Source organism: Clostridium sp. CM041, from assembly GCF_055081035.1.
Window position 1 is genome coordinate 2768229 of record NZ_CM143648.1, and the last position, 57671, is coordinate 2825899.

Annotated in this window: 53 protein-coding genes and 2 pseudogenes (2 of these 55 cut by a window edge); 49 read left to right on the plus strand and 6 right to left on the minus strand. The window is 30.7% G+C overall.

The genetic code is table 11. The features are described 5' to 3' along the window. The 10 genes and pseudogenes from addA to ACWJJT_RS13145 form a co-directional block, all read left to right on the plus strand. A protein-coding gene (gene addA, locus ACWJJT_RS13100; protein WP_462955001.1) for a helicase-exonuclease AddAB subunit AddA crosses the window boundary here: on the plus strand, positions 1 to 2783 show its 3' portion. It extends 1132 nt beyond the left edge of the window; the window shows 2783 of its 3915 coding nt (coding positions 1133-3915); the start codon falls outside the window, past its left edge; its stop codon occupies positions 2781 to 2783. A gap of 41 nt (positions 2784 to 2824) precedes the next feature. Then, positions 2825 to 4084, plus strand: coding sequence for an exonuclease SbcCD subunit D (locus ACWJJT_RS13105; RefSeq protein ID WP_220319795.1), 1260 nt, complete (start codon positions 2825 to 2827; stop codon positions 4082 to 4084). Next, positions 4065 to 7682, plus strand: a complete 3618-nt coding sequence (locus ACWJJT_RS13110; RefSeq protein ID WP_462955002.1) for an SbcC/MukB-like Walker B domain-containing protein — start codon at positions 4065 to 4067, stop codon at positions 7680 to 7682. The genes ACWJJT_RS13105 and ACWJJT_RS13110 overlap by 20 nt, the downstream gene beginning before the upstream one ends. 376 nt (positions 7683 to 8058) lie before the next feature. Beyond that, a pseudogene (locus ACWJJT_RS13115) lies at positions 8059 to 8115 on the plus strand (hypothetical protein); the annotation flags it as partial. A 234-nt stretch (positions 8116 to 8349) separates the two neighbouring features. Next, the gene (locus ACWJJT_RS13120; RefSeq protein WP_462955003.1) at positions 8350 to 8604 is read left to right on the plus strand and encodes an SdpI family protein; all 255 of its coding nucleotides are present in this window, start codon (positions 8350 to 8352) and stop codon (positions 8602 to 8604) included. Positions 8605 to 9147: 543 nt separating this feature from the next. Next, complete coding sequence (locus tag ACWJJT_RS13125) at positions 9148 to 9765, plus strand: VanZ family protein (RefSeq protein WP_462955004.1); 618 nt, start codon at positions 9148 to 9150, stop codon at positions 9763 to 9765. A gap of 462 nt (positions 9766 to 10227) precedes the next feature. Beyond that, complete coding sequence (locus ACWJJT_RS13130) at positions 10228 to 10551, plus strand: hypothetical protein (RefSeq protein WP_216302426.1); 324 nt, start codon at positions 10228 to 10230, stop codon at positions 10549 to 10551. Between the two features lie 429 nt (positions 10552 to 10980). Next, positions 10981 to 12543: an IS21 family transposase gene (gene istA, locus ACWJJT_RS13135; RefSeq protein ID WP_258280587.1), complete on the plus strand. Its 1563-nt coding sequence runs from the start codon at positions 10981 to 10983 to the stop codon at positions 12541 to 12543. Next, entirely contained in the window at positions 12531 to 13274 is a 744-nt protein-coding gene (gene istB, locus ACWJJT_RS13140; protein ID WP_258280588.1) for an IS21-like element helper ATPase IstB, read from the plus strand. Before istA ends, istB begins: the two co-directional genes overlap by 13 nt. A gap of 407 nt (positions 13275 to 13681) precedes the next feature. Continuing rightward, entirely contained in the window at positions 13682 to 14713 is a 1032-nt protein-coding gene (locus ACWJJT_RS13145) for a helix-turn-helix domain-containing protein (protein ID WP_462955006.1), read from the plus strand. 59 nt (positions 14714 to 14772) lie between these two features. Here ACWJJT_RS13145 and ACWJJT_RS13150 read toward each other — a convergent pair whose 3' ends face one another. Continuing rightward, a complete protein-coding gene (locus ACWJJT_RS13150; protein ID WP_462955007.1) occupies positions 14773 to 14967 on the minus strand; it encodes a hypothetical protein in 195 nt (64 codons plus the stop codon). Positions 14968 to 14982: 15 nt separating this feature from the next. Continuing rightward, positions 14983 to 15192, minus strand: a complete 210-nt coding sequence (locus ACWJJT_RS13155) for a hypothetical protein (protein ID WP_462955009.1) — start codon at positions 15190 to 15192, stop codon at positions 14983 to 14985. Between the two features lie 251 nt (positions 15193 to 15443). On the opposite strand from ACWJJT_RS13155, the gene ACWJJT_RS13160 reads away from it, so the two are divergent. The 11 genes and pseudogenes from ACWJJT_RS13160 (at position 15444) to ACWJJT_RS13210 (ending at position 20077) form a co-directional block, all read left to right on the plus strand. Then, entirely contained in the window at positions 15444 to 15722 is a 279-nt protein-coding gene (locus ACWJJT_RS13160) for a hypothetical protein (protein ID WP_462953470.1), read from the plus strand. A gap of 1 nt (position 15723) precedes the next feature. Further along, positions 15724 to 15921, plus strand: coding sequence for a helix-turn-helix transcriptional regulator (locus tag ACWJJT_RS13165; protein WP_462953471.1), 198 nt, complete (start codon positions 15724 to 15726; stop codon positions 15919 to 15921). Between the two features lie 420 nt (positions 15922 to 16341). Next, positions 16342 to 17007: a response regulator transcription factor gene (locus tag ACWJJT_RS13170; protein WP_220286325.1), complete on the plus strand. Its 666-nt coding sequence runs from the start codon at positions 16342 to 16344 to the stop codon at positions 17005 to 17007. A 7-nt stretch (positions 17008 to 17014) separates the two neighbouring features. Further along, complete coding sequence (locus tag ACWJJT_RS13175; protein WP_462955010.1) at positions 17015 to 17422, plus strand: hypothetical protein; 408 nt, start codon at positions 17015 to 17017, stop codon at positions 17420 to 17422. A gap of 80 nt (positions 17423 to 17502) precedes the next feature. Continuing rightward, positions 17503 to 17682, plus strand: coding sequence for a hypothetical protein (locus ACWJJT_RS13180; RefSeq protein ID WP_462955011.1), 180 nt, complete (start codon positions 17503 to 17505; stop codon positions 17680 to 17682). A gap of 362 nt (positions 17683 to 18044) precedes the next feature. Beyond that, entirely contained in the window at positions 18045 to 18230 is a 186-nt protein-coding gene (locus ACWJJT_RS13185; RefSeq protein ID WP_216302444.1) for a cysteine-rich CWC family protein, read from the plus strand. A 108-nt stretch (positions 18231 to 18338) separates the two neighbouring features. Next, positions 18339 to 18512 carry a hypothetical protein gene (locus ACWJJT_RS13190; RefSeq protein ID WP_216302445.1) on the plus strand — a complete coding sequence of 58 codons (174 nt, stop codon included), beginning with the start codon at positions 18339 to 18341 and terminating at the stop codon, positions 18510 to 18512. 105 nt (positions 18513 to 18617) lie between these two features. Beyond that, a pseudogene (locus ACWJJT_RS13195) lies at positions 18618 to 18809 on the plus strand (AAA family ATPase); the annotation flags it as partial. A gap of 113 nt (positions 18810 to 18922) precedes the next feature. Further along, complete coding sequence (locus ACWJJT_RS13200) at positions 18923 to 19573, plus strand: TetR/AcrR family transcriptional regulator (protein ID WP_462955012.1); 651 nt, start codon at positions 18923 to 18925, stop codon at positions 19571 to 19573. Positions 19574 to 19591: 18 nt separating this feature from the next. Continuing rightward, positions 19592 to 19768, plus strand: a complete 177-nt coding sequence (locus ACWJJT_RS13205) for a hypothetical protein (protein WP_216302447.1) — start codon at positions 19592 to 19594, stop codon at positions 19766 to 19768. Between the two features lie 36 nt (positions 19769 to 19804). Then, positions 19805 to 20077, plus strand: coding sequence for a hypothetical protein (locus ACWJJT_RS13210; protein ID WP_462955013.1), 273 nt, complete (start codon positions 19805 to 19807; stop codon positions 20075 to 20077). Between the two features lie 116 nt (positions 20078 to 20193). Here the strand turns inward: ACWJJT_RS13210 and lepB are convergent, their stop codons facing one another. Both lepB and ACWJJT_RS13220 read right to left on the minus strand, forming a co-directional pair. Continuing rightward, positions 20194 to 20733: a signal peptidase I gene (gene lepB / locus ACWJJT_RS13215; RefSeq protein WP_216302449.1), complete on the minus strand. Its 540-nt coding sequence runs from the start codon at positions 20731 to 20733 to the stop codon at positions 20194 to 20196. A 94-nt stretch (positions 20734 to 20827) separates the two neighbouring features. Further along, positions 20828 to 23056, minus strand: a complete 2229-nt coding sequence (locus ACWJJT_RS13220) for a HelD family protein (protein WP_462955014.1) — start codon at positions 23054 to 23056, stop codon at positions 20828 to 20830. A 381-nt stretch (positions 23057 to 23437) separates the two neighbouring features. On the opposite strand from ACWJJT_RS13220, the gene ACWJJT_RS13225 reads away from it, so the two are divergent. Both ACWJJT_RS13225 and ACWJJT_RS13230 read left to right on the plus strand, forming a co-directional pair. Next, complete coding sequence (locus ACWJJT_RS13225; RefSeq protein WP_216302453.1) at positions 23438 to 23749, plus strand: PadR family transcriptional regulator; 312 nt, start codon at positions 23438 to 23440, stop codon at positions 23747 to 23749. A gap of 14 nt (positions 23750 to 23763) precedes the next feature. Beyond that, on the plus strand, positions 23764 to 24387 hold the full coding sequence (locus ACWJJT_RS13230; protein WP_462955015.1) for a DUF2812 domain-containing protein: 624 nt from the start codon (positions 23764 to 23766) through the stop codon (positions 24385 to 24387). A 315-nt stretch (positions 24388 to 24702) separates the two neighbouring features. On the opposite strand, the gene ACWJJT_RS13235 is transcribed toward ACWJJT_RS13230, so the two are convergent. Beyond that, on the minus strand, positions 24703 to 25512 hold the full coding sequence (locus ACWJJT_RS13235; protein WP_462955016.1) for an aminoglycoside phosphotransferase family protein: 810 nt from the start codon (positions 25510 to 25512) through the stop codon (positions 24703 to 24705). Positions 25513 to 25917: 405 nt separating this feature from the next. On the opposite strand from ACWJJT_RS13235, the gene ACWJJT_RS13240 reads away from it, so the two are divergent. Beyond that, positions 25918 to 26187 (plus strand): DUF1294 domain-containing protein, encoded by a 270-nt coding sequence (locus tag ACWJJT_RS13240; protein WP_462955017.1) that lies wholly within the window; start codon positions 25918 to 25920, stop codon positions 26185 to 26187. A gap of 409 nt (positions 26188 to 26596) precedes the next feature. Here the strand turns inward: ACWJJT_RS13240 and ACWJJT_RS13245 are convergent, their stop codons facing one another. Then, positions 26597 to 27427, minus strand: coding sequence for a nitrilase-related carbon-nitrogen hydrolase (locus ACWJJT_RS13245; RefSeq protein WP_462955018.1), 831 nt, complete (start codon positions 27425 to 27427; stop codon positions 26597 to 26599). Positions 27428 to 27573: 146 nt separating this feature from the next. Here ACWJJT_RS13245 and ACWJJT_RS13250 point away from each other — a divergent pair, with 146 nt between their 5' ends. The 25 genes from ACWJJT_RS13250 to ACWJJT_RS13370 form a co-directional block, all read left to right on the plus strand. Beyond that, positions 27574 to 28410 (plus strand): YihY/virulence factor BrkB family protein, encoded by an 837-nt coding sequence (locus ACWJJT_RS13250; protein WP_462955019.1) that lies wholly within the window; start codon positions 27574 to 27576, stop codon positions 28408 to 28410. 348 nt (positions 28411 to 28758) lie between these two features. Beyond that, complete coding sequence (locus tag ACWJJT_RS13255; protein ID WP_462955020.1) at positions 28759 to 30630, plus strand: polysaccharide biosynthesis protein; 1872 nt, start codon at positions 28759 to 28761, stop codon at positions 30628 to 30630. A 40-nt stretch (positions 30631 to 30670) separates the two neighbouring features. Continuing rightward, positions 30671 to 31255 (plus strand): sugar transferase, encoded by a 585-nt coding sequence (locus tag ACWJJT_RS13260; protein WP_462955021.1) that lies wholly within the window; start codon positions 30671 to 30673, stop codon positions 31253 to 31255. A 66-nt stretch (positions 31256 to 31321) separates the two neighbouring features. Then, positions 31322 to 32218, plus strand: a complete 897-nt coding sequence (locus tag ACWJJT_RS13265; RefSeq protein WP_462955022.1) for an NAD-dependent epimerase/dehydratase family protein — start codon at positions 31322 to 31324, stop codon at positions 32216 to 32218. A 41-nt stretch (positions 32219 to 32259) separates the two neighbouring features. Continuing rightward, positions 32260 to 33507 (plus strand): glycosyltransferase family 4 protein, encoded by a 1248-nt coding sequence (locus tag ACWJJT_RS13270; RefSeq protein WP_462955023.1) that lies wholly within the window; start codon positions 32260 to 32262, stop codon positions 33505 to 33507. Between the two features lie 131 nt (positions 33508 to 33638). Then, positions 33639 to 34655 carry a polysaccharide biosynthesis protein gene (locus tag ACWJJT_RS13275; protein ID WP_462955024.1) on the plus strand — a complete coding sequence of 339 codons (1017 nt, stop codon included), beginning with the start codon at positions 33639 to 33641 and terminating at the stop codon, positions 34653 to 34655. Positions 34656 to 34737: 82 nt separating this feature from the next. Beyond that, positions 34738 to 35847: a capsular polysaccharide biosynthesis protein CapF gene (locus ACWJJT_RS13280; protein WP_462955025.1), complete on the plus strand. Its 1110-nt coding sequence runs from the start codon at positions 34738 to 34740 to the stop codon at positions 35845 to 35847. 5 nt (positions 35848 to 35852) lie between these two features. Next, positions 35853 to 36977 carry a non-hydrolyzing UDP-N-acetylglucosamine 2-epimerase gene (gene wecB / locus ACWJJT_RS13285; RefSeq protein ID WP_462955026.1) on the plus strand — a complete coding sequence of 375 codons (1125 nt, stop codon included), beginning with the start codon at positions 35853 to 35855 and terminating at the stop codon, positions 36975 to 36977. Positions 36978 to 36979: 2 nt separating this feature from the next. Continuing rightward, positions 36980 to 38119 (plus strand): glycosyltransferase family 4 protein, encoded by a 1140-nt coding sequence (locus ACWJJT_RS13290; protein WP_462955027.1) that lies wholly within the window; start codon positions 36980 to 36982, stop codon positions 38117 to 38119. A gap of 16 nt (positions 38120 to 38135) precedes the next feature. Continuing rightward, positions 38136 to 39551: an O-antigen ligase family protein gene (locus ACWJJT_RS13295; protein ID WP_462955028.1), complete on the plus strand. Its 1416-nt coding sequence runs from the start codon at positions 38136 to 38138 to the stop codon at positions 39549 to 39551. Between the two features lie 75 nt (positions 39552 to 39626). After that, positions 39627 to 40706, plus strand: coding sequence for a CDP-glycerol glycerophosphotransferase family protein (locus tag ACWJJT_RS13300; protein ID WP_462955029.1), 1080 nt, complete (start codon positions 39627 to 39629; stop codon positions 40704 to 40706). Positions 40707 to 40719: 13 nt separating this feature from the next. Further along, positions 40720 to 41430: a 2-C-methyl-D-erythritol 4-phosphate cytidylyltransferase gene (ispD, locus tag ACWJJT_RS13305; RefSeq protein WP_216303897.1), complete on the plus strand. Its 711-nt coding sequence runs from the start codon at positions 40720 to 40722 to the stop codon at positions 41428 to 41430. Continuing rightward, a complete protein-coding gene (locus ACWJJT_RS13310; RefSeq protein ID WP_462955030.1) occupies positions 41430 to 42479 on the plus strand; it encodes an alcohol dehydrogenase catalytic domain-containing protein in 1050 nt (349 codons plus the stop codon). Before ispD ends, ACWJJT_RS13310 begins: the two co-directional genes overlap by 1 nt. Before the next feature lie 49 nt (positions 42480 to 42528). Continuing rightward, entirely contained in the window at positions 42529 to 43905 is a 1377-nt protein-coding gene (locus ACWJJT_RS13315; protein WP_462955031.1) for an oligosaccharide flippase family protein, read from the plus strand. Between the two features lie 112 nt (positions 43906 to 44017). After that, positions 44018 to 45109, plus strand: coding sequence for a glycosyltransferase (locus ACWJJT_RS13320; protein WP_462955032.1), 1092 nt, complete (start codon positions 44018 to 44020; stop codon positions 45107 to 45109). A gap of 1 nt (position 45110) precedes the next feature. Beyond that, positions 45111 to 47015 carry a hypothetical protein gene (locus tag ACWJJT_RS13325; protein ID WP_462955033.1) on the plus strand — a complete coding sequence of 635 codons (1905 nt, stop codon included), beginning with the start codon at positions 45111 to 45113 and terminating at the stop codon, positions 47013 to 47015. Between the two features lie 245 nt (positions 47016 to 47260). Then, positions 47261 to 47953, plus strand: a complete 693-nt coding sequence (locus ACWJJT_RS13330) for a YveK family protein (protein ID WP_462955034.1) — start codon at positions 47261 to 47263, stop codon at positions 47951 to 47953. A 99-nt stretch (positions 47954 to 48052) separates the two neighbouring features. Beyond that, the gene (locus ACWJJT_RS13335; RefSeq protein ID WP_220319822.1) at positions 48053 to 48706 is read left to right on the plus strand and encodes a CpsD/CapB family tyrosine-protein kinase; all 654 of its coding nucleotides are present in this window, start codon (positions 48053 to 48055) and stop codon (positions 48704 to 48706) included. A gap of 286 nt (positions 48707 to 48992) precedes the next feature. Further along, the gene (locus ACWJJT_RS13340) at positions 48993 to 50210 is read left to right on the plus strand and encodes a DegT/DnrJ/EryC1/StrS family aminotransferase (RefSeq protein ID WP_462955035.1); all 1218 of its coding nucleotides are present in this window, start codon (positions 48993 to 48995) and stop codon (positions 50208 to 50210) included. A 52-nt stretch (positions 50211 to 50262) separates the two neighbouring features. Next, positions 50263 to 51660, plus strand: coding sequence for a GNAT family N-acetyltransferase (locus ACWJJT_RS13345; protein ID WP_462955036.1), 1398 nt, complete (start codon positions 50263 to 50265; stop codon positions 51658 to 51660). A gap of 82 nt (positions 51661 to 51742) precedes the next feature. Beyond that, a complete protein-coding gene (locus ACWJJT_RS13350; protein WP_462955037.1) occupies positions 51743 to 52960 on the plus strand; it encodes a glycosyltransferase family 4 protein in 1218 nt (405 codons plus the stop codon). A gap of 81 nt (positions 52961 to 53041) precedes the next feature. After that, positions 53042 to 54127 carry a glycosyltransferase family protein gene (locus ACWJJT_RS13355; protein WP_462955038.1) on the plus strand — a complete coding sequence of 362 codons (1086 nt, stop codon included), beginning with the start codon at positions 53042 to 53044 and terminating at the stop codon, positions 54125 to 54127. A gap of 1 nt (position 54128) precedes the next feature. Continuing rightward, on the plus strand, positions 54129 to 55604 hold the full coding sequence (locus ACWJJT_RS13360; protein WP_462955039.1) for a hypothetical protein: 1476 nt from the start codon (positions 54129 to 54131) through the stop codon (positions 55602 to 55604). After that, a complete protein-coding gene (locus ACWJJT_RS13365; RefSeq protein WP_462955040.1) occupies positions 55601 to 56707 on the plus strand; it encodes a glycosyltransferase family protein in 1107 nt (368 codons plus the stop codon). Before ACWJJT_RS13360 ends, ACWJJT_RS13365 begins: the two co-directional genes overlap by 4 nt. A gap of 1 nt (position 56708) precedes the next feature. Then, a protein-coding gene (locus tag ACWJJT_RS13370; protein WP_462955041.1) for a lipopolysaccharide biosynthesis protein crosses the window boundary here: on the plus strand, positions 56709 to 57671 show its 5' portion. 318 nt of this gene lie beyond the right edge of the window; the window shows 963 of its 1281 coding nt (coding positions 1-963); its start codon is at positions 56709 to 56711; its stop codon lies off the right edge, out of view.

Below are 57671 nucleotides of genomic sequence, written 5' to 3' on the forward strand. Positions count from 1 at the left end.
CTCAGCTTGTTATAGATTTGCAGGAAAAATATAGAGAAAAGAAAAAGGAACGTTCAATTATAGATTTCAATGATTTTGAGCACTACTGCCTTGACATTTTGATGGAAAAAAATGAAGAGGGCGAAATAGTAATGGACGCTCAGGGAAAACCAGAACCTTCCGCAGTAGCGGTTGGGCTAAGAAATAAATACGAAGAAATTTTGATAGATGAATATCAAGATAGTAACATGGTGCAAGAAACTCTATTAAATATAATTTCAAGAGAAAAAATAGGTTTCCCAAATGTATTCATGGTAGGAGACGTAAAACAGAGTATATATAAATTTAGGCAGGCAAGGCCAGAGCTCTTCTTGGCAAAGTATAATAGTTATTCGAAAATTGACGGCGAAAAAACCAGAAAAATAACTCTATACAAAAATTTTAGAAGTCGTGGACCGGTTATAAATGCAGTAAATTATATCTTCAAACAAATAATGTGCAAAAACATTGGAGATCTTGACTATACAGATGAGGAAGCGTTGAATTTAGGAGCTCACTTTGATGAACTTGAAGGTCCTGGAGTAATAGGCGGAGCAGTGGAGCTACATCTTATTGAAAAGGAAGTTAAAGATGCAGGAGAAGAAAACGAGGGTGAAGAGGTCGAAGATGAGGGACGGTTAACAACTAATGGAACTGAAGGTGAGGGACATGGCAAAACAAATGAGGATGAAACCCCTACAAATATTGAATTAGAAGCTAGAATTGTTGCAAAAAGAATAAAAGAATTAATGCTACATAAAGATGAAAAAGCTTTTAAAATTTATGACAAAAAAATAAAAGGTTATAGATACGTTGAATATAAGGATATTGTAATATTACTTCGGGCCACCTCAAATTGGGCACCCTCATTTTTAGAACAATTGAAGCTAGAAGACATACCGGTGTATGCAGATACAGGCACAGGCTATTTTAGTACCATAGAAATTCAAATAATCATGAGTTTACTTCAAATTATAGATAACCCAAGACAGGATATTCCTATGCTAGCAGTTCTCCGTTCTCCAATAGGAGGGTTTACCTCAGAGGAACTGGTAGATATAAGAGTAGGTCAAAGGGAAGTAAGTTTTTATGAAGCAATGGTAAACTTAGAAGGCACTAAAAAATCAGAAAAACTCGGTAAATTCCTTGAAAAATTAAACCACTTTAGAGAAATTTGCACGTATATGCCCATTGATGAATTCATATGGCACTTATATACTAGCACTGGTTATTACGGTTATATAGGAGCCATGCCAGGAGGAACCCAAAGACAAGCGAATTTAAGAGTGCTTTTCCAAAGGGCAAGGCAATATGAAGAAACTAGTTACAAGGGACTGTTTAATTTTATAAATTTCATAAACAAGTTAAAAATAAGTAGTGGAGACATGGGCAGTGCTAAAACCTTAGGGGAAAATGAAAACGTAGTTAGGATAATGAGTATACATAAAAGTAAAGGGCTAGAATTTCCTGTAGTATTTCTAAGTGGCATGGGAAAAAACTTTAACTTAATGGATATAAATAAGAGTATATTATTTCATCATGAATTAGGCTATGGCCCAGATTTTGTTGATCCAATTAGAAGAATTTCTTATCCTACAGTTCTAAAACAAGCGCTTAAAAAGACAATAAAGATAGAAAGTCTTGCAGAGGAAATGAGGGTACTATATGTAGCTTTAACAAGAGCGAAGGAAAAGCTAATAATAACTGGGTCAATGAGAAATACAGAGAGAAATTTAACTAGAATGAGTTCTAGTTTAGAAGAGAATAGTGAAAAGCTAGGAGAATATGAAATTTTAAAAGGTAAAAGCTATTTAGATTGGATAGTGCCGGCGATAATAAGGCATGCAGACGGAAAACCATTGCGTGAACTAATAGAAATAGATGATAGTACAACGAATTTATTAAGTCATCCTGCAAGCTTTACGGTAAGGTTCTGGAATAGAGAAAACATAAAGAAAAACGTCAATTATGAAGAAGAAATTACTGTTAGCTCACAGGAAAAGCTAACAGCACTTCAGGAAGAACCTACAGATGAGAAGTTCATCTTTGAAATAGAAAAAAGGCTAGGATTTACTTATAAGTACGAAATGTCCACAAAAATGCCTACAGTACTTACAGTAACAGAGATTAAAAGAAAATTTAATGCAGAAATTACTGAAGGCGATTCAAACAATATGTACCAGCCAAAACTTATAAATAAGCCCAGATTCCTAGAAGAGGCGAAGGGATTAACCCCCGCGGAAAAAGGAACCGCTATGCATGCAGTGGTGCAAAGATTAGATTTAACTAAAGTGGCAACCACAAGTGAAATAGGATTACAAATTGAGACTTACGTTGAAAAATTGCTAATCTCAAAAGAAGAGGGCAAATCCGTCCGGGTCAATAAATTATTAAAGTTATTTAAAACGGATCTTGGACAAAGAATGATAAAAGCTTATAATCAAAAAGCTTTAAAAAGAGAAATACCGTTCCATATGGAAATTAAGTCAACAGATATAGATAAAAACCTCCCAATCGAAATATATGGAGAGGAAAAAATAATGCTTCAAGGAATAATAGACTGCTATTTTGAGGAAAATGGAGAGATAGTTTTAGTGGATTATAAAACAGACTCCTTAAAAAATGGAGATGTAAATCTCTTAATAGAGAAATATAAATCTCAGCTAGATTATTATGCAAAGGCAATTGAAGCAACACTTGGGAAAAAAGTTAAAGAAAGTTACCTATATTTATTCAGTAACGATGAAGCCGTAGAAGTTAAATAATCTTCTGCGAAACTGAAAAACCTAAAAAAGGGGAGATACAAATGAGGATACTTCATACCTCCGATTGGCATCTGGGGAAGACTTTAGAGCAATACAGTAGACTAGAGGAACAGGAAGAATTTCTAGAAGAATTTATAGAAATAGTTGAAAAAAACAATATAGATTTAGTACTTATAGCTGGAGATATCTATGACAATGGAAATCCACCAGCAAGAGCTGAAAAAATGTTTTATAGCACACTTAAGGATATAACAAGTAGCGGGAAAACTGCAGTGTTAGTTGTGGCAGGTAACCATGATAATCCAGAAAGATTAGTTGCGCCGAGCCCTCTTGCATACGGTCATGGGGTGGTACTTTTAGGGGAACCAAAGAGTATAGCAAGGCAAGGCGTATTTGGAGAATTTAACAATGACGGAAAGTGTGATTTTGAAATAATAGAAAGCGGCGAGGGGTACTTAGAGCTTAGTATAAGAGGGGAAAAAGCAGTTATTATAACACTACCTTATCCAAGTGAAAAAAGGTTAAATGAAGTACTTTCAATAGAGATTAATGATGAAGAGAGGCAAAAAAGCTATTCTGACAGAATAGGAGAACTGTTTGAAAATATATCTGATAAATATAGGGAAGATACTGTAAACCTAGCAGTGTCACACCTCTATGTTATGGGTGGAGAGGAAAGTGGGTCAGAGAGAAGTATACAACTAGGGGGAAGTCTTTCAGTTTCACCATCTAAATTCCCAAAGAAAGCTCAGTACTCAGCCTTGGGTCATCTTCATAGACCACAGAAAGTGCCAGGAACTAAGGGGATGATAAGATACTGCGGATCCCCAATTCAATATAGCAAAAGCGAAATAAACTATAGCAAGGGAGCGTACCTCGTAGATGTTAAAGCTGGGGGCGAAGCGGAAGTCTCACAAATAATGTTTAGAAACTACAAGCCTATAGAAGTATGGAAATGTAACAGCACCGAGGAAGCGATAGAAAAATGCAAAAATGAGGGCGAAAGAAACATTTGGGTATACCTTGAAATAAAGACAAAAGAAATAATAAGCACCGAAAACATAAAAGAAATGAAAAGACTTAGACCTGATATAGTTTCCATAGAGCCAATACTTGAGGGGATAGAACGTGAAGCAGATTTAGAGGAAAGCTTAAGGGAAAAATCCATGGAGGAAATGTTTAGAGAATATTTTACAAAGGCAAAAGGTGGGCTAGAGCCATCGGATGAAATTATGGAATTATTTTTAAACATAGCATTAGATGAAGAGGAGGAACCCAAAGATGAAACCAGTAAATCTTAAAATAAAGGGGCTAAATTCGTTTGTACAGCAACAAACTATTGAATTTTCAAAACTTACGGAAAAAGGACTTTTCGGTATCTTCGGTCCAACAGCTAGTGGTAAATCCACAATTTTAGATGGGATAACCATAGCTCTTTATGGAAAAGTATCCAGAGACACCAAAGAGTTTGTAAACACAGAAACAAATGTAGTAGAAATAAGCTTCGATTTTGAAATAGGACTAGGGGAAACCCGAAAACTATATAGAGCAGAAAGAAGCATAAAGAGATTAAAAACTGGAAACTTCAAAACTGCTTATGCAAGGCTTATAGAAATAAATAAGGAAAATGCTGATGAAAACAAGGTACTAGCAGAAGGACCAAAGGACATCGACACGAAAATCATAGAAATAATAGGACTGAAAGTTGAGGATTTTACAAGGTCAGTCGTGTTACCTCAAGGTAAATTCAATGAATTTTTAAAGCTTACAGGAAAAGAAAGAAGAAATATGCTAGAGCGAATATTTGCCTTAGAAAAATACGGTACCAAGCTTTATGAAAAAATAAGATCAGTTAGAAATGAAAACCTAAAGACTCAAACTATGATTCAGGGGGAAATGAAGGGATATGAAGATGTAGGTGAAGAAGGCCATAATGAAATAAAATCCGTACTAGATGGTTTAAAGCAGGAAGAAAAACAAATTAAGGCTGATAAAAAAACTGTGGATAAAGAGTACGAGGAATATAAAACTATCTGGGAGCTACAACAAGAAAAAAGCCAGTATGTAAAAAAAGAAGCTGACTTAAATAAACAAGTACCAGAAATAAAAAATAAAAAAGAAAAATTTACGAGGGGAAGTTCAGCATTAAATGTAAAACCCTATATTGACAATGTATATGAAACTAAAAAAAGATTAGCGATAAACAAGGATACACTTCAAAAACTAAGCAGTGCTTTTTTAGTTGTATGTCAAAAGCTGAATATTGCAAAAACTTCTTATGATAAAGCGTGGACTGATAAAAACAATAAACTTCCTATTTTAATTGAAAAGGAAGTAAGTCTTAAACAAGCTACGAATATTGAAGAGAAAATAAGCTATCTAGCGGGGGAAAAAGATATCCTTTTAAAACAGCATAAAGAGATTAGAAGCAATATAAGTGAGAAAAATCTAAAAAGTGCAATTATTGTTACCAATAAGTCGAAAATAGAAAATCAATTGGGCGTTACTGAAGAAAAACTAAGTGGAATAGAAATACCACCAGAATATAGAGAAAAATTGTATAATGCCTATAACAGTGAACTAGAAGTTTCGGCCGCAACGAAAAATGTACAAGAGCTTAAGAAAAAAGGGGAAGATTTAAAGAAGGGTGCACATACCACAAAGTTAATGCATAGAGAAGCTATTATACTTAAGGAAAGCAAACAAAATAAACTAGTTCTTTTAGAAGAAAAAAGTAAGAAAATAGCAAATAATTTCCCGGGAGATAATAATTTGTTGCTAGAAAAACAGGAGGCCTATAGTTCGCTACGGGATACCCTAGAGAAAGCTGTAGAAAACCATAAAATAAAGGGTGAACTACAAGGGAAATATAGAAATATTAACATTGAAACCGAAAAAGGTAGGTTAAATCTAAAAAATGCAGAAGAATCTATAGAAAGTGTGAAAGCTCAGCTTAAAATTATAGAAGGTGAGATAAAGGAAATAGAACAAGCTAACATGGCAGCAGTTTTAGCCTCTAGTTTAAAAGAGGGAGACGAACTTGGTAAGCCAAGACTATGTCCAGTGTGTGGGTCGGAGCATCATCCAAAAGTAGCAGAGCTAATAGTGAATACTGGTTTAGAAACTAAGAAGAGTTTAAAGCAAAGTGGAGAGTTAAACTTAGAAAATTTATCTAAAGATTATCAAAAAGAGCAAATAAAACTTGTGAGGTTAATAATCGATGAGGAGTATATAAATAGCCAATTAGAAATAGTTAATGTTAAGCTTCGCGACATAAACATTGAGGAGCTTCGCCGCGAGAAAGATGCAAGAGAATCCTCATTAATTCAATTTAAGGAAAACTTAGAAGTCTACAACAAGCAAAAAACTGAGATAGACTTAGAGCTAAATAAGCTACGTGATGAAAAAAGCAAAGTAGATATGGAAGAAGTAAAACTTGGAGAAGGTTTAAGAAAAGAAAACGAAGCGCTAATAGTAATAGATGAAGAGTTGTTTACTACAGAAGGCAGATTAAAGCTGCTGCGCGAAAAGCATGAGCTTTTAAAAGTAGATTTGCTTAATCAGGAGAGTTCATTTAAGCAAAATCAAAGTGGTAGTATAACATCAGTATCCATAAAGGAAAAAATTCAGCAACTTAAAGATATAGACAATGAGGTAATAAAACTAACTGCCATGGCAAGGAAGCTTCGAGTAGAGCTAGTAACATTAGAAAAGGAAGCATCTGACGTAGACAAGTGCTTAAGGGATCTTACCACTTCAAAAACGGAAATAGAAACCAGCGGTAAGGAAAAGAAGGCAGAAATAGACCGTTTGACTATCCAAATAGTTGAACTCTGTGGATTTACACAAGAGATGGATCGTACACCTAAAATTGAAATAGAAAAGGTGAAAAATGAAATAAAGGATATAACATCAATTGAGGCTAGTTTAAAAGATATTTTAGAAAAAGAAAATATAGAAAAGCAAAGATTAGACACTCAAAAAACCAGTGAAGAAAACAAAAGCGAAATGCTTTTAAAGATGCTAGAAGATGGAGAAAAAAAATTAGACATAGCTCTTAAAGAAAATTCCTTTGAAAATGCTGAAATAGCTTGTCTTTATTTAATTTCAAGAGGAGACTTGTTACTAATTGAAAAAGAAATAAAACAGTATGAAGAATCTAAACGTAGCATAATAGATAATTTACAAAGAGTAGAAAATTTACTTAATGGAAAAGAAATAGACGCTACACTCTTTGAAGAGGTAAAAGAAAAAAGAGAAGTACTTGGGAAGATTTTAGAAGAAAAAACCAAAGCAATAGGAGCTCAATATAGGGCCCTTGAGGAAATGGAAAGAAAGCTACTAGAAGTTAAAAACCTTATAATAAAGAGAAGCGCTATAGAACACAAGCTTAGTCTTTTAAGAGAAATTGATACGTTAATTCAAGGGAATAAATTTGTGGAATATGTAGCTATGAAGCAGCTAAAATACATATCTATGGAAGCCTCAAAACGATTAAAAGACATAACAAGAGGACGTTATGCATTGGAGCTTGATTCTGATGGAGCCTTTGTAATGAGAGATGATTTTAATGGAGGAACAAGACGTGAAACCAATACATTGTCCGGTGGAGAAACCTTCTTAACTTCACTATGTCTTGCGCTTGCGCTGTCTTCACAAATTCAGTTAAAAGGGAGTGCTCCACTAGAGTTCTTCTTCTTAGATGAAGGATTTGGTACACTAGACACGAATCTTCTAGAAGTAGTAATGAACTCACTTGAAAAACTTCATTCAAGTACATTATCTGTGGGAATAATAAGTCATGTGGAGGAGCTTCGCAGTAGAGTGCCTGTAAAACTAATAGTTACGCCGTCGGAGCAGGGACAGGGAGGAAGCAAGGTAAAACTAGAGTATACATAAGAGTATGAAGTTTCTCCTGTATGAATTGAAATAAGAATTCGCTAGCCTGACTTCCTGCCAGGCTCACGATAATTTTATATTGGCAAAAGAAGAATTTCTAAATGAAATTTCAATTGTCTTTTCGCCTCTTATTTCAAGTCATTACGGAGAAAGTTCATACTGTTAATGTGTAGTTATTCTACGTGACTTACAGGCGAACTCTAGACAAGAAGTTCTAAAAGAAATGAGAGAGAAGACTTAAAGCCTACCGGCTTAAAAAACTTTTGGATGAAGCGTATGGAATTTGAACTGAAGGGGGGAACAACAAGCTTTATTCATAATTATTCTGCCTATATTGATAGCATAGGATTTGTAATAAGAAAAACCAACACACTGGAATCATAAAGGGCAAATAGATGGTTATGGTAGCAAATTATTCGGAGCTTTCGGCCTTCCATTAATAAATTTAGGGATTTATTTATTAATTATTCTGCTTCCTTATATAGATCCTAAAAGAAAAAATTATGATGGGTTCCATTCAACTTATCAATATTTAAAGTACCTACTAGTTATATTTTTACTTGGCATAGAAGTGACTACACTTTTAATAGCTACAGGAGTTGTAATAAATCAGTCAGTTTTTATACCAATATTGGGTTCATTGCTATTTATTTCAATAGGAAATGTTATGGGAAGAATTAAATACAACTATTTTGTAGGAATAAAAAATCCTTGGACTTTAGCAAATGAAGAAGTGTGGAGAAAAACTCATAGGATGGCTGCACCAGTATGGGTTATAGGAGGTATCCTAAATATATTATTAGCTATTACAGGAATAAGTTTCAATGGAATAGCTTTCATAATTATTGTAGTAGCAATTATAGTTGTGCCAACTGTATATTCATATGTTGTTTTCCAAAAGATTGGTAATATAGATAAATAAGGATGCGACATGCAGGTTATACTAATTATTATAACTGTTATCGTAGATGAGCATATAGAAAATATTATAGGTGAAAAAAGTAAGTTTAAAGGTATAATTATAATAACAAATCTGATTAATATTTTTTTTAGATGGTCAATAGTATCATTGGTAATATTAAACTTGTTAATTGCATACTTACTAACTTTACTTGAAAATAAATTTATTAAGCCGATTATAACTATAAAATTAAATATAAATAATAAAACCGTGGTCATATTATCATCTCCCTACTCTAAATGAAAATTTTCCGAAATATTATATGTGAGAATTTATCTCATTATCAACTTCCTTAAGTGGTTTTACATATGCATGTATTAGTTAATACTTCAGCTCCTCAGGAGATGCTTTAACAGTATTTATTTAATTATACTATTTTTACTATAAAGTTGGTATAAAAAACAAAAGAAAAAATTAAATTTTGGTTCTTAGATAAGTGTTAGAATGAGTCCATAAGGGTATAAGTTTAGTATGTTTAAAAAGCAAATGAAAGGGTGAGTTTAAATGGGTATTATGTTAGAATTTAAAGCTTTATTAATAATTATGCTACCGATATGGGTACTGGTTAGAGTAGTTTCAATTCTCAAAAACTGCAGTAAGGGTCAATTTTCAATTAAAAGAGAGATTGTGTTAAACCTTTTCTTTCTTTATATTCTCTGTTTTATAGGAATAACTTTATTCCCTTTATTTATAAACTGGACTGGTCAAAAAGGTAATGTTTCAATAAATGTTGTACCAGTCTTTAATACGGTAAAGGATGTTTCTAGTATTAGGCAAAATCCCGAAATGCAAAGTTTTATGATTAAATTTTGGATTAAGAATATTTTGGGTAATACGTTGCTACTATTTCCGTTCGGTTTATTACTCCCAATACTATGGAGAAAGTTTGATAATATGAAAAATACAATTTTAATTTCATTTTTGTTTTCTTTAGGCATAGAAATTGTTCAACTTTTATCTTACTATGTAGGCAATTTCGGAAGGTCATTTGATATTGATGACATAATATTAAATACATTCGGTGCTTGGATAGGATATATTTTTTACAAGAAAATTGTACTCAAATTGATTAATAAACAGTTTCTAAATGGCATTCATAGGAATGTAGGTTATAGTAAATAAATGTTTTATGGCAGAATGTATAAGTATAATTTTTAGTAGCCTATACGTGTTTTCCTTAAATAATCCATTAATCGTATTTTTACAATATTTTAGCTATCATAAAATATTATATTTCATAATGATTAGGGAAAAGTTTATTGGCTTGTATTAAATGGACAAGCCAATTTTAGATGTATTATCATCATTATTGTCTAACATAGCCATTAAATAAAATTTAACTAAATTTAACTAAAATTTAACTGTTTTGCACTTCATGACAGCTTAGTTGGCACTACTCCTATAAGGAACAAGAAATAAAAGCTCCTGGACCACCAGGAGCTTAACTAATGCCTAAACATATAGTTAAGAAATATTTGGAATTCAAGCAGAGACATACAACTATATTAATATTTACCATATAATGCTAATATAAGAGAGTGTTATTTATACGTTAAACTAATGGTTAGGAGGGATTTTTACTATATGGATAAAAGTAAAATAGTAAAATATTTCTGGTTCTGTTTAGAACAGGTTTTTTATGGATATTTGATCTGGTTGCATATGTCATTTGTATTAATACTAGCTTCATCCTATGTAACAAAAAATTATCTTATGGGTATGGTGGTAATATTTTTTTTATACACCCCTTTCCATGTCTTTATTCACAAAAACCCTTATGGAGTTAAAAAAACTCACTTTAATAAAAATATAAACTTAATACAAGTTTTAATGCAAATGCTTATTTTTTCACTTCTAATGTTAAATTTTGGAGATGCTATTTCGTTCTTAAAAAACTGGTGCAAATAGAATTTGCACCAGTTTTTTGTAAACATATTATTTTGGTGAATTAAAAAGAGGAAAGCAGGAGTGAAAAATTATTGATTTATTAAGTATAAAAGATATTAGAAAGCTACCAAGTAGTAAATACTCGGTAGATTTATTAGGATGTTTCAAAAATAACTGTATACATATTTAGTTTTGAAACGTCTTAGATTTTGGGTAATACGTTGCTACTATTTCCGTTCGGTTTATTACTCCAATATTATGGAGAAAGTAAGCTATTTTAGAAGCTGGATTGTGTGCACCAAATGCTTTAGTTAACTCGCGTATGTTAGCGGTAAACTAAAAGGGTGATATTTCGGCAAACAAAAAAGGAGAATAATTTCCAGTTAAGTACAATAATAATTCCTTCTCTGATACAATTAGAGATATATTTTACAGAGGGGGAATTTAAAATTGAAAGGATGGAATATGTTTAGTGAAATAAAACAATATAAAGCACTTGGATTTAATAAATCACAGGTTGAAAGAGCTCTAAATATAAATTACAAAACAGTTCAAAAGTATTGGGACATGGATCCTGGTGAATATGCTAAAGTCACTATTCAATCGAAGAATAGACATAAAAAAATTGATATCTACAAAGATGATATTTTAGAATGGATTACTGATTTCAGAGATATGTCAGCAGCACAAGTACTTGATTGGATAAAGGAAAGATATGGTGATGTAAAATTTAAAGAAAGGTCTTTAAGGCTTTATATTAGTAATTTAAGGAAAGAATACAATCTGCCTAAGGCTTCGCCAATAAGACAATTTGAGGAAGTACATGAACTTCCCATGGGCTACCAAGCTCAGGTTGATATGGGTCAAATATGGCTCAAAAGATTAAATGGAAACAAAGTAAAAGTGTATTGCTTTGCAATGGTTTTATCACATTCAAGGTATAAATACATACTTTGGACAGACAAACCATTTACTACCGCCTCTTTTATTGATGCTCATAATCGAGCTTTTGAATATCTTGGTGGTATGCCTATTGAAATAGTGTATGACCAAGATCGTGTGCTTGCAGTAGCCGAGAATTCTGGAGACATTATTTATACCGAAGGTTTTCAAAATTATATTAATACTATGAAATATAAAGTTAGGCTTTGTAGAGGTTTTGATCCTCAAAGTAAGGGGAAAATAGAATCTGTGGTAAAATACTCAAAATATAACTTTGCTATAAACAGAGTATTTATAGATGTTGATTCCTTTAATGAAGACTCATTCAAATGGCTAGATAGAACAGGCAATGGTAAAAAACATGAAATAACGAAAAAAATACCGGCAGAAGTGTTTGCTCTCGAAAAGAAACACTTGCTACCAGTACCTGAACTCTTTGAAAAAAATTCATCTAATACTAGTTTAACTTATGCTGTACGAAAAAACAATGTAATTTTGTATAAACAGAACAGGTATCAAGTGCCCAAAGGAACTTATAGCCCAGGTAAAGAACTTAAATTAATGATAAAAGGCTCCAAAATGAATATAGTTGATTTTGATACAGGTGTATTAATAGCAAGTCATCAAGTAAGCACAAGGCAGGGTGAACTTATAAAAATAATTCATCCCGAACGGGATATTCACAGTTCTATTGACCAAGTTTATGAAAGATTGTTTTTTGCTCTCGGTAAAACTGAAAATGCAAAAATGCTACTAGATGGCATAAAACGTGAAAAACCAAGATACTGCAAAGATCAATTTGGATCAATACTAAATATAGTACATTCATATGAAGCTTCGCTAATAGAACAAGCATTGAATTATTGTGTTATACGAAACTTGTGGAGTGCTGGAATGTTTAAAGAAACCCTTGAATATCTTGCGATACAGGATATTGCAAAAGTTGATAAAAAATCTGTAATTGATAAGTTATCTATACCATCAAAGTATAGAGGGTTAAAACCGGAAGTAAGAAGTATAAGTGACTATATTGATGCTTTGAAGGAGGACAAGCAATCATGGAGAAATTAGAATTAATCAAAGAGTATGCCAAAAATCTTAAGCTAAACTATTTAAATGTAGATGCAGATAAAATTATTGAAAAAGGCGAGTTAGGTAATGTTTCCTATCAAGACTTTCTGTTATCAATACTTAAAAATGAGGTTGGTTTGAAGGATCAGAAAACACAAGAAAAAAGACTTAAATATGCTGGCTTTCCAGTTAAAAAGACAATGGAGGAATTTGATTTTCTATTTCAAAAATCAATAACAAAGAAACAAATAAACAGACTCATGGAAATGGAATGGATAGATAGGATGTATAATCTTATATTTTTAGGCCCACCGGGCGTTGGGAAGTCTCACACAGCTATTGCCTTGGGTTATAAAGCCGTTGAGGCAGGTTATAAGGTAAGTTTTGTAACTATGGATAATCTGATGCATGTTTTGAAAACTCAGCAGATATCAAGAAAAAGCAAAGGTAAACTAAATAGAATCCTTTCTTCAAGTCTCGTTATAATTGATGAGGTCGGATATCTTCCTATAACTAGAGATGAGGCTAATTTGTTCTTTCAATTAATATCATCCCTTCATGAACAGGCATCACTAATTATAACTTCTAACAAAGGATTCGAAGAATGGGTAGAGCTTTTAGGAGACCCAGCATTAACAACAGCTGTATTAGATAGAATATCTTATAGATGCGAACTTTTTAACATGATTGGAAAGAGCTATAGATTGGAGCACAGAAAATCTATATTCTAGCAGTTAAATGGTAAAAATATACTGGGATAAATTCAGTAAAATAGTTTGCCGAAATTTCTCCAAAAGTACTTGCCAATAACAGCGTATTGTTGAGTTAAGAAATATGGTGACTTAACGGCGAAAAAGTATTATGATTAGGAACGCTGAATCGTATCATAAGTAACGGAGGTTGTTTTTAGCTTTAACCATTGATATAAAATGGTTAAGGCTATGCTTGCAAGTGGAAATACTGTATCATAAGTAAGATTCTAAATGTTTTTATTAGGAAAATTAAATTAACTAATAGTTAATTTTTATGAATAAAAGATGAAAATTCTTCAATTGTTTAAATTATATAGATTTGATATCAGTTAATTAACGAAGTCCTAAGTTAATTAAATGTACAAAAAAATGGAGGAGTTAATTTTATGAGAATAAGTGAGGTTATTAGAAATTATAGAAAAAAGGAAAATCTTACTCAAGAGCAAGTTGCTAATTATTTAAATATAAGTACACCAGCAGTAAATAAGTGGGAAAATGGAATATCATGCCCAGATATAGCACTGTTAGCACCTCTTGCACGTGTTTTAAAAATTGATGTTAATACATTATTGGCATTTAATGAGGAATTAACAGATGTAGAAGTAAAAAAGCTTACAAAAGAGGTAGGTGAAATGGCATCAAAAGAGGGACTACAAAAGGCTTTTGAAAAGGCCAGTGATTTAATTAAAAAATATCCAAATTGTGATGAGTTGATATATTGGATATCAGTAGTATTAAGAATATATTTATTAGGGCCTCAAATTGAGGAAAAAGATAAGTATGAAAGGAAAATCATCGTTTGGCTTGAACTTGTAGCAACAAGTAGTAAAGAAAAGACAGCTTCTATGGCAAAATTAGAATTATCAGCAATGTATAGGGCTAAAAAAGAGTATAAAAAAGCTCAAGAATTATTAGATAAAATTCCAGAAGTAGAGGTGGATAAAAAAATTCAACAGGCATTATTATATGAAAGTAGCGGGAAAATTGATGAAGCTTATGGCATTTATGAGGGTGAATTAAGGAAAAATGCTCATGAAACCTTTGGGGCGTTATCTCTAATGATAAATCTGTCATATAAAGAAAAGAAATTTAGTGAAGCAGAAGAATACATAGAGCGTGCTAAAAAGGTCGCTGATGCATTTGATTTAGGAGCATACCATAAATATTCGTTAGATTTATGGTATGCAAAAGAAAAACAGGATAAAGATAAAGCTATAGAAATGATTATAAATATGGTAAATGAAGCAAGTAGCATGGATGATTCTATGAAGTCAAAACTATATAAGCATATGAAATTTAATGTTAATAGCAGTTGGGGTAAAGATAAATATGAAAGAGCAGTAAAAGGGGCATTTAAAATAGATAAAACCCTTGATTTTGTCAAAAATGATCCTAGGATAAAATTTCTATTGGACTAAGACTAATTTTCTTATATATCGTTGCAAACATTCAGAATAGTAAAAAAAAGACAAGAACACTAACTGTTCTCGCCTTCATCTGATAATATTTTTTTTCTTTCTGTAATTAACTGCTCTATTGATTCCATGTCTTCCATGGTTGCGTGATTGCGTATAAATGATTTGCAACTGCTCCTACTCTTTAGATAACTAGAATATTTCCTATTCTTTTCTTCCCAATTTTGATTGTATATTGTTCTTTTGCTTTTTTCCACTTTACTCACTCCAAATCAAGATATTTTTTTAATTACATTATAACTCTCAATCAATTCATATTTATTAAACATAGTGACCATTTTAACATTTGCAAACAATATCTCTTTATTTGCATAAGGCAATTCTTTAAGTCGTTTATATGCCATTATGATGCTGTCACCCATATAGAATATGTCTTCTTTATCGTAACCCCTGTTAATTACTACCAAGTATTTTTCTTTCATTGCAAACACCCCTACATTTTCCTTATATATAGTGTACAAGTGAACTACTCACCACCTAAGAGGTGGGAGCTTCTTGATCAATATAGCTAATGCTACAAGTTAAATAAACCCTAACAATTGCACAGTCTTTCTAAAAGTATGCAAATTAAAGGGTTTATTTACATCAGTAGCCAAAACTAAATAATCTACTTAGGTAAGGGATACTCTAATATCCCTTACCTTATCTAAATTGTATCACAGGAGGAGTTAAATTGCTATTAGACATTAACAAGTACAATACGTTAGTAAGTGAATTAAGACGAATTTCAAAGGATATTGACAGCGACTTAATGATCGCATTCATGACTACTAAGGATAATATTCCTGTGCTAAGATTCATAAGACAGGACAAATTTATTTATGTGGCTTATGATAGCGTTAAAAGTTATAGGAGCATAGACATCGTATATCATGCGTTAGGAATGTTGCGTAGGAAAGGCTCTGAATCATATTATGATTGGCTCAAATACAGTCCAATAGGGAGGGTTTAGCGTGGATAGAAATAAACTAGTCAAAATATTACAGGAAGAAATTTTAGACACTGCAGAAGTCGCAGAATTACTGGGATGTTCAAGGCAATACGTCAGCCAGTTACTAAAAGAATCAAAGCTAATTCCTGTTAAAAAATCAAAGAAAAGCACATTGTTTAGCAGGTCAGAAGTTATGGAATTTTATAAAAAGAGAGATTAATTTTCTCTCTTTTTTTTTTCATGTATTTAACTAACTTGTTTTTAGCAAGGGAATGGCTTTTTTATATAATATAATAGCTTTAAGATGTACTAGGGGTATGGCACCGATTCGCGGTGCGTCCCGACAGGGTGTATATTCTAACAGGTGGGAATCCTGCCACTTAATCTATAAATTATTTTTATACCACAATCAACAAAAGTATAAAACTATTTACATTTTGTTTAGGTTAGTATTAAAAAAAATTGTAGAAAAAATCTTTACATTATGGAGTCATTATTATGAGGAAATTTCTTGGTGCGTTGTTATGTTCTATGAACCTTGCTATACTATTAAACACTACGGTAGAAAAATTATTTATACTTGAAAGTTAAAAAGAAAAATAGTGTGATTGTTAAATGTAAGGGTTAAGGAGGTTAGAGAATGCTTAAGATTTTTTTGATTGAAGATGATGAAACAATTGCTTTAGGTATAAAGTCATTTTTATTGAGAAACAGTTATAAAGTTATACATGCAGAGAATTTTAAAAAAGGGAAAGAGCTTTTTAAAACAGACATTGACATAATATTACTAGATTTAAATTTACCTGATGGGTCAGGTTTTGATTTTTGCCGCTATGTAAAAGAAATTAAAGACATTCCTATTATTTTTCTTACTATTAGGGATGAAGAATGCGATATTGTAAAAGGACTAGATATTGGAGGGGATGACTACATCACCAAGCCTTTTAAATTAAGTGTTTTGCATTCTCGTATATTGGCTGTTTTGCGGAGAACTGTAAAACAGCAGATACAAGAAGATGTTCTATGGTGTGGGAATATTAAAATGATTAAATCAGAAACAAAGGTATATAAAAATAATCTCGAAATAGAACTTACAATTGGTGAATACAATCTATTTAGGCATCTATTAGAAAATAAAAACCGTACTTTAACACGAGGGGTTTTATTGGAAAAACTGTGGGATATCGATGGGGAATTTGTAAATGATAATACATTATCAGTAGCTATAAAGCGTCTTCGTCAAAAACTTACGAATAATACAATTATTAAAACAGTGAGAGGAATAGGTTATAGGTTGGATGAGTAAGAGGGATATGAATAAAAAGAAATTTACTGTATGGATGTTTATTAGTTTTTTATGTATAACATTTTTTTGTGTTATATTTGGAAATTTCATTTTTAAGCAGACAGAGAAGATTTTTTATGAAAAAGCCGCACAGATTATAGCGTTTGGTGTTAAGGCTGATCCTAATATTGAACAAGTATTGATATCATCGCTAAAAACTAATAATATAACAGAAATTAATAAAGGGAAAAAAATATTAGAGCACTATGGATATAGTGAAGATTTTTTATATGGTTCTTATAATAATCGTAAAAGTTTTAATATAGTTACGGTTGGTATTTTGTTTTTGATCACTTTACTCTTTTTTTGTTTTGGAGGATTTCTGATAGGTCTAAATCATATAAAGCGTAACAGTATTACCTTCCTCAAAATATGATAAATTAATATGTTATATATAGTTCATAGGAGTATGAGAACTTCTTGAATCATAACATATAAATAAGAGGGGATGAGTTTATGGGGTTAATTACTTTAGATAAGATTGAAAGGCTTGAAAAAAAATTAGATGATATTGAAAAACATTTAGTCAGATTAGAGGTAAAAATTGACAATGTAAGTGAAGAAAATAGTTCAATTAAAAGCATTGGAACAAACATAGTTGAAATGAAAAATCAAATATGGGAATTAAAAAAATAAATACAGTATAATTCAAATTAGATTGTAATTGAATCAAGGTGAAAATTTAAGCTAATGTACAAGTGAAAGCTATGGATTTAAAATAGATGGAAGGTTAAGAGAACATTATTGGATTAATGAAAGTAAGTATGACCAATGTGTTTATTCTATTTTAAAATCTGAATTGTAATATATTATGGTGAATTTATAACCTAAACAATAATATATTTAGCAATTGCATTAGATAGCTCTTCATATGTATTATATTTGTACAAGTAGTAGTGTAGACAGATATTTATTAAAGTATAATATCATGTAAAATAATGTTATTATATTCATAATAGCATTTTTAAAATGTAAAAAAAGATGAAGGAGTGATAATAGTGAGAGTAGAAGGATTAGAGAGAATATGTCCACTTTGTGGACAAGACAATAATTGTAAACATGGTCAAGGTGGATGTTGGTGTGATACAGTTAAAGTCCCTAAGTACATTCTAGATTTGATTCCTAATGATAAAAAGGGTAAAGCTTGTGTATGTAAGTCTTGTTTAGAAAAACACCAGAAATAAATGAAATTAATGATTAGAGGTTAATCTTAGAAAAGTGGTGTTTAATAAATGATATAAGTATGATTTAAAAAATATCTATAATGATAAATAGAAGGGGGATGGGAGCATTTGAGACAAATAAGGATATTTAGTAACTCCAATAGATTTTGTTTAGTGACGGAAGTAAATGATTTTATCAAGAATAATAAATTGAAAATTAATGACATCCAATATAGTTCAACTGGTGGTATGTTTTCAACTCAATATTCTGTTATGATTGTTATTGAAGAAGATGAAATATAAAGTTAAGACAGAGTTTTCTTATATATCGGTGCGAGTAATCTAATATCATTAGATGTTAGGTAAGTGTAGGATATATAATAAACTGTGCTTTCCCTTTTATATCTACCCAATGATGGTTTTTTCTTAAGAGCAGAAAGCTTCTATAATATGGCTACAAATATAGACGATATAGATGCTTGCAGTTCATATGGAGGGGGTTCACTACACTCACAATCTCATGGAGAATCTTTTTTAGCAGTTATTAGGAATAGATTTAGTGGAAATGGTTTATATATTTTAGACGAACCAGAATCAGCATTTTTAATGCCTAACGTTGTAAATTTGCATAATGTTGGATTAATGACTATTGACAAAACAAGGAAAGTACAATAATATATACATACCAACGGTCGGTATAAAAGGAGAAATAAATGGCAAGAAATAATTATCCAGAACGAACAGTAGAAAACATAGTGTCACTTTCAGCAAAACTATTTATAGAAAAAGGTTATGATAAAACAAGTATTCAAGACATCATTAATGCATTAGGTATGTCAAAAGGTGCGATTTATCATCATTTCAAGTCTAAAGAAGAAATTTTGAATAAAGTACTAGAACAAAGGTCTAATTATGCTACTCAAATGTTTAATAATTTACTTATAAATATACAGGCAAGTAATGCCAGAGAAAAACTCGTGAATATATTAGACTGTATTTTATCAGATAATAGTATACAGTCTATGAATAATGTCCTAATTTCACAAATTAAAAGCCCACAGTTTGTAGTAACAGGTATTAAGGATTGTATTATTAAGGATGCTCCTAAAATTGCTAAGATCATTTTGCAAGGGAAAGAAGATGGATCCATTACAACAGACTATCCTAGTGAATGTGCAGAAGTTTTTATGATTCTTTTAAATGTATGGATTAATCCTGTTCTTTTTGAGCGTAATCTTTCGGAAACAGTTAGTAGGTTGAAATTTTTACAGCAAATGATGAAACAACTAGGTGTTGATATAGTGAGTGATCAATTGATACAAAAAACAGTGGATATTTATTCGGATATGGACGGATGCAAATAAAAGGGGAGGGATAGATTAATGGAAGTAGGGTTTATTGTAGGAAGTATATTGGCACTTGTAATATTATGTGTAGGTATCATTGGACTGATTGTAAGTAAGCATAAACGTGAAAAAAACAAATGGGCGTGGGCAGCAATTATATTTAGTGTCTGTGCACTTGTAAGTGCAGTAATTAACTCAAGGATACTATTTTGAACCAATTATTAAATGTGATTCTATAAGGAGGATATAATGAAAGAATATAATAAAAAAATATTGGATGATACAAAAAAAATATCTAATAAAACATATCAAAAAGCAATGGATGATGCACAAAAAGCAACACATCCATCACCAAAAGTTTTAAAAAAAGGTGCTCAAATAAGCTCAATTGTAGGACTTACACTTTTGACTGCTGGAGTTGCAGGTTTATTTTCTGAAAAAGAAAAATGGGCATTGGGATCGCTTATTTCTGGAATAATTGTAATTGCTACAAATTTTACAAATACAACTATAACTAAATAGGGGGTACGGTAACTATTCGTAACAAGTACATCTTGTAACAGATGTACTTGTTACTGCATTGGGTTCGCATACAGATAGTTTGAAGTGGGGCGTAAATTAAACCTTTGTCAATAATTCTAATGATTAAGAGCATCATCTCCAATTACAAATTTTCCTAATCTCTTAAATGGATATATAATAAACTGTGCTTTTCCTTTTATATCTTTACCATCTATGTACGGATTTTCCCATCTTCGGGCATCAAATGAATTAGCTCTATTATCTCCAAAAAACAAATATTTGTTTTCTGGAATTTTAAATTTTTTATCTAAATCCTCCATATATACTACATATGGCTCTTCAATTTTGCTTCCATTAATAAAAACTTGCCCCTTATTTTTTATAATAACTTCATCTCCTGGAAGTCCTATAAGTCTCTTTATTAATGGTATTTTTAATTCCTCAGAATCAAAAACTATTAAATCACCTCTTTTTAGGTTATCTTTATTATAAACTCTTGTAACGGTAATTTTATCGCCTATCTTTATAGTCGGATACATTGATTCCGAGGGAACTGTAATATTAAAAAATAGGAATTTATATATTAGAATTGCCAAGATTATTGCTACAAGTATGGGGAATAACCACTCTTTGATAAAATATTTTAAAAATTTCAATTATTTAACCTCCTCGTGAAAATTAAAATGCGATAGTTGGAGTGAAAATAGTCATAAAAATACATATTAAAATCCATACCTGAATCAACAATCATTAAATAAACTCACTTTTTTCTCCTGTATAATAAATAGCAAGCTGATGTAGTGCTCTCGTACAGGCTACATATAAAAGATTCCTATCAAACTCACTGTTATAATTGTCCTTTGAAACATTGAACACAAGTACTACATCAAATTCTAGACCTTTTGATATATAAGAAGGAATAGCAAGGGTACCCTTTATACTGTCAGTACTTTCTGTATTTAACAATTTAATGTTAGATAAATTGGATAGCTTTTTTTGAACCAATAGGGTTTCTTTCTCCGTTTTGCAAATAACTGCAATAGACTCATAACCACGACTTTCATAGCTATGAATATCTTGGATTATAGTCTCATAAAGCAACTCTTCATTGTCTTTAAATATAATTTGCGGCTCCGATGCATGTCTCTCAAAGGGAACAAACTCCTGTTTGCTATTTAATATTTTCTGAGTAAATTCATTAATCTCGATAGAAGACCTAAAACTTTTATTCATAGAAAGCTTTATGCTCTTTTTCTTGTGTAGAATTTTCTCTATATCATCATATATAGATTTATCACCACGTTTTTCGAGAGTTTGGTTAAAGTCACCGAGTACTGTAAACTTAGCTCTAGGTAGCAGAAGATTAAAGACTTCGTATTGAAGTGGATAATAATCTTGGGCTTCATCAATAACAACCTGCCGTATATCTGAAAACGCGCGACTACCGTTAAGCCTTAGTTTGATATATAAAAGGGGAGCACAGTCCTCGTAATTAATATAGCCTTTATGGAGACTTTCTATGGTTTCTGATACCATTTGGTTAATGTTTTTTGGTAATTCTAACCCTTGCGAAAGTTTTAAAAGAAGTCCGGATTTATTAAATAGTAATTTGTACAAATCCGAATAATCAACCTCAGTAAATTTATGAATATGATTCATTAATACTTTAGCTTCTTTAATTGCCATTAATCTGCTAAAAGATTTTAGCTCTAATTCATGTCCTATGCCGTTTTGAACAATCCCCTGAATTTTTTCAAGTCTTGCTTTTCTTAAAGGATGAATTTTACTAAGCATCATACTTTCAATTCTTTTAAGTTTTTTTGATATTGGCATATTCATTTTACCGTTTAAGAAAAGATTATTTAGCTGTTGTTTTGTTTCAATAATTTTTCCATCATAATATAAGTCTTCAAAATGTGTTAATTTATGCTCATAATAATGTATTAATCTATCCAAAATAGTTACAAATGTTTTCGAACCTTTAAATTTAGTGTTCTCCATTTTTATATTTAAATTTTGTTGATTATCATTAATAATCAAAGTTTCAAGTTGCTGCTTTCTACTTTCAAATATAAATCTATTATCTAAAAAATCAACTACAATATCGTCAAAAGTAGTTTCCTCTACGTTTTCCTCGCCTAGTTCTGGTAGAACTCCAGAAATATATTTACTGAAAACAGAACTAGGAGAAATTATAATAATATTATTGGAATATAGCTTTGATCCCATACCAACATAAAGCAAATATGCAATTCTATGTAGTGCTATAGATGTTTTACCGCTTCCAGCTACGCCTTGTACAATCAAAAGCTCATTTTCAGTATCTCTAATAATTACATCTTGTTCCTTTTGAATGGTTTCAACAATATTTTTCATATTTGAAGAAGAATTGTGACTTAACACTTCTTGTAGGATATCATCATTAATTGTTATGCTGCTATCAAAAAAATACTTAAGCTCAGAATTCTCAATTTTATATTGCCTCTTCATAAAAATATCACCCGAAATTATTCCGAAGGGGGCATTATATGATCCTTTACCAAGTTCGCACTGATAAAACATACTTGAAATAGGGGAGCGCCAATCGTATATTAAAATTGAACTTGTATCATTATCTATTAAATTATAAAGACCGATATAAATCTGATCTGTATCATTATAAGCATCTTCCTTAAAATCAAACCTTCCAAAATAAGGTGAGTTTAAAATCCGTGTATATTTTTTTATTCGTTCCACCGATTTTTCATAATTATAATTTTGACTATCAACCTCAGAGAGTTGTTGAAGCATTTCTGGGACTCTATCAAAATCATTTGAAGAATGAACAGATTCTTGCCACATATCTCTTCTTGAAGCAATAAGATCTCTTTTTCTAAAATTTATCTCATATTCGTCTTTACCTAATTCTTTTTCGAGGAAGTTAACTGTACTTTTAAGATATACAAGTTCCTCTTGTTTATTTAGCTCATAATCATTCATTTTCTCACGCTCCCATATTTTTATAAAAATCATTGACATTTACACTCATTATGTGGTATAATAAGATGAAATATATAGTGGGTTTATTATATTGTATAATCATATCCACATTTAATTATAGCTAAAAATCCTGTTTAAGTAAAGCTTATGCGTGGTTTTTTTTATTTTAGTACAGTTTTTAATATTAAACCTGTAAAAGAAATTAATAGTAACAATTTAATAACAGAGATATAGAGGGCAATTAGATGCCTTCTTTTTTTATTACTATACCAACCATATAAACTTTTTGTTATATGGTTTTTTAGTATTGACATATATAGTCAAGCTGTATATCATATAACTATATAGTTAAACTTTATAAGAAAGGAGTTAGAGAACTAAATGAAAAAAAATAAAAATTTACCACTTACAGAAACAGTTTATTACATTCTTTTATCTCTACTTGAACCAGCACATGGATATTTAATTATGCAAAAAGCTGAAGAATTAAGCGACGGGAATGTAAGAATAGCGGCAGGGACTTTATACGGAGCCATTGAAAATTTGCTGAAATTAAAGTTTATTCAACCTGTTGAAAGTGATGACAATAGGCGTAAAGTTTATCTTATCACAGACGAAGGAAAGAAAGTATTACTTCTTGATTTTGAAAGAATGAAACATATGATTGAGATTACTCAGAATAATTTGAAATAGAGAGAGGTGTCAATATGAAAAAAATTAGATGCTATGTCAGCTTAGATAAAGAAGAAAAATGGTTAAATGAAATGGCAAACCGAGGTTGGGAATTGGATGAGAAATATACAAAATATGAATTTCGTAAAACTTCACCTAACAATACTATTATAAAAGTAGATTATCGTAACTTTAAGTCAAAGGACGATTTTCAAAATTATATTATCCTTTTTAAGGACTGCGGGTGGGAACATATTGCTGGTACAAAAAGATCTGGAAAACAATACTTCAAAAAAATAGATGAAAGAGCTGGTGATGATATTTTTTCTGATGTCTCTTCTAAAGCGGATAGATACAAGAAATTGTCAAATATGTGGCTATCATTGGTAGTATGTTATATTCCAATATCAATATCGTTGGTCACAACAAAAACTACTGATATTGCGGCAGTATTGAATCCGAAATTATTGTACTATACGCCTGGATTATGGCAAAGGACAGGAGCGTCCTTTTGGGGGTCATTCTTATTTGAAACACCTTTCGCAATGATGAGGGGGTATTTTTGGTTGATTTTTCCTTGTTTAATTACTCTATATACTATTTTCGCAGTAAAGGCACAAATGTATTATAAAAAAACAAATCTTAAAAATCGAATATAAGAATGATTGGGGAATATAATAAGTAGGGTATAATTATCATAAATCGTGATAGATTGTAACCTATCACGACTTAACTTATTCAAGGAATTAGAATTAGTTAAGAAAACGCAAAATTTAAAGCGTTTGCTTTGCTGATGTAACTATTATCTCTAACACCCTAGTTAAAAAAGAGAACTTTTCTCATCATATCAAAATCTGAACCTGACTCATAAAATTCTTTCATCAGATGTTACAATTAAATATGAATTCCAAGTGTTAACTACATGTGGTTCATCTAGTATTATAAAGATTTAAACAAATCTAATTTTAAATAATTTAGATTTTTAACGTCTTCATTGTTTTGTCGATAAAATTTAATAGTGATGTTTTTTCATCTTTTGGTAACCATTCAGTAAGTCGCGCTGCAGCAACAGGAAGTTCCCATTGTTCAATTTGTTCAATCTTAACTCCTGTTAGTTTTAGGTAATGGTTTATATATTCTAAATAAAACTTATTTCTAATAAAATTAATAATTTGTTTTTCAGGAAATGTTTTATTGGGAACAACGCCAAACTTAAACATTATTGATGTCCTCGCAATATCGGTTAATGGATTCCCTTGAGTTGCAGTCATCCAATCGATGACTATTTCTCCGTCTTTTGTTATAAGTATATTATCTGGGTGAAAATCTCCATGACATAATATGTTATCATCTTTAAGTTTATCAATATATTTATACAACCTCGTTTTTATATCATCCGTTAATAACTCTGTATTTGAAATATTATCCTTGAGCCTTGTTTTGTAAGTAGATAGCTTAAAATTAACCTTTTGCTGAATTGATTTATGCAATTCTGCTAATCGTTGTGCTTCTTTTCTTACTTTCCAGGGGCTAGATGCTACTACTTTCATCATAGTTATTCCATTAATTCGCTCATATACGATACCACTTCTATTATCAACTTCTATAAGTTCATAAACTTTCGGTGTTAAATTCAATTGATTATAAATGTTAATACTAACTTCATATTCATTTTGGATCGCCGTTTTAGGTAAATCTGTTCTAAAAAGTTTTAAAATTTTATCTTGTCCCCACTCGAATACTTCAGCTGTTCTTCCTTCTCCGATTAACTTTCCATTTTCCATATATCTTCCCCCATTTGCTAAGTTGCCCTACTATACAATTGTGCAACAATTTCAAGTCAATTATACCACTATGTACCATAATTTATCCGTTTTATTTGTTGGCGTGAGCTGTATAGGGGATGCTGATCTAACTCTTAATACAAATAAAATTGCCTGTAGGTTAAGAACAGTTTGTTTCAATTATTAGTATTTGGATTTGCAAATTAAATAACTGATAAATTGTATTATAAGTGCACTACCCATAATTACCATGATTGCTGAATGAGAATCCATTTTAATTTTTTGTGTCTAATGAAAAAACATTTTGACGTGCGTAAAAATGTACAGTACTATATAGATATCAAGTAAAAAGGTGCTATAATAACGCTTTTTTACTATTAAACAATTAGAATGGAGGGAAAAAACATGAAATTATTTTTTTATTATATTTTAGCAATTAACTTATACGGTATTTTTGCCATGTATTCAGACAAGAGAAAGTCGCAAAAGGGGAAGTGGAGAACGCCAGAGAATACTCTTTTCACTATAGCTTCTGCTTTTGGGGCTTTGGGTATTTTTATAGGTATGCGTTTATTTAGGCATAAAACTAAGCATAACAAGTTTGTAATAGGGATACCATTGATACTTGTAGTTCAATTGTTTGTATTTTTCAAATATATTTATAAAATGATATAATTCTTATAAATTTACCAATAGAAAACATTCAAAGGCGCTACTTAATTTACAGTCTGATATTGACATTTTTACAAAAAAATACATGGTTCTATAAGTTTCATAATTTTGTCTTGAAATTTTACTATTTTGAGGTTATAATAGGTGACGTGCTACTTATATAATATAAAAAGTAGGCAATAATTTATGAAGAAACTTTGAATTTAAAAAGAAATTAAATGATAAATAAAATAAAACATTATGTTATTAGAGTTTGACAAGTAAAGTTTAAATTTGTGGATAACTAGTGTATAAATTTGAATAACTTTTCATGAGACTGTATTTATTATCAAAATATGGTTTATTTAGCGTGCTAATAAACAAAGTTATCCCCCTTTAGGGGATAACTTTGTCTGAATTGTGGATAAAGTTTTTAATTGCTTGAAAACAATTCACAATACAAACTTTCTTTTCTATCTGCTTTAAGTCTAAATCTTTCTCTAATTTGGGTTGCGTTCTCCTCGGAGATATCCGCTATAACTAAACCTTCATCCATATATAAGTTGCTTATTACGTTGCCTAGTGGATCTACAATCATGGAGTCACCACTGTAGGTTAATCCATTTCCTTCACCTATTCGGTTTATACCTGCTATATAACACTGATTTTCTATGGCCCTTGCTTTGAGTAAGGTAATCCAGTGATCACGTCGATCTATAGGCCAGTTAGCTGCAATGGTTATTAAGGTAGCAGTCTTAGATGCTATCTGAAATATTTCTGGAAAACGTAAATCGTAGCAGATGAAAGGGGCGATAGTAAAGTTAAAAGCATTGAAGTAGTTGATTTTATTTCCACTTTGGTAAAATTCAGTTTCGCATCCAAAGGAAAAAGGATGAATTTTAGTGTAAGTCACAAGATTCTTGTCTTGGGGCACGTCTCGATGCATTACTCGTGGCACGCCTCCATGTACTACCGGAGGCGCCACTACTGAGTATTTGTTTTTACTGTTTGTTCTTCCTTCTACATATCCAAAGCCTATGAAAATATTAAATTTAGAACTCATTTCCTTGAAAAATTCTACGGTTTCATTATTATCTTCTCCTACTAAAGAAGTGTTCATAGAAAAGCCTGTTAAAGTCATTTCAGGGAAAAAAATAATATCCACATTTTCAGTAGTTGCATGCTTTATAAATTGTATTGCGGTTTCTTTATTCTTAGTTTTATCTTCCCAAACAATATCCAATTGGGCTAGTGCTAATTTCATAGTATCGACTCCTTACTAATAATATCTTCATATAATACATATTATATCAGAGTAAGAATAAAATGCGGAAGCATTGCATTTCTCCTGCGTGTTTTGCAGTTGAACTGAAAACAGTATATAAATTGTACCGAAAAGGTGGTTACTATATGTTAAATAATTTAAAACAACTTGTATGTAGAGTTATAGATGACGATATTACTGCGTTGGCAGCTCAACTGGCTTATGATTTATTGTTGTCTTTTTTTCCTTTTTTATTGCTACTAATCAGCATGTTAAGTTATAGTAATCTAGAAAGTAAAGATGTGCTGATATATCTACATCAAATAATGCCCAAGAGTGCTTTTGATTTAATTTACACTACAGTTATAGAGGTGCTGGATTCAAGAAATGTGAATTTACTATCCATAAGTATAATAGGCATAATGTGGTCGGGATCCAGTGGTTTTAGAGCTATAATAAAGGGATTAAATAAAGCCTATGATGAGGAAGAGACAAGACCTTTTTGGAAAACTTTAGCTATATCTATATTATTTATGCTAGGACTTGTAATAGCTATTATTGTGGGAGTAGCCCTAGTAGTTTTTGGACAAATGATAGGTGGGGTTATTGCGACGCGTTTAGATTTATCTAGTAAGTTTATATTAGATTGGGATATTATAAGATACCTAGTATCCTTAGGTGGGATGGCAGTTACATTTGCAGCATTATACCATTATACTCCTTGTAGAAGATTAACATGGATAGAGGTAATACCTGGAGCTATTGTTAGTACTTTAGGATGGTTAATATCTTCATTAGGTTTTGCGTATTATGTTAATAATTTTAATAACTATTCTGGTCTGTATGGTGGAATAGGAGCAGTAATAGTGCTTATGCTTTGGCTTTATATAATTTCCATAATAATACTACTAGGGGGGGAGGTTAATGCTTTGTTAGCCTTCGAGCGAGATGGTAAACAAAAACCTAGGTGTAAAAAGTATTAACGACATTTCAGGTCCATAGGAGATAATTAGCTCCATGGGAGATAATGAATAGCTCCATAGGAGATAAGTAGCTCCATAGGAGATAATTTAACTAGAGTTATTATATGAAATTGGCTAGTATTTAATGATATAATGATATAATGGAGAGCATATAATATCTAAAAAATAGCTTTGAATTGTGAAATTTCAAGTTTCATAAAATATTAACACTTATTTAAAGGTATTATGGTATACTTAATACTGCAGTGAAACTGAAGAAAAGTGTATTAAATTGTAATTAATACATTTTTTGATAACATTTAAAAAACAATCATATTTTATTATATATAAAATAAAGAGGTGCATTATATGAAAACTCTAGGAAAATGGAAAAAACCAATATTAATACTAAGTGATGCAGTGCTAATAAACTTAGCATATATATTATCTATATTTTTTAGATATAATTATAAAAATTTCAAGTTCTATTCAAGTGACTTTAAAGAGATAGCGTTAATTGTGACGATTATTTACATAGCTTGCTTTTTTGTCTTTAAGCTTTATGACAGCCTTTGGAGTTATGCAAGTATAGATGAATTTATGCTTGTTATTGGTGGATGTCTTACTGGGAATATTGCAACTATTGCTTTTATTAGAATTATTGGACATAACTTTGCCTATGGGGTAAGCATAATAGCTTGTGCTTTTAGCATTATATTTATAGTTGGTATTAGGATGTCCTTTAGAATCTACGGTAGATTCGAAAGCATTGTAAGTTGTAATGTAAGTAAAAGTGACCGCAAGAGAGTAATGATAATTGGTGCTGGAGCAGCTGCAGCTATGGTTATAAAAGAAATGAAAAGCAGTAACCAGAGTAAATATATACCGGTAGCTGTAATTGATGATGAAGATTACAAAAAAGGAAACACTATTATGGGAGTGAAGGTTCTTGGAAGTAGAGAAAGCATACCTATTATAGCAAAAGAAAAGGATATAGAAACCATACTTATAGCTATTCCCACCATAAAAGATGAAGATAAAAAACAAATACTCGAAATATGCAAAAAAACAAGTTGTAAGATAGAAATTATTCCAGGAATGTATGACATAATAGACGGGAAAGTTTCCTTAAGTCAAATTAGAAAAGTAGAGATTGAGGACTTACTGGGTCGTAAAGCAGTAAATCTTGATATGGAAGGCATTGCAAGTTTTATACGCGATAAAACCATACTAGTAACAGGCGGCGGTGGATCTATTGGTTCTGAATTATGTCGTCAAATTATAAAATTTGAACCTAAGAAATTAATTATTTTTGATATATATGAAAATAATGCTTATGATCTCCAAATGGAACTTCAGTATAAATATCCGAAATTAGATTTAATAGTATTAATAGGATCCGTTAGGGATAAACAAAGACTTGAGAATGTATTTGAAAAGTATTTACCCAATATAGTTTTCCATGCAGCGGCACATAAACATGTTCCACTAATGGAAGAAAGCCCTATGGAAGCTATAAAAAACAATGTGTTTGGAACCTTTAATATGGCAGAGTGCGCGAATAAATTTAATGTAGAAAAATTCGTGATGATATCCACAGATAAAGCGGTAAACCCAACCAATGTTATGGGTGCTACTAAGAGAATGTGTGAAATGATTATACAATCTATGGACAAAATAAGTAAAACACACTTTGTGGCAGTTAGGTTTGGAAATGTATTAGGAAGTAACGGGTCCGTTATACCCCTATTTAAAAACCAAATAGCTCATGGTGGTCCAGTTACACTTACTAATAAATATATAACTAGGTTCTTTATGACAATACCCGAAGCAGCACAATTGGTACTTCAATCGGGAGCATACGCAAAAGGCGGAGAAATTTTCGTGCTTGATATGGGGCAACCTGTTAAGATATATGATTTAGCGTGGGATTTAATAAGGCTTTCAGGATTTGAGCCAAACAAAGACATTAAAATAGAAATTACAGGACTTAGGCCAGGAGAAAAGCTTTATGAAGAACTATTAATGAGTGAAGAGGGACTTATTAATACTAAACATGAAAAGATTTTTATTGGTAAACCAACGTTTAGTGATTTGGATGTTATGAAAGATAGAATGGGAGAGCTTAATTCTATTATAGAGAAAGATGATGTAACATTATTACTTTCAAAAATAGAAGAAATAGTTCCGACATATAATAGAGGTGCTGCAGAAGGTGAAGACACCACTGTAGAAGAGTAATAAAAATCAGGGTAATTTTAAAAAAAACAGGGGGCATAATATGGAGAGATTTCTGGATGTTATAATTAGTATACTTATAATAGTGTTGTTATCGCCGCTATTTTTAATTATAGGAATAATCATAAAGCTTAATTCAAAAGGGCCAATATTTTTTACCCAGATGAGAATAGGCAAAAATAATGAATTATTCAAATTGTACAAGTTTAGGACAATGAAAATTGGAACTCCTAATGTAGCAACTGATAAACTTGATAATTCAAAAAGTTATATAACATGCATTGGTAAAGTCCTAAGAAAAACTAGTATTGATGAACTTCCACAATTAATTAATACACTTATTGGGGATATGACTTTTGTGGGACCAAGACCTGCTTTATATAATCAGCTTGAGCTTAAGGAAATGAGAACAAAGGCAGGAGTTCATAAACTACTTCCAGGAGTTACTGGATGGGCTCAAATTAATGGACGAGATGAGAATGATGATTCTGAAAAAACAGCACATGACGTATATTATTTAAACAATAAATCATTATCACTTAATGTGAAAATATTATTTAAAACGGTATCCAAAGTTTTAAAAGCAGAGGGTGTCCGCGATGATGGGCAAAAAAAAAGTAGAGCTTAAGACTATTAGCGATACTGGTAAGCTGAGACATATGAAGCTTTCTGCTAAGAAGGAGATGATGGTGAGATGAAAAAAATACTTATAACAGGATCTAATAGCTATATTGGTGCATCCATTGATAGGTGGCTAGAGAAATATTCTGATGAATATTCTACAGATACATTGGATATGAAGGACGATTCATGGAAAGAAAAAGATTTTACGCAGTATGATGTAATCTTTCACGTTGCAGGTATAGCGCACGTCTCATCAGACCCTAAAATGGAAGAGTTATATTATAAAGTCAATCGTGATCTTACCGTAGAGACTGCTAAGAAAGCAAAGAAAGCTGGCGTTAAGCAGTTTATTTTTATGAGTAGCATTATTGTTTATGGCGATAGTAGCAATGTTAACGGGGAAAGAATCATAGATAAAAACACTGCTCTAATTTCCAGTAATTTTTATGGAGACAGTAAAATTCAAGCAGAAAAAGGAATAAAACCTTTAGAGAGTGATGATTTTAAAATTGTTATTCTTAGACCACCTATGATTTATGGGAAAGGGTCTAAAGGGAATTACCCGAAATTAGCAAAACTTGCTCAAAAGCTGCCTATTTTCCCTGATATTGACAATAAGCGAAGTATGCTTCATATAGATAATTTGTGTGAGTTTATTAGATTGATGATTGTAAATGAAGAGAGCGGACTATTCTTTCCACAAAATAGTGAGTACGTTAAGACTTCAGAGATGGTGAAGCTTATTGCAGAATCTCATGGCACGCGAATTAGGTTAACTAAAATATTCAACCCCTTATTACGTCTTATGGGTTTGAAAATCCAAACATTTAGTAAGGTGTTTGGCAGTTTGGTTTATGAGAAGAGCATGTCTGATTATAAAGAGAATTATAGAATTAGAGATTTGAAATCATCGATCATTGTAACAGAAACGGTTACCACAACAGAAACGGTTGATACAAAAAAATAAGTTGTGGAAAAATAGAAATACTAAAGAAGGGGGATAATGAGATGAAAAAACACATTTTAGTTATAGCGCAATATTTTTACCCTGAACAATTTCGTATAAATGATATTTGTACAGAATGGGTTAAAAGGGGATATAAAGTAACAGTTATAACTGGAATACCTAATTATCCCAAAGGTGAATATTATGAGGGGTATGGACTGTTTAAGAAGCGAAAAGAAATGTATAATGGTATTGAGATAATTAGGATACCACTAATACCCAGAGGGAAGAGCTCAGTAATGCTTGCTTTAAACTATTTGTCCTTTGTTGTATCCGGATTCTTTTGGAAGATGTTCACAAAAATAAAAGCTGATTATGTATTTATATTTGAAGTATCACCCATGACACAAGCTTTACCTGGTGTATGGTATGCTAAAAAAAGAAAGATACCATGTTACTTGTATGTTCAAGATCTTTGGCCTGAAAATGTTGAAATAATTACAGGTATAACTAACAAAAGGATAATTGGCGCTATAGGCAAGATGGTTGACCATATATATTCCGGCTGTACTCATATTTTCACTACATCAAATAGTTTTGTTAAGTCAATACACAATCGTGGCGTTGCACTAGATAAGATAGAGTACTGGCCGCAATATGCAGAAGATTTTTATGTGCCGCTTGAGAAAGCGTGCATTGAAGAAATTCCAAATGATGATGCATTTAATATAACTTTTGCAGGTAATATTGGTAATGCACAAGGGTTAGATATATTGCCCAAAGCTGCAACATTTATAAAAGAGAAAAATATAAATAAAAAAATCCGGTTTAACATTATCGGAGATGGTCGATATAAAGAAGAATTAATGCAACTTGTACATAAAGGTGAGTTGGAAGACATGTTTAATTTTATTCCAAAACAACCTGGAACCCGGATTCCAAAGTTTATGGCAGCAAGTGACGTCGCTTTCTTGTGCTTAACAGGTGGCCCACTGTTTTCAATGACTATTCCGGCTAAACTACAGTCATACATGGCTTGTGGTATACCAATTATTGCATCAGCCGACGGTGAGACTGATAAAATAATCAAAGAATCAAATTCAGGTGTTTGTGGCCCAGCTGGAGATGCGCAGATACTCTCAGATATGATAATAGAGCTCGCTAATGAATCACCAGAACTTTTAACAAAGCTCGGAGCAAATGCAAGAAATTACTATGAAAATAATTTTAACAAGCAAGAATTGTTAAATAGAATAGATAAATATTTTGTAAAAAATTTAGTAGTGGAACAATTAAACAATAATATTTAAATACAATTAAAAAATAACTTGTTAAACGAGTAAATAATAACTAGTTAACAAGTAAATAATAACTAGCTTAACAAGTAAATAATAACTAGCTTAACAAGTAAATAATAATTTGAAATTGGAGGAGATATACCATGTTTAAAGGTAAAACATTATTAATTACAGGAGGAACAGGTTCTTTTGGGAACGCTGTAATGAAAAGATTTCTTGATACAGATATAGCAGAAATTCGTATATTCTCAAGGGATGAAAAAAAACAAGATGATATGAGAAAATTATATAAAAATGATAAAATTAAATTCTACATAGGTGATGTACGGGACATAGCCTCTGTAAAAAATGCTATGCATGGAGTAGATTATATATTCCACGCAGCTGCTTTAAAACAAGTTCCATCTTGTGAGTTTTTTCCTCTTGAAGCGGTAAAAACTAATGTAATAGGAACAGATAATGTGCTTACAGCAGCAATTGAGTATAACGTCAAAAAAGTAATATGTCTTTCCACTGACAAAGCAGCATATCCAATAAATGCTATGGGTATTTCAAAAGCTATGATGGAAAAAGTATTTGTGGCTAAAGCTAAAACAGTATCACCGGATAGGACACTTATTTGTGGTACTAGATATGGAAATGTTATGGCATCAAGAGGATCAGTAATTCCACTATTTATTGAACAGATAAAGAATGGAGAATGTTTAACTGTAACAGATCCTAATATGACTAGGTTCCTTATGAGCCTCGATGAGGCTGTGGAACTTGTAATATTTGCATTCGAAAATGCCAAGGCAGGCGACATAATGGTTCAAAAATCTGATTCATCAACAATACGAGATTTAGCACAAGCAGTGGGTGAATTATTCAATTCGAAAAATGAAGTTAAAATTATAGGCACTCGTCATGGAGAAAAGCTATATGAAACACTTCTTACAAAAGAAGAGTTTGTAGTTGCTCAGGACATGGGGGGATTTTTCAGAGTTCCAGCAGATAAAAGAGATCTTAACTACGATAAATATTTTGTTGAAGGCGATATAAAACTATCCACAGAGCAAGAATATAACTCTCAAAACACTGGAATTCTTAATGTAGAGCAGATAAAAGAAAAGTTACTTAAACTTGATTATATACAAGAAGAATTAAAAACCAATTCTTAAATTAGTGAAGTCCACAATATTAGGTATTAATACTTAGTATTGTGGAATTGTTTAAATAAAACAGATGAAATGTGAGGTAAATATGAAAATACTTGTTACTGGCGCAAAAGGATTTGTAGGAAAAAACATTATAGCAGAACTTATTAATAAAGGTTATACAGATATATTTGAATATGATTTAGGAACTGAAGAATCACTTCTTGAAAAATACACTAAAGAATGTGAATTTGTTTTTCATCTTGCTGGAGTTAATCGCCCAAAAGATGAAAGTGAATTTATGGAAGGTAATTTTGGATTTACATCAGTGCTTCTTGATCTTCTTAAAAAAAACAATAATAAAGCACCGGTGCTTATAACATCTTCTGTGCAAGCAGAAAAAGAGAATCCTTATGGCATCAGCAAAAAGGCAGGCGAAGATTTATTATTTGCTTACAATAAAGAAACTGGGGCAAAGGTACTGGTTTATAGATTGCCAAATTTATTTGGTAAATGGAGTAGACCTAATTATAATACTGTGGTAGCTACCTTCTGTTATAATATTGCAAGAGGCATAGAAATACAGATATCAAATGCAGATGCTGATTTAGATTTATGTTACATAGATGATGTATTAGATGAATTTATTAGATCATTAGAAAACATGGAAAGCAAAAAAGACGAATATTGTTATGTACCTATTGTGCATAATATTAAACTAGGGGACCTTGCGCAAAAGATAAGAAGTTTTAAGGAAAGCAGATCTGACTTAAGTGTGCCAAATATGGGTGATGAACTTACTAAAAAGCTTTATAGTACTTACTTAAGCTTTTTACCAGAGGATAAATTTTCTTATGACCTAAAAATGAATAAAGATAACAGAGGATCTTTTACGGAATTTATTAGAACAGCTGAAAATGGACAAGTATCGGTAAATGTATCCAAACCTGGAATAACAAAGGGTGATCATTGGCATCATACTAAAAACGAAAAGTTTATGGTAGTTAGTGGTGAAGGAGTTATTAGATTTAGAAAAATAGGAACAGATAAAATAATTGAATATAAAGTTAATGCAGATAAACTAGAAGTAGTAGATATTCCTACAGGATACACTCACTCTATTGTAAATATTGGTGAGAACGATTTAGTGACAATAATGTGGGTTAATGAATGCTTTGATCCAAAAAAACCAGACACATTTCACTTGGAGGTATAGAACTTATGAAAAAACTTAAAGTAATGACAATACTAGGAACAAGACCTGAAATAATAAGACTATCAGAAGTTATAAAATCTTGTGACAGATATTTTGATCATATTCTTGTACATACAGGTCAAAATTGGGATTATACACTTAATGATGTTTTCTTTAAAGAGCTAGAGCTTAGAGAACCAAATTACTTTTTAGGAGTTGTAGGAAGTGATCTTGGAGAAACTATGGGGAACATAATAGCTGAGAGTTATAAAATATTAGTTAAGGAAAAACCAGATGCATTAGTAATACTTGGGGATACAAACAGTTGCCTTAGTGTTATTGCTGCTAAAAGATTAAAAATCCCTGTATTCCATATGGAAGCAGGAAACAGATGTTTTGATCAAAATGTACCTGAAGAAATAAACAGAAAAATAGTTGACGTTACAAGTGATGTTAATATGGCATATACAGAGCATGCGAGAAGATATTTGTTATCAGAAGGAATGAGGAAGGAATATACTTTTGTTACTGGATCACCACTTCCAGAAGTTTTCCATAGATATATGGACAAAATTGATGAAAGTACCGTGCTCGAAACATTAGGCCTTGAAAAAGGTAAATATATTTTGGTAAGTGCTCATCGAGAAGAAAACATAGATAATGAAGAAAACTTTAAGAGTATAACAGATGCGTTAAATGCAATAGCAGAAACTTATGATATGCCAGTTATATATTCAACACACCCAAGAAGCTGGAAAAGAATTGAAGAAAAAGGAATAGTATTTCATAAAAATATAAAACAATTAAAGCCATTCGGTTTTTATGATTACAATAAACTTCAAAAAGATTCATTCTGCGTTTTATCTGATAGTGGATCACTTGCGGAAGAAACGAACATTATGGAATTTCCAGGAGTATCAATAAGAACAAGTACTGAAAGACCAGAAGCAATTGACAAAGGTTCAGTAATACTTGGTGGAATAACTTCTGATAGCATAACTCAAGCTATAGAAATGATAACTATGCAAAAATCATTAGGAGAAAAAACTGTGAAAGCTCATGATTATACAGATATAAATATTGGTATAAAGGTTGTTAATATTATTCAAGGGTATACAAGTGCCATAAACAAGTTTATATGGAGGAAGTAATAATGAGTCCAGAAAAAAAGAAGAAAATTTTAATGATAGGACCATTTCCAGACCCTATAACAGGTATGTCTGTGTCTAATCAAATGCTTTTAGCTGGCTTATTAGAAAATGGCCATGAAGTTGAATTTATAGATAGTAATGCAGAAAGAACTTTTACAAGTTTAAAGGCGCAAGGTAAATTTAGTATTAAAAAAATATTAAATAGTGTTAGGCCAATAGCTATTGGATGCTACAAGATTTTATTTCAAAAATTTGATGTAGTGTATATTACGCCTGCACAAAGTTATTTGGGATTTTTGAAGTATACTCCATTTATAAACGTGGCTAATTTTAAAAAAACCAAATGTTATATTGAGTTTCATGGTGGATTTGTCCGAGTTATGTATGACTCAGTAGATGCAAAAAAGCAAAAAACATTAACATCTTATTTCAATAAAACTGATGGTGTTATAGTTCTAGGTGATTCACTAAGATCAATGTTCGATGGAATACTTGAAAAAAGTAAAGTTTTTGTTTGTGAGAATGGTGTTCAGGACGAATATATGCTGACAGAGAAAGAATTTGCGCAGAAATTACAAAATCAACAACTGAATAATAATTGTAATATAGAAGGATTAAAAATATTATATTTAAGTAATCTAATGCAGAGCAAAGGTATATTAGATTTACTGAAGGCTTGCATAAAACTTAAAAAAGAAAATTTCAAATTTCATTTAAATTTAGCAGGTAACATAGAAGCAGAAATAGTTGATGCTGTTAATGAAATGAGTAAAGAACTTGGTGGGCACGTTACATATCATGGGGTTGTTAAAGGTGAAAAAAAAGCAGCTCTGCTTAAAGATAATCATGTATTCTGTCTTCCTACATATTATCCAAATGAAGGTCAACCAATTTCCATTTTAGAGGCAATGGGGAATGGGCTCGCTATTATCACCACAACTCAAGGTGGGATAATAGATATATTTAAGGATGGAGAAAATGGAGCGGAATGCAATAAAAAGGACCCAGATTCAATATGTGAAGCTATGAAGAAATGTAATGAAAACTATATTAAATATTCTAAAAAAAATTATTATGAATGTTTAGCTGAGTATAATAGAAAAGCATTTGTAGGTAGAATAGAAAACATTATCTTAAAGTAATAAAGGAGAAGGAAGTATGAGCTTTTTTTTATCATTTAACAAACGTTTTTGGGTTATCGAACTTGTCTGCCTATTAATAGTAGGAACTATAGTATTATTTCCCATGGGATCTGTAAGCATTGCCTTATCAGAAATAATCGCAATAGGATTTTTTCTTTACCTGTTTATTTATCGGGGGGTATATAAGCGTAATTATAATTTTCCTGTATTATCAAAAAAAGTATTTTGGATATTGTTTGGATTTGGTATATATTTCGTTATACTATTTGGTGCGCGAATTATACTACATTTACCATTCAAGGATACGGTATGGCCAATAAGATCATTAATACTTGGTTCAGCTATATTTTTTCTAATTGATGAATACAAACCAAAAGTAAACCATCTTTTAAGTGGAATAATAGTTCTTTATTCTGCATTAAATATAAGAGAATTAATCGATTGCTTTAGATTTTCAGATATTCGAAAATTGAAGTTTTTAGATAATATCAATATATATATGTATATATGTATCATGTTTATTTCTTTTACAGTATGGGCAATAAAAGAAAGCAAGGAAAAAAGATTACCATCATGGATTGCGCCAATTGCATATACAAATATGGGGATAAGTATGGTTTTTGCATTCCTTTCCGGGGGTCGCTCAGGATGGGTAATGATGGGGGGCGTACTTACAGTATCCTTTTTATTAGTATTTGGATTTAAATGGTGTTCACTTAAAAAAGTTATATTATTTACTATGGCATGTATTGTTGTTACAATAATTGCTACATCACTAAATTTTATGAAATCGAAAAGTAATGTATATAGATCATTTTCTGTTATTGTTACTAGAATTCCAGGCCTTGCACAACCAAAACCTGAAGATGCAGAAGAGGATAGTGTAGCAACTACTGAAGCTAGTGATAAAATACGTGGTATATTCTGGGCAAAAGCATGGACTTCAATAAAGAAGAATCCTGTTTTGGGAGCTGGTACATTTGCAGTAGCATATAAGGAAATACCCACTAAAACTCAAGTAGAAACACCAATTGCGGAGCAAACGCCTATAAAAGAGAAAACATCTACGGAAAAGATAGAACCGAAAAAAGAATTAACACCTATGGAGGAACAAATAGCCAATGCAAACAAAGCGCCACGACCTGCCCATAATTTCATACTTGAAACTTGGATGGGATGGGGACTAGTAGGGTTAATATTATACCTTGCAGGTTTATTTTCTGCTTGTTATTATGTAGTAATTAAATTAAAAAATATTCCAATGCAATTCAGAATTTGTTGCGTACTTCCTATTGTGTCAGCAGCATTTATAAGTTTGATACAATCATTTATACTTTTAAATTTCCAAGCGACATATATTATGTGGTTTTGCCTTGGAATTGCATCAGTGGCAGATCACCACTACAAAGAAAGCAAAACTGGTAACATTTAAATACAGCACCTATGGGGAATAGCTTCGCAGAAGATAAATAGCTTCGTAGGTTATAATTAAGGTGGGAGAAAAACTTTGAAAAAGAGAATATTATTAACATCTCAAACTGAAGATAATATAAAAGCTTTACTCAATTATTATGAAAAAAACATAAAAAAAAATAGATCTGACATTGTAGTGGAATATAGCAGTTTTTATAAGTATAAAAACATTAAAATCTTACACTATATTATAAGAGCAAGTCAAATGCTTAAAAATTATTCTGCTGTTGTTTCTGATTATACAACTAGCGTTTTTTCAAAAACTAAAAATGGTGTTTTTATGAGTCATGGGTATGGCACTAAAAATACTCCAGGAAATAGTGAGCTTGATATTAAAAAAACAATGGATATATATAAGGGTATTAGAACTAAAATAAAAAATGTTGTAACACTATCTGAAAGAGATAGCACGTATTTTTTAAGATCTACAGAACTTGATAAGTGTCCTCTTCCAAATTATATGCCACTTGGATTACCAAGAAATGATATGTTGTTTGACAAAGAATACATCTCTGGATGTAGAGAAAAGTTCGACTCAAAACATAATACTTTCGGAATGAAAATTCTATTGTTTTGTCCAACTTGGAGAGGTTATGAAATAGAAAAAGCCTTCCCATTTACTGAAGAGGACTGGATAAAGTTTGATGAGTTTATGGGACAGCAAAATTGGAAAATGATTTATCGTCCTCACTATTTAGAGAGGCTAATAGATGATAAAGTTTTTGATAATATGAGTAACATTTTAACAATGGATTTTGATGAAGAAATGTCGACTCAAAGTATCCTGGCAGTGTCTGACATGCTACTTACTGATTATAGTTCAATTTATGTGGATTACTTAGTACTCGATAGGCCAATTTGTTTTATGCCATACGATATAGAGCAGTATGAGGAAAAACGAGGACTTGCTATAGATTTTACTAGCTATATAGATACTCCTGGTCCTAAATTAAAATGCATTGATAATTTAATAAGTTACATAAAAGATACGAGTAAAAAGGATGAATATATAGCTATTAGAGAAGCTGCTCAAAAGAACTTCTATCATTACTTGGATGGAAATAGCTGCAAAAGAGTGTGGAGTTTAATATTAGATCTTGTAGATAAAAAATAGGAGGTAGATATTAATGAATATTGCTATTATACTTGCAGGTGGAAAAGGTACTAGAATGGGTATAGTTGATCAACCTAAGCAGTTTATTGATATATATGGTAAACCGATAGTTGTACATACAATTGAAGCATTTGATATACATGAACAAATAGATGCAATAGCTGTTGTTTGCCTTAAAGAATGGCATGAGGATATAAAGATATGGACTAGAAAGTTCGAACTTAATAAAGTGAAATGGATAGTGGATGGTGGAGAAACTAGACAGGAATCCGTTTTAGCAGGGCTTAAGGCAATTGAAGAAGATGTAACATCTGATGATATTGTAGTTATTCATGATGCTGCAAGGCCACTAATTTCTCATAGAATAATAGGTGATAATATTGAAGGGGCTAAAGAATACGGCGCCGTAGATACTGTTATACCTGCTACGGATACTATAATTCAAAGCAAAGACGAGAATACTATATCGTCTATTCCAGTGAGAAAAGAGTTATATTTAGGTCAAACGCCACAAAGTTTTAAATATTCAACTATAATGGATGCTCATAAAAGTGCGGCAAAATCGAAACTTCAAGATTCTACTGATGACTGTAGGGTAGTATTAAATTATGGGGAAAAAGTTCATCTAGTAAACGGAGATAAACTCAATTTTAAGATTACTACAATGGAAGATTTACTTTTATTAAAGTCCATAATTAAAATGAGTAAACTGGAGAGAATATAATGTTAACGCGAGGATTTAAAATAGTTCAATCTAAGAGATTTGAAATTTATATAGAGGATTTAGAAGTGTGTACAGGACATGTAGTGGTGAAGATTGAAACAGCAGCTATATGTAAAGCTGATTTAAGGTATTACCTTGGCAGTCGTGACGAGCGAACACTTAATTTAAAATATCCAATAAATTTGATTCATGAAGCTGTAGGTACTGTAGTGAAAGATCCTACAAACTCCTTTAGTAAGGGAGATAAAGTTGCACTAGTCCCAAATATAATGATTCCAAAAGATGAACAAGACGATTTTGATATTGCTTTATCTAGTGATAAAAGATTAGGAGAAAACTATTGCCCTAAAGCGTTATTTGCCTCAAGTAGTTACAATGGATTTTCTAAGGATTATATTGCATATCCCGCATACAATCTTGTAAAGATAGAGGATAATATTGATTCGAATATTGCGGTGTTCTCAGAACTAATTTCTGTGGCAAATACAGCAATTCGTAGAATAGTATTAAAACCGGATGATGTTATAGGCATCTGGGGTGATGGCATCCTTGGGTATATAATATGCAGCGTATTAAAGCAGATACATAATGGTACCATTATAGTGATAGGCCATAACAAAGAAAAATTAGAAAAATTTGTTGGTGTGCAAACTTACCTATCAAATGATTCAGATATTAAGAAAAGTAAGATTAATGTTGCATTTGAATGTATAGGTGGCGCGGCGTCTGAGAGTGGAATTGATGAGATTATTAACTCAATACTTCCAGGATCTAAAATGGTATTAACAGGTGTATCAGAAAATCCCATAAAAATTAATACCCGAAAGGTATTAGAAAAAGGATTAGCATTTTATGGAATTACAAGAAGCAATGTAGAAGATTTTAAATTTGCAGCTGAGTTACTTAAAAAAGCTGACTTTAGATCGGATATTTCAAAATTAATTTTAGAGGTAGCACCTATCTATGGAATTAAAGATTATTATAGAGTATTCGAAGTAGAATCAGAAAATAGGGCACTTGGAAAACACATTATGAATTTTAAATATTAAATTTAAAATTTAAAAGCAATATAAATCAAATGAAATTAGAGGAAATTAAATGAATATAAAAAAATCATTAAGAGTAATATGTGTAGAATGCTTTGGGATACTGATTGGTATATTGAATGGACTCGTAATACCAAAGGTTCTTGATATACAATCCTATGGTTATCTAAAAACATTTACGTTATATATCACATATGCAGGAATGCTCCATTTTGGATTCTCAGATGGAATGTATTTAATATTGGGTGGTAAAGATATAACAGACATAAAAAGAGAAAAAATAAAAGGCTATTTCTATGTTATGCTAAAGATTGTAATAGCTACAGTTGCTATTTTATTTATAATTTCAATATTTTTTATAAAAGATATGGCGTTTAGGTACTTTGTATTTTATATATTACCGTTTCAGATTGTGTTATTTGTTTCTCTATTATATAGAGCGACAGGTGAGTTCAACAAATATGTAGTAATAAGAATAGTGCAAAATATAGTGAATTTAGCATCTATTCTTGCAGTTATATTAATTATAAAATCGCCAATTTTATATATGCAGATTCAAGTTGTTGGAAATATGGTTTTGGCAATTGTTAGTGGAGCGTTAATTATTTTATCAACAAAAAAATCAGAAAAGATAAAACGCTCAGAAATAAAATCCATAACAAGTATGGGTTTTACTATAATGATAGCAAACGCTATAAGTCTTCTATTTGTTACTTTGGATAGATGGTTTGTTAAAATAAAATTCACAGACAATGATTTCGCATTTTATTCTTTTGCGGTATCGATGCTAAGCTTATTTATAGTTTTAATAAATTCAATCACAGTTTTGTTTTATCCTTATTTAGCAAGAAATAAGGATGACGCAAAAGTCGTCTCAAATGTTAAAAAATACATTATATTAATATGTAGTTTTGCACCTGCTGGTTATTTTGTACTGGAATTTATAGTAAATAACTTCCTAAAAGAATATATACCATCCTTAGAAGTGCTAGGAATATTAATAATAGGGATACCATTTATTACTTTAACAAATGTTTTATATGCAAATCTTTATAAAGTAGGAAAAAGGGGCAAGGAGTATTTAATTGTAGCCTCTAAAATGGTAGCATTAGCATTTATATTAAATGCATTTGCGACATACGTATTAAAGGATCCCGTAATGATTGCATATGCTACACTTGTTACTCTAGTTGTATGGTATGTATATTCTTCATTTGACTTTAAAGGACTTGAAATACACAAAAATGAGATAATACATTTTATAGTATATTTGTGTTGTTATCAAATTGTTAGGATAATTCCTATTCCATCATTAATCAAAGCGTTTATGTTTATTGTCAGTATGATGATTACAGAATACATTTTGTTTAATGCTGATATTAAAGACATATTTTTAATGATAAAGAGTAGAAAAAAAGATAGAGTATAAAAATTATAATAAAACAACCGAAATGTATAACAATACATTTCGGTTGTTTTAGTTTGTTTAAAAAATATTTGGATATAATTTAAATATAAGTATTAATAAGGAGAGTGCTATAATGAATGGTAAAAAAACAGATCTATCAAGAAATATCTCGATTTTGATACCGGCTTTTAATCCGGATACTAAACTAATAACTTTAGTAGACAATCTTACAAAGGCAGGTTTTGCAAATATTAGCATAGTGGATGATGGAAGTAGTGAGGAGTATAAACCAATTTTTGATGAATTAGGGCTTAAAAAACAATGTAACATATTGGTTCATGCAAAAAATATGGGAAAAGGTAGGGCACTTAAAACAGGTTTTAATTATTTTCTTAACAATTGCGAAGATTGTGTTGGCATTGTTACGGCGGACGCTGATGGTCAGCACGGCATCGAAGATATTATAAAAGTTTCACAAAGGTTAATAGACAATCCAGAAAAACTAATATTAGGGTCTAGAAACTTTTCAAAATCAAATATTCCTTTCAGAAGCAGGTTTGGAAATATAATGACTAGAAGGATGTTTGGACTCATAGCTGGAATAAAAGTAAGTGATACGCAAACGGGGTTAAGAGCTATTTCATCGGATTTTGCACTAGATTTAATGAGTGTTAATGGAGAAAGATTTGAGTATGAAACCAACATGCTACTTGAATGCAAGAGCAAAGATATTGCTATTGATGAAGTATGCATTGATACTATTTACATAGAAGAGAATAAATCATCCCATTTTAATCCAATAAAAGATTCAATAAAAATTTATGGAGTTTTCTTTAAATTTATGTCATCTTCATTTTTATCTTTTGTTTTGGACATTGGCTTATTTACGATGTTTTCAAAACTATTTTATAATATAACACCGGAATATTTCATTTTATTGTCGACTATAGTTTCCAGAATTATATCTTCCTTATTTAACTATAATGTAAATAAAAATGCAGTATTTAAACATAAAACTTATGATAAATTAGTGTTAGTTAGATATTATGTGTTATGTTTAACACTTATGTTAGTGTCAGGACTAAGTGTATCGGCTACTTGGTTTGTTTTCAAACGTTCTGAGGTTGTTATAAAAGTTATAATAGATGGTATCTTGTCACTTATAAGTTACAAAATTCAAAAAGAGTGGGTTTTTAAGAAAATGAACATTTCAGAGGAGTTGTAATATGTATCTAATACTCATCTTTGCGTTATTATGCTCTGGAGCTGCTATGATTTCCTTAAAATTTAATAAAAAAATTGAAGAAACTCTCTCAATGTGGATTTTTATAATAATTATTATTTTATATTTATTTGCAATGCTAGGCTTACTAGAAATCGGTGTATATACCGTAGTTGCAATTGGATTAATTAGTATCGTTTTTTGTTGTTATAATATTTATAGAAATAGGCAAAATTTCATAGAAAATGTTTTAACACCGGGATTTGTAATATTCACGATATTCTTCGTAATTGCATGGTGGGCACAAAGAGGAAGAATGCTAACATCTTGGGATGAATTTTCACATTGGGGAACTGTAGTTAAAAACATGTATATATTTGATGCTCTTGGTAATCATCCAGAGGCAACTACCACATTTAGGGGGTATCCTCCTGCAACCGCATTATTTGAATACTTCTGGGTAAAACTATCTGGAGAGTTTACAGAGGGTAATTTATACAGGGCTATGAATATATTATATTTTTCATTAATGATGCCTATATTTATTAATGTAAAACACAAAAACTTCAGCAAGATAGTTATTCGATTTGTTTTCATATTAATACTCCCTTTAGCATTCTTCCAGGATTTTTATACTAATATAATGGTGGATGCAATCCTCGGAGTTATGTTTGCAAATGTACTCATAACCCATTATGGGAATAAACTAAGTACTTTCAAAATTCTTAATATAAGTTTAACCTTATTTATATTAACCCTCACAAAAGCTCCGGGATTTGGACTTGCGATTATAGCTATTTTAGTAATTGCTGTAGATCTCTTTTTTGCAAAAAGAGAGGAGTTAAAGTTATACATTAATCAGGGCACGAAGATTAATACTTTAAAAAGAATAGTTCTAATTTTATGTCCTGTATTTGCTGCCATAATATCAAAAAAATCATGGGCTATGTATCTTAAAATCACAAAAACGAATGTAGCCTGGAATACAAGCGAAGTTGGTCTACAAAATCTTAAAGATTTATTTACTGGAAATGCATTTCATTACCAATTTGTAACAATAAATAATTTTTTCAAAGCAATTACAGAGGTTTTTTTAACAAACTATATACTTAAATTATCATTAATGGGTTGGGTAGTAATACTTATAGCAATTTCTACTATACTAATAACCTTTGTTTCTAATGAAGAGGAAAAAGGTCGGTATTCATTAGGAGTTATAACAGTATTCATGGGAGGTATTATATACACTGCCTCATTACTAATTTTATATGTGTTTACATATTCAGAGTATGAAGCTACTAATTTAGCATCCTATTCAAGGTATACAAGTACCTATCTTTTAGGTGTCTTGATTTTTCTAGTTGTAATCATATGTTTAAAAGAAAAAGAATACGATACTAAATTTAAGCAATCATGTACTATTTTCATGTTATTGTTTTTATTGTTAATTACAAATGTAACTCCAGTTATAAGTAATACTATATTGGCCCCTTACAATATAAAAAATACAATAGAAGAACGTAGACCTTATGCGCCTATAACAAAGATAAAAGGGGTATTAAACCCTAAAACTGATAAAGTGTATTTTATTTCTGTTGCAACTAATGGTTTTGATTATTGGGTTAGCAGATATAATATAACACCTATAAAAACTAATTTGGGCGTAGGCAGTTGGAGTCTTGGTAAACCATATTATAAGGGTGATATTTGGACTAAAGACATAAGTGCAAAAGAATGGGCAGAAAAACTGAAAAATGAGTATAGCTACGTGTATATATTTAAAACTAATGATGGGTTTAACAAAACCTATGGAAAAATTTTTGAAGGTGGGAGTAAATCCATTAAAAAGGATACTTTATATTATGTGAAAAAGAATAATGACAGTATTGTTCTTAAAAAAGTAAAGTAGATTAGAGCAAATATTTTATGCACAAAGAAAGTATATATTACATATGATGCATTGAAGCGAGCTTTAGAACTTCTTATTTTATTTTTAATTAAGATGCGTTAAGAAAAACATATGTTTGAGCGACAGCGAGTTTATGTTTTTCAGCAGATTAATTAAAAATAAAATTAGTAGTCCTTAGCGAAGTGAATTCATTAATAGTAATGTATACTTTTGTTTTTTTAGTAATTTACTGGGAGGAAAGATGAGTGGATCAAGAAATGGATATTAGTCTTAAAGAAATGTTTATAATACTAAAAGAAAGGTTATGGTTAATAGTTTCTATAACTGTAGCGGCCATTATAATAGCAGGTATAATGAGCTTTTATATTATTAAACCAACTTATGAGGCAAAAACAAGTGTAATAATAGGAAAGCCACAAAGTACTGCTAGCGGGTCTACACAATACAATGATGTAAAGATGTATCAAGATTTAGTTGAAACCTATAGTAAAATTGCTCAATCTGAATTAGTAGCACAGGGAGCTTTGGACGAACTAAAGGGTAATTTAACTCTAAACCAGATCAAAGATAGCATAACTGTTACTCCCCAAACTGGAACTCAAATTCTAATAATTAGTGCTAAGAGTAAAAGCCCTCAAGAGGCCCTTAAAGTTATAAATGCGATTTCAACTTCTTTTATAGAATCCTCAAAAAAGGTTTATCCTATAGGTGCAGATATACAGGTAATGGATAAGGCAAATATGCCAACCAATCCTATTAGCCCTAATAAAGTAAGAAACATGGCGATCGGATTTTTAATAGGATTAATAATTTCCGTGGGACTTGTGTTCATACTCGAATACTCTGATAACACTATAAAGACCGAAAGTGATGTGGAAATATATATAGGATTACCGATTTTAGGAGTAATACCTAAAATGACAGCATATATAAAATAGGAAGGTATTAACAGCACCATAGGTGATGATATTACAGCACCACAGGTGATGATTAACGCGTTTACTCATAAAAAAAAATTAGTAAAGGTAGTGAAATATATGAAAGGATTAGGCTTAATAACATTTAAAAAACCTAATATACCAATCGCAGAGGCGTATAGAACTCTTAGGACTAATATCCAATTCTCTTCTTTTGATAAAAAGATTAAAACCTTGCTGGTAACTAGTTCAGGACCAGGAGAGGGGAAAACTACTACTGCTTCAAATCTAGCAATAGTTATGGCCCAAGGTGGAAGTAAGACCTTATTAATAGATTGTGATCAAAGAAAGCCAAATGTACATATGGTTTTCGGGTGTTCTAACGCAGAGGGCTTGTCTAATATTTTGGTAGATAAAAATGAAGTAGACATAAATAAATGTATTCAGAAAACTGAAATAACAAACCTTTATATTTTAGCTTCAGGCACAAAGCTTCCAAACCCAGCGGAACTTTTAGGATCTGCAAAAATGAAAAATTTAATTGAGGAATTAAAGGAAATATATGACTTTATAATATTGGATACTCCTCCAATAATATTAGTTACGGATGCACAGATTCTAGCTCAGTATACGGATGGCTGTCTGTTAGTTATTTCTTCAGGGGAAGCGGAACGAGATTCAGTTATTAAATCTAAAGGACTCCTTGAGAAGGTTAATGCAAAAATATTAGGAGTAGTAATTAATAAATTAGATCTAAAAAAGAGTGGCTATTAACACTTTCAATATTAATATAGCGATAATAGCAAAGGAAAGAGCAGTAGAAAGAAATCAAAAAAATAAATACCACAAAATAGATAGAATTTGCGAACTGCAGCAAATTCTATCTATTTATTTTTTTGTGATGCATTGCGGATCAAATGTAAGTTTTTGGAACACAATTAAAGAAAATTACATACAATATGAAATATACAACATAAAACAACTTATATATTGGTGCTTCAATCTGAAGCATATGTGAGTAAAATAGAGTATAAATATTTAAAATAAGAGGGGGATAAATATGAAAATACCATTTTCGCCACCAGACATTTCAGAAATTGAAATCAATGAAGTTATAGATACATTGAAATCAGGGTGGATAACAACAGGGCCAAAAACAAAATTGTTTGAAAAAAAAATGGCAGAGTATATGAACACCTCAAAAGTGGTATGCCTAAATTCAGATACAGCAAGCATGGAAATGACACTTAGAGTTTTAGGGGTAGGAAAAGGAGATGAGGTCATTACGTCTGCTTATACATATACCGCCTCAGCAAGCGTTATTGATCATGTAGGATCTAAAATTATCCTTGTGGATACTGCAAAGAACTCTTTTCAAATGGATTATGAGCAATTAGAGAAAGCAATAACAGAAAAAACAAAGGTAATCATTCCAGTAGATATTGGAGGGGTGATGTGTGATTATGATAAGATATTTGAAATAGTTAATAGAAAAAAGGAACTTTATAGACCAGCGAATGACATTCAGAAGGCATTTGGTAGAGTGGTAGTATTAGCTGATTCAGCCCATGCATTTGGTGCTTCATATAAAGGAAAACGAAGTGGAGAGGTAGCAGATTTTACATGCTTCTCATTTCATGCAGTAAAAAATTTAACCACAGGCGAGGGTGGTGCAGTTACATGGCGTGATATTCATGAGATTGATAATGAAGAAATTTATAGACAATATATGCTCCTTTCTCTTCATGGTCAGTCGAAGGATGCACTGGCAAAAACAAAGGTCGGCTCATGGGAATATGACATTATTTATCCTGCTTACAAGTGCAATATGACTGATATAATCGCAGCTTTGGGATTAGCACAGCTTGGGAGATACAACGGTATTTTGGAAAGAAGAAAACAGATTATTGAAATGTATGATAAAGCATTAAATGAATGTAATGTTGAAACTATGAAGCATTATGGAGAAGGGTTTTCATCAAGTGGTCATTTATACTTGGTAAGGCTCATTGGTAAAGATGAAGCGTATAGAAATAGAATAATAGAAAAAATGGCACAAAAGGATATTGCAACAAATGTACACTATAAACCATTGCCGATGCATACAGCATATAAGAGGTTGGGATTCGATATAATAGATTATCCGAATGCTTTTGACATGTATAAAAATGAGATTACATTGCCATTATATCAGCGATTAACGAACGAACAGGTCGAGTATGTGGTGGAGAGCTTAAAAGAAATTATGGCGGGTGAGGTAGCACCTAGTTTATCATAGTTTGACATCAATTATAAGACGATCTTTAATATTGTATGTGAGGGGAAAAGGAATGTATGAAAGGATTTTTAAGAGAATAATTGATTTCTTATTAGCATTAATAATATTACCTGCATTTTTAATATTTTATATAGTAATAGGTTTATTTATTAAATTAGAAGACGTAGGACCAATAATATATACTCAGAAAAGGTTAGGGAAGAATGGTAAAATATTTAATGTTAAAAAGTTTAGATCTATGAAAGTAAATGCGCCGGATATAAGGAATAATGATGGTTCAACATTTAATTCAGTTGATGATCCTAGACTCACGAAGATTGGTAAATTTATAAGAAAGTTAAGCATAGATGAGATACCACAAATAATTAATATTTTAATGGGGGATATGAGCTTTATTGGACCAAGACCAGATTTGGAAGATCATTTTAGTTTATACACAAAGGATGAAAAGAATAAATTAAATGTTTTACCAGGTGTTACCGGATATAACCAAGTTTATCATAGAAATTCTATTGAGTGGAAAGAAAGGATACAGAATGATTTGTATTATGTAAATAATGTATCATTTGTACTAGATTTAAAAATATTTATTAAAACAATAGTTGTTATATTATTAAAGCGGGGTATATATAATTGTGAACAGGTCAGAAAAGAAGAGATGAAAATGAACAAACTTCATTATAAATTTTTAGAATGGGATACTAATTACTTTGGGGTTAATAGTGGAAGAGTAACTTTAGATGAAACAATAGGAAGCAAAGAGTGGAACATAATAAGCAAAGTATTAAAAAAAAATGAGTTTAATGTCATAGATAATGTAAATAATAATTCGATTAACAATTTATATATATCCAAATTATCAGGAGCATTTGTAACCGATATAAATTTCCAGTTCACTAAAGAAATAAATGTAGCTATAAAACATGCTAATAAATTCGATATAGCTATTCAAAATAAGTTGCCGGTTAACAACGAAATACTAGAAATAAGTAAAAATTCCTATAAGCATTCTAGATTTTTCAATGATCCATATTTAAATAAAGCCAAAGCTAAAAATGTTTATGGGCAGTGGGTTCAATCATCTTTCTTAAATGAAAATAAATATTTTATAAATTGTTATATAGATTCAAAAGTAGCTGGATATATATTATTTTCATTAGAGCATAAAACTAATACCGCAATAATAGAATTAATTTCAGTTAAAGAAGGCATGCAAAATGGATTTATAGGTAAAGAGATGATGATATATTTAGAAAAATATATATATGATAACCATAAGGATATTAAAGATATAAGAGTTGGTACACAAAGTAACAATATAAATGCTATTAATTTTTATGTGAGAAATGGTTTTAGAGTTAAGGAGATTAGATCGGTTTATCATTATTGGCCTAATAAGGATATGGAATTTGAATTCATGGACGAAGCAGTGGCTTCTTTGAATAGATAAATTGAAAAGCAGATGATTCATAATAAAAAGGACATAACTCTAAATGCATAAGCTTGTTGTGACTAGCTAAAAGGGGGAAGCGATGAAAAAGATATTGTTTATATGTACGGAAGGATTTGACACACCGGGTCCATCTAACCATTTAGTTAGTTCATTAATAGAAGACTTACTCGATAGTGGATTTAGTATTCATCTAATACAGAGTAGAAGAAAAAAAATTAATAGTGAAATACCAGATACATTGAAAAATAAACGTAATCTTGAAATGACTGTTATTAACAGGAAGATAATTAATAAAAATTCCTTTATTCATAGGTATTTTGAGGAGGCTTTATATGCTTTCAAATGTTTTAAAATATGGATAAAGATGAAAGATATTGATGAAGTCTTTGTTCAGTCTTGCCCCACAGTAGTGTTTTCAATTGTTCTTTTGAAATTATTTATGAGAAAACCTATATTATATAGTGTGCAAGACATGTTTCCAGGTAGTGCTGTTAGTAGTGGGGTTATAAACAATAGATTTATTAAATGGGTATTTTATAAAATTCAAAAAGTAGCATACAAAAATAGTGATATATTAACAGTTATTTCTGAAGACATGAAAATGAAAGTGGTGGAGCAGGGGGTTCCACCTAAGAAAATTTTTTCAATAGTAAACTGGTTTGATGATCGAACAGTACATGAAGTTCTATGGGAAGATAATCGTTTTGTTAAGAAATATAATCTTCAAAAGAATAAGTTTTATGTACAATATGCAGGAACAATGGGATATGTATTTGATTACAAAATGGTTTTAAATGTTGCGGATTTACTCAAAGGTTACAAAGATATAGAGTTTCAGATGATAGGCCAAGGGAGTAAGAAGGCTGCTTTTATAGGAGAAAAAGAAAAACGTGGGTTAGATAATATAGTTTTTTATCCACTCGAACCACAGGATATGGTTTCAGATGTCTATAGCACCTGCTCGATTTGCTTAATTCCTTTGAAGAAAGGAATCATTGGAAACTCTGTGCCAAGTAAGGCTGGATTGCTTATGGCATGTAGCAGGACTATTGTGAATTCGGTGGATGATGACTCTGATTATTATAAGATGTTCAATGAAAATGAAATGGGGATCTCAGCTCCAAACGATGATCCTAAAGCAGTGGCAGATGCAATTTTTGATTTATATAAAAATAAAGAAAAGCGTGAAAGTTTGGCTAAAATTGGACATGAATTTGGGAAGAAGTATTATGGGAGAAATACGAATACCCTTAAATTTATTGAGTTATTTTCAGGAAAGATTACTGAAAAATTTTAAATACTGATATTAGAGAAATTAGGTGAAGACTTAAATCTTACAATAAATATATATATAAATATTATATGGAGGAGCATATACATGAAAAAGATATGCATTTTGAGTACAGTAAATTTAAAACATATGACATTAGTTAGTTTGTATACTGAATTTTTAGATAAAAACAATATACCCTATGATTTAATCTATATTGATAAATATAATGCTGAAGAAAATAATAACGCAACAAATGTATACAAATATGATTTGAATATAGAGCGAAAATGGTCCTTTTTTAGAAAGTTAATTAGTTATTGGGGTTTTAAAAAATTTGCAAAAGAGATATTACTTAAAAACAAATATGATTTTATTATATCCTGGAATATATTTACGGCATTTATGTTTTCAAATATTTTGAAAAAGCATTTTAATAAAAAGTATTGTTTAAATATTAGAGATATCTATTTTCAAGATAATCCAATAGTAAAGTTTAAACTAAAAAGTGCAGTATATTCATCAGCGTTTTCTACTTTGTCATCAGAAGGATTTAAAAAATATTTACCTGAGTTCGACTATGTAATAATACATAGCATGAATATGAAAGTCTTGGCTGATTCTGCTCCTCATACAAAATTAAAAATTGCGGAAGGTCCAATTAATATTACTTATATTGGATATATGAGTTTATATGATAATTGCTATAGATTGATTGATTACCTGGGCAATGATAGTAGATTTAAACTTAATTTTTATGGAGAAGGTTCTGAACTTATTGTAAATTATGCTAAAGAAAAAAAAATAAATAATGTATTTTGTTCTGGAAGATTTGAACCTTATGAGACAGCTGGATTAATTCAAGATGCAGATATTATTTACAATTTATATGGAGTAGGAGAGGTTAATTTGGATACTGCATTATCCATTAAATTGTATTATGCAACTTATCTTAATGTTCCTATTTTAGTATTCAAAAACACATATATGGAAGAAATATCATGTAAATATGGTTTTGGGTATGCTATAGAAAAAGATGGCTTTAATAATTTAGGTGATAATTTGTATAATTGGTATCGTAAGCTAAATCAAGACGAAATTCATGACAACTGTGAAGAGTTCAAAAAAGTTATATTAAAAGGTCATAAAAAGCTAGATTTATTAATGAATAAGCTTTTCATAGAGGAAGATTAAAATGAGAAAATTTCTAATAAATTTTATAATTATTATAAGCTCTATAAGCGGAGTTCTTATTTGTATATTATCCAAAAACTCAGTTACTGATGGATATCAATTATTGTGGATACATCCACTAGCGTTCCTAATTGTATTTATTTTGATTTTTTCAAACTTAATTAGATATAAAAAATTTAAAATAACAGTTTATTTTACGATATTGTTATCATGGATAAGATGTGTGTTAATACCAATTGTGAGTACTTTATCCGGTGTATATAATGGTATTTCATATATGAAAACTTTTACTGGATCCATTGAATTAGCTATATGGCTCGTGCCGTATGAGCTAATTATTAGTAGCTTTTTCTTATGGATTATGGTGTTATCTAATAAAGTTCCATTAAGACCAAATGATGAACTCAAATTAAAGGGAAATAAATATATTTATCTAATATTCATATTCATAGCTTTAAGTTTGTATTTATTAATTGGTCGAAACTTGAATATAATCAAATTGTTCTTCATTTCCACTGAAAAACCGGAAGCATTTGTTGATATTACAAGCACTCCCATTCTTTTATTAAGATATATTATAAAAAGCGGTGTGATATTCTTTTTTGTTTGGAGTGTAAGTTACTGTAAAAATAGATATGAATCAAAAGGAAAAAAACGGTATGTTTATTATGCAATAATTGTTGGAATTATTAATGTGGGGATTATTATCGGAGGTAGAAGATCTGAACAATTATATACTTGTTTAGTAGTAATATTTATTTTAACTAGAGCTTTTAAAAAATATAGAAAGAGAATAATTACTTATATAGTAATAACTGCAATATCAGTTGCTTTTGTTATGACTATATATAAACAATTTTCTGCAGCTTATTATGGTTCATATACAGCTGCACTGAATGCAAATAATGTAGATTTAGAATTTATCTCTAAAAACTTGCAAGCTTATTTCTTTGGAACACAAAACCTAGCAGTCACAATTGAATTAAAAAAGGTAACGGATTTAAATATAATGAATATGTTTTATGATTTTGGGCGTTCAATATTTGGTGTTAGTTTTTTATTGAAAAACAAAATGATGATGACAACAGAGTACTTTAACACATTTATTTATGGAGTAAGTAAAGCGAACGGTCATGTTATCTCTGGCTTAGGTTATGGCTATATTTATTTTGGAGCGTTATTTTCACCAATAATTGCATGCTTAAATATATTTATTTCAATTAAATTAGAAAAATATTTTAATAAAATAAATTCATATGAAATGACTTATATCGTTGGATATATTTTAATTAGATTTGTTACTAATATTTATGCTAACACACCGCCTCTAATAAGCCTCTCTACCATTATGCTTTTTACTGCAGGTTTAATATACTTTGTAGCAAGGTTATTTAAGAATAATTCTAATAGAATAATGTTAACAATTAGAGGCGAATGCTCAAAGTGCATAAAGACTATTGGGGGATTTAATAAATGAATATATTATTAATTTCATATGGAATAAAAGAGTATGATGGTCGGCTTACAGAAATATATAATGTGGCAAAAAAAATAGGTGACGTTACATTAGTATGCTGTGGTAATAGTAAGTGTAGTAATGTTAAAGAAAACATAGTGAATATAAATAAATCAAAATATTTGAGTTTGCGCTTGTATATTTCTTTTCTATTCACTTGTTTGAAATCTGCAAAGGAAATTGAAAATATTGATATTTTATTTTCCGATAACCTTTTTGCATCTATACCTGCTTTAATAATTAGAAAACTTTTTAAACCAAAATTTATAGTGCAAGATGTTAGAGAACTCTATTTTTATAAAGATATAAAAAACATATCTGGCAGACTATTTTGTAAATTTGAGATTGTTCTAATGAAGAAATCTGATGTGGTATTATGTGCTAATGATTATCGGTCGAAAATTATGTTTGAACAATATGAATTAAAAACATTTCCACTAGTCTTTGAAAATATTAGATTTCTAACAGGACAGTATGATAAAAAAGCATTAGATGAAAAATATAGTAATTGCTTTAAATATAAAGTAAATATCGTAAGTACTGGAGGAACATCAGTTTTGAGAACTACAGATAAACTCGTCTTTGCTATGACAAAACTTCCAAACGATTATGGATTATATATTATTGGAGATGGAACTGATGAAGATAAGCGAATTATACAATACATTATTGATACAAATAATCTGACTAATGTAATGTTAATCAGTAAAGTCCCTTTACCAGAACTAAGATATATTGTTCAAAGATGCGATATTGGTATAGTCAGCTATCATAAAAACGACTTGAATAACAAGTATTGTGCTTCAGGAAAAGTATATGAATATCTAGCTGAAGGGCTGCCAATTGTAACCACTGAAAACTTACCGCTAAAGGTTTTTTGTGCAAAGTACGGTATAGGAGAGTCTGATGATTGTTTTTATAAAGGGATTGTTAAAGTAAGCAATAATATGGGTGATTATAAAGAACGGGTTGAATCTTATGTTTCAAGTATCTCTGTTGACAAGCATAACTCAAAAATAGCCTGTGAAATACTGAAAATTATTAATAGTGAGGTTATTACTTAAAATGAAAAAGCTTTGGAATAGATTTAAAGCGAATAAATTTTTACTATCTTTTTCTATGTTGGCAAGTGGATCTTTAATAGCGCAAGTTATTTCTATAATTGTATCTCCAATTACAACTAGGCTGTTTACACCGCAACAGTTGGGGGCCTATACAGTGGTAGCAACTGCTGTATCATTGTTTGGGCCTGTTATCTGTTTGAAATATGATATGGCCATTGTTGTAGCAAAAACTGAAAAAGATACTTATTCTGTTATGAAACTATGTCTATTTCTTTTTATACCATTAAGCGTAATTATTGGAATTGTTTATGGAGTGGTTTTTATGGGAAGTGACTATTCTGGTTTTTCATTGTGGATGTGTATTTGCGCAATAACTGTTTTGCTAGCAGCATATGGATTAAATAATATTCTACTTGCGCACAACAACAAGAATTCATTATATAAATTGATTTCATCAGTTACGGTGATTAAATCAGGAGTTAACAATACTTTGCTGGTTATAAGTGGTTTGTTTAATGTTGGAATACCGGGTTTAATCTGTTCTCAAATAGTAAGTTCATTTGTGGGTTTAGGCCGTCAGTCAAAAGATATTCGAAAGAAAATGGGAGAATTTAAAAAAATTGATTTTGAGGCAATTAAAAAATCTTTTTTAAAACATAGAAAACAACCTATCTACAATGCATCTTCTGCATTAATAACTACTTCAATATATTCTAGCATTAATCTTTTTATTAAAAGTGTTTATTCTACAGAACAGTTAGGATTATATTCATTATCATATCGTGTTTTGGGTATCCCCTTTTCTGTAATTAGTGCTAATATCGCAAGGGTATTTTTCGATAGCGCAGTTAAAGAAATAATGGAATGTGGAAATTATAAAAGAACATTCAGAAAAACAATAATAGTGTTATCAATCATTATTATTCCTATGATTATGCTGATGGCTATATTAGCGCCTTGGATA

Excerpts from the sequence above, each read along its gene's own strand:
- ACWJJT_RS13260 (WP_462955021.1), top strand. The coding sequence starts at position 30,671 with ATGGAGAGATTTCTGGATGTTATAATTAGTATACTTATAATAGTGTTG.
- ACWJJT_RS13295 (WP_462955028.1), top strand. The coding sequence starts at position 38,136 with ATGAGCTTTTTTTTATCATTTAACAAACGTTTTTGGGTTATCGAACTT.
- ACWJJT_RS13355 (WP_462955038.1), top strand. The coding sequence starts at position 53,042 with ATGAAAAAGATATGCATTTTGAGTACAGTAAATTTAAAACATATGACA.
- ACWJJT_RS13230 (WP_462955015.1), top strand. The coding sequence starts at position 23,764 with ATGAAAAAAATTAGATGCTATGTCAGCTTAGATAAAGAAGAAAAATGG.
- ACWJJT_RS13120 (WP_462955003.1), top strand. The coding sequence starts at position 8,350 with ATGGGAAGAATTAAATACAACTATTTTGTAGGAATAAAAAATCCTTGG.
- ACWJJT_RS13200 (WP_462955012.1), top strand. The coding sequence starts at position 18,923 with ATGGCAAGAAATAATTATCCAGAACGAACAGTAGAAAACATAGTGTCA.
- ACWJJT_RS13245 (WP_462955018.1), bottom strand. The coding sequence starts at position 27,427 with ATGAAATTAGCACTAGCCCAATTGGATATTGTTTGGGAAGATAAAACT.
- ACWJJT_RS13145 (WP_462955006.1), top strand. The coding sequence starts at position 13,682 with ATGAGAATAAGTGAGGTTATTAGAAATTATAGAAAAAAGGAAAATCTT.
- ACWJJT_RS13175 (WP_462955010.1), top strand. The coding sequence starts at position 17,015 with ATGAATAAAAAGAAATTTACTGTATGGATGTTTATTAGTTTTTTATGT.
- wecB (WP_462955026.1), top strand. The coding sequence starts at position 35,853 with ATGAAAAAACTTAAAGTAATGACAATACTAGGAACAAGACCTGAAATA.
- istB (WP_258280588.1), top strand. The coding sequence starts at position 12,531 with ATGGAGAAATTAGAATTAATCAAAGAGTATGCCAAAAATCTTAAGCTA.
- ACWJJT_RS13155 (WP_462955009.1), bottom strand. The coding sequence starts at position 15,192 with ATGAAAGAAAAATACTTGGTAGTAATTAACAGGGGTTACGATAAAGAA.
- ACWJJT_RS13280 (WP_462955025.1), top strand. The coding sequence starts at position 34,738 with ATGAAAATACTTGTTACTGGCGCAAAAGGATTTGTAGGAAAAAACATT.
- ACWJJT_RS13315 (WP_462955031.1), top strand. The coding sequence starts at position 42,529 with ATGAATATAAAAAAATCATTAAGAGTAATATGTGTAGAATGCTTTGGG.
- ACWJJT_RS13360 (WP_462955039.1), top strand. The coding sequence starts at position 54,129 with ATGAGAAAATTTCTAATAAATTTTATAATTATTATAAGCTCTATAAGC.
- ACWJJT_RS13240 (WP_462955017.1), top strand. The coding sequence starts at position 25,918 with ATGAAATTATTTTTTTATTATATTTTAGCAATTAACTTATACGGTATT.
- ACWJJT_RS13170 (WP_220286325.1), top strand. The coding sequence starts at position 16,342 with ATGCTTAAGATTTTTTTGATTGAAGATGATGAAACAATTGCTTTAGGT.
- ACWJJT_RS13255 (WP_462955020.1), top strand. The coding sequence starts at position 28,759 with ATGAAAACTCTAGGAAAATGGAAAAAACCAATATTAATACTAAGTGAT.
- ACWJJT_RS13265 (WP_462955022.1), top strand. The coding sequence starts at position 31,322 with ATGAAAAAAATACTTATAACAGGATCTAATAGCTATATTGGTGCATCC.
- ACWJJT_RS13350 (WP_462955037.1), top strand. The coding sequence starts at position 51,743 with ATGAAAAAGATATTGTTTATATGTACGGAAGGATTTGACACACCGGGT.
- ACWJJT_RS13220 (WP_462955014.1), bottom strand. The coding sequence starts at position 23,056 with ATGAATGATTATGAGCTAAATAAACAAGAGGAACTTGTATATCTTAAA.
- ACWJJT_RS13325 (WP_462955033.1), top strand. The coding sequence starts at position 45,111 with ATGTATCTAATACTCATCTTTGCGTTATTATGCTCTGGAGCTGCTATG.
- ACWJJT_RS13105 (WP_220319795.1), top strand. The coding sequence starts at position 2,825 with ATGAGGATACTTCATACCTCCGATTGGCATCTGGGGAAGACTTTAGAG.
- ACWJJT_RS13205 (WP_216302447.1), top strand. The coding sequence starts at position 19,592 with ATGGAAGTAGGGTTTATTGTAGGAAGTATATTGGCACTTGTAATATTA.
- ACWJJT_RS13320 (WP_462955032.1), top strand. The coding sequence starts at position 44,018 with ATGAATGGTAAAAAAACAGATCTATCAAGAAATATCTCGATTTTGATA.
- ACWJJT_RS13310 (WP_462955030.1), top strand. The coding sequence starts at position 41,430 with ATGTTAACGCGAGGATTTAAAATAGTTCAATCTAAGAGATTTGAAATT.
- ACWJJT_RS13275 (WP_462955024.1), top strand. The coding sequence starts at position 33,639 with ATGTTTAAAGGTAAAACATTATTAATTACAGGAGGAACAGGTTCTTTT.
- ACWJJT_RS13290 (WP_462955027.1), top strand. The coding sequence starts at position 36,980 with ATGAGTCCAGAAAAAAAGAAGAAAATTTTAATGATAGGACCATTTCCA.
- ACWJJT_RS13365 (WP_462955040.1), top strand. The coding sequence starts at position 55,601 with ATGAATATATTATTAATTTCATATGGAATAAAAGAGTATGATGGTCGG.
- ACWJJT_RS13180 (WP_462955011.1), top strand. The coding sequence starts at position 17,503 with ATGGGGTTAATTACTTTAGATAAGATTGAAAGGCTTGAAAAAAAATTA.
- ACWJJT_RS13335 (WP_220319822.1), top strand. The coding sequence starts at position 48,053 with ATGAAAGGATTAGGCTTAATAACATTTAAAAAACCTAATATACCAATC.
- ACWJJT_RS13225 (WP_216302453.1), top strand. The coding sequence starts at position 23,438 with ATGAAAAAAAATAAAAATTTACCACTTACAGAAACAGTTTATTACATT.
- ACWJJT_RS13235 (WP_462955016.1), bottom strand. The coding sequence starts at position 25,512 with ATGGAAAATGGAAAGTTAATCGGAGAAGGAAGAACAGCTGAAGTATTC.
- ACWJJT_RS13210 (WP_462955013.1), top strand. The coding sequence starts at position 19,805 with ATGAAAGAATATAATAAAAAAATATTGGATGATACAAAAAAAATATCT.
- ACWJJT_RS13130 (WP_216302426.1), top strand. The coding sequence starts at position 10,228 with ATGGATAAAAGTAAAATAGTAAAATATTTCTGGTTCTGTTTAGAACAG.
- ispD (WP_216303897.1), top strand. The coding sequence starts at position 40,720 with ATGAATATTGCTATTATACTTGCAGGTGGAAAAGGTACTAGAATGGGT.
- ACWJJT_RS13110 (WP_462955002.1), top strand. The coding sequence starts at position 4,065 with ATGAAACCAGTAAATCTTAAAATAAAGGGGCTAAATTCGTTTGTACAG.
- ACWJJT_RS13125 (WP_462955004.1), top strand. The coding sequence starts at position 9,148 with ATGGGTATTATGTTAGAATTTAAAGCTTTATTAATAATTATGCTACCG.
- ACWJJT_RS13340 (WP_462955035.1), top strand. The coding sequence starts at position 48,993 with ATGAAAATACCATTTTCGCCACCAGACATTTCAGAAATTGAAATCAAT.
- ACWJJT_RS13345 (WP_462955036.1), top strand. The coding sequence starts at position 50,263 with ATGTATGAAAGGATTTTTAAGAGAATAATTGATTTCTTATTAGCATTA.
- ACWJJT_RS13270 (WP_462955023.1), top strand. The coding sequence starts at position 32,260 with ATGAAAAAACACATTTTAGTTATAGCGCAATATTTTTACCCTGAACAA.
- ACWJJT_RS13250 (WP_462955019.1), top strand. The coding sequence starts at position 27,574 with ATGTTAAATAATTTAAAACAACTTGTATGTAGAGTTATAGATGACGAT.